Consider the following 55,128-nt stretch of genomic DNA (forward strand, 5'->3'; position numbering starts at 1 on the left):
GACTTCACCGCGACCACGACGCAGAACGACTACACGATCTCGATCAACATTCAGGGACAGGCGAACGAGCCGAAGGTGACCTTCACCTCCTCTCCGGAGCTGCCGCAGGACGAGGTTCTGGCACGGCTTATCTTCGGACGATCGATCGACAATCTCTCGCCTCTGCAGGCGGCGCAACTGGCCTCGGCGGTCGCGACGCTCGCCGGCAAGGGTGGCGAGGGGATCATCGGCAAGCTGCGGAAGAATTTCGGGCTGGACGATTTCGACGTCTCGACCGATGCGCAGGGTAATACCCAGCTCAAGGTCGGGAAATACCTGTCGGACAATATCTATACCGATGTCACGGTGGGCGGCGACGGCACCTCGCAGATCAACCTGAATCTCGATGTCACCAAAAGCCTCACCGCGCGCGGCACCGTCGGCTCCGACGGCAAGAGCGGGATCGGCCTCTATTTCGAGAAGAACTACTGAGCGATAAGTTTCACTTCATTTCCGCCCCGGGAAAAAAGTGAAACCCATGACTACTCGCCCCCGGGCTCGGCGTCGCCTTCGATCGCGTCGCGCAATTTTTCCTGCGTGCGGCGCTTGCGGAAGGCGGTGAGTTCGGCGTTCAGCGCAGCCCCCATCAGCACCGAAAAGGCGCTCAGATAGAGCCAGATGAGCAAGGCGATCACCGCCCCGATCGAGCCGTAGATCTTGTTGTAATTGCCGAAATTCGACAGGTAGAAGGTCAGCCCGATCGAGCTCAGCCCCCAGAGCGCCGTTGCCAACACCGCGCCGAGCGTCAGGATCGGATCGCGCTTGCCCACCGTATTGGGACCGTAGCGATAGAGGATGCCAAGCGCTGTGAGCATCAGCAAAAGCATCGCCGCCCAGGGCAAGCCCGAGAGCAGGATCTTTGAATATTCGTGGAACGGCAGAAAATTGATGACGATGGGCACGACGACGACCGTTGCCATCGCGGCCAGCATCACGCCGACAAGCGCGATCGTCATCAGGTAGCCCATGATGAAGCTCCAGATCGTCGCGCGGGGCCGCGTGCCGTGGATCACGTTGAGCGAAAGCACCAAAGCCGCGACGCCCGCGCGGGCGGAGAACAGGGTCACGGCGGCCGAGAGCACGACGCCCAATCCGATTGATGCACGCGGCCCGATCAGCCAACTCTGGATCTGCTCGTTGAGCAGCCCATAGGCTTCGGGCGGTATGAAATCGTCGGCCACGTTTAGGTAGGTGCGGATTACCGTCGGATCGGCAAAGGCGCTCCACAATGCGATCGTTGCGGAGATGCCGGGGAAGATCGCGAGCATGGAATAGAAGGCGACCCCCGCCGAGACGAGGGTGATATTCGACTCGAAAAGCCGCCCGAACAGGCTGACCGCGAATTTCGCCGTTTCTCTCACGCGCCACTCCTCGTTTCACCCACCATCGCGCAAGCCCCGCGTGATCGCAACGCGCGGCCCGCGCTTTGCTGAAAGCTGTTGCGCCACAGGCGCTTGGCGTCGGGCGGGCGGGGCATGCCTAGGGCGAGGGGGAGGCGAAATGCGGAAAACAGGGTGGACTAGGGTCTATTTTGGAGCAGGGGCCGCCGGTGCTGCTGGCGCCCCGCGCGCCCCCGGCAAATGGCGGCGCGCCCGTTCACGCAAACGCGACATTGTCACAAAAGGGAATCACTTCGCCGTTAGGAGCGTCGTGAACGCAACTAGCCAAGGGATCAGCCATGTCGCTTCGCACCACCCTCCTCCAAGCCACCGCAATTGCCGTGCTGCCGCTCGCGGCGCATGCCGGCGATATCTCCTTCTCGTCCGTTCCTTTCGCCAAGGACGACGCGGCCAAGCGTGAGGCGATCGCCTCCGACACGGTCACCGTCAACGGCAAGGACTACAAGATCGGTTATCACGTGATGGCGCGCTCGGGCGACAAGATCGGTGACAACACCTTCGCGCTGCTGACCGACAAGGACGGCAAGCCGGTCAAGTCGGCCGACGGCTCCGAGCACATCTCCGAATCCGCCGATTTCACCTCGCTCCTCCGTCAGGGCGACAAGCTCTACTCGGTGACGCATTTCGAGTCGCGCCCCGGTGCGATGTATCTCAGCGAAGTCAGCCAGGATGCCGATGGCAACCTGAAGCTGGTCTCCACCAAGCCGATCGACTTCTCTGAATATCACGGTCTCTGGGTGCCCTGCGCGGGTTCGGTGACGCCGTGGGAGACGCATCTGGGTTCGGAAGAATACCCGGCCGATGCACGCGCGATCGAAGCGGCGACCTCGCTCGACGAAATCGACGACTACGACTTCCCGATGGTGCGCTATGCGGGCGTGAACCCCGAGGGCATGTCGCTCGAGCAGTTCCGCGACGCCTACAAGCCCTATCGCTACGGCTATCCGACCGAGATCACCGTCTCGGAAGACGGGTCGGCCAAGGCCGACAAGCATTTCGCAATGGGCCGCGTGGCTGTCGAGCTGGCCTATGTCATGCCCGACCAGAAAACCGCCTACATCTCGGATGACGGCACCAATGTCGGCCTGTTCCGCTTTGAAGCCGACAAGGCAGGCGACCTGAGCGCCGGGACGCTTTATGCGGCCAAGTGGAACCAGACCTCGGCAGAAAATGGTGGCGCGGCCGATCTGGAATGGGTCGATCTGGGCCATGCCGACGATGCGACGATCCAGAAGGCGATCGAAGCCGGTACCCAGTTCTCGGATCTCTTCGAGACCGCCGAGATGGGCGAGGACGGTTCCTGCGCCGATGGCTTCTCGGCTTCTAACGCCGAAGGCAATCCCGAGTGTCTGAAGGTCAAGGACGGCATGGATGCGATCGCCTCGCGTCTGGAAACCCGTCGCTACGCCTCGATGAAGGGCGCCACGACCGAGTTCCGCAAGATGGAAGGCATCACCTACGACGCCGACAAGCATCAGATGTATCTGTCGATGTCGGCGGTCGAGAAGGGCATGGAAGACGGTGCCAAGCAGGATCTGGGCGGGATGAACGCGATCAAGCTGCCGAAGAACAAGTGCGGCACGGTCTATTCGCTCTCGCTGGACGACAAGTTCACCGCGACGAAGATGATGGGTCTGATCTCGGGCAAGCCGCTCACCGAAGAGCACAAGGTCAAGGCGCAGGACGCAAGCTGCGATCCGGCGCATGACATGTGCGGCGACACGGCCGAGCTGAACAGCTGCGATATCAACGGCATCGCGAACCCGGACAACATCACCTACATGCCGGGCTACAACACGCTGATCATCGGTGAGGACACCGGCTCGGGCCACCAGAACGACGTGATCTGGGCAATGAACACCGACACCAAGGAGCTTACCCGCATCCTGTCGACGCCCTACGGTTCGGAAACCACCTCCACTTACTGGTACCCGAACGTCAACGGCCACGGCTACCTGATGGCGGTGATCCAGCACCCCTACGGCGAGAGCGACGAAGACAAGCTGACCGACCCGGCGCAGGCGCGTGCCTATGTGGGTTACGTCGGCCCGTTCCCGCAAATGGATGACACCGTGAAGACCCAGTAACGGGCGCTCGCGAGACACTTCTGGCGAGGCCCGGCGGAGACCCGGGCCTCGCCTTTTCTTTCAAGACTGAGGACGGACGGATGCTGCGGATTTCGATACTGGCGCTGCTGAGCATGACCACGATGGCGGGGGCGGTCGATCTGAAGACCACGGTGCTGGACAATCCGACAGCCTATATTCCTCCGCAATGCTATACCAAGACGGAAGACAAGGCGGGCGAGGTGCATAACCCGTGCCAGACCTGTCACACCTATCCGCGCCATCCGAATTACGTGCGCGATGCCGATCTGCAGACCGAATATGCGTTTCCGGGCCCGGCGCTCGAGAACCCGTGGCGCAACCTCTTCGTGGATCGCCGCGCCGAGGTGGCCGCGACGAACAGCGCGGAAATCCGCGCCTATGTGCGGCAGGACAATTACCACGATGCGGCGGGCGGGATCGCCTTGGCCGCCAAGCTGGCCGATCCGCCCGCGGATTGGGACGTGAATGGCAACGGGGCGTGGGACGGCTATATCCCCGACGTGCAATTCGCCTTCGACGACGAGGGCTTTGACCGCAGGCCCGACGGTAGCCTGACCGGCTGGCGCGCCTTCGCCTATCAGCCGCTGCCCGGCACGTTCTGGCCGACGAACGGCTCGACAGACGACGTGATGATCCGTCTGCCGGAGGCGTTCCGTCAGAATGCCGACGGGGTCGAAGACATTGCCACCTACAAGACCAACCTTGCCATCGTGCAGGCGCTCATCACCCGTGCCGATGTCGCGATCGAGCCGACAGATGAGGCCGCGATGGGCGTCGATCTGGACCGCGACGGTGAGATGGGGCAGGCGGAGGTGGTGAAATTCGCCTTCGCGCCGCTCGACGGGATCACGATGCATTGGGCGGGGCGCGCGGGCGTGGACGGCGCGGAGCTTGCCGCCGGGCTTTACCCGGAGGGCACCGAATTCGTGCATTCCGTGCGCTATATCGACCCGACCCCCGAGGGCATCCAGATGGCCGCGCGGCTGAAAGAGCTCCGCTACATGGTCAAGACGGATTGGGAAACCTATGCCGATCTGGAAGAGACCGCGTTGGCCGAGCTGAAGGAAGACAACGCCTTTCCGGATCGCACCAAGCAGTTCTTCGGCAGTTCCGAAACCGGCGTGCCCAACACGTTCGGCTGGCGGCTGCAGGGTTTCATCGAGGATGCGACGGGCGATCTGCGCCCGCAGAGCTTCGAGGAGACTGTGTTCTGCGTCGGCTGTCACGGCACGCTGGGCGTGAACGACGACTCCACCTTTGCCTTCGCCCGCAAGCTGGGCAAGGAGGCCTATCGCGGCGGCTGGTATCACTGGACGCAGAAGGGACTCGCGGGCACCCCCGACCGAACGCGCGCCGACGGCAGCGGCGATTACGCCCATTACCTGAAGAGCAACAGGGCAGGGGACGAGTTCCGCGCCAATGCCGAAGTGATCGAGGCGTGGCTGAAAGCAGGCAAGCTGCCGCCCGAGAAAGAGGCGGCCCTGGCCGAGGATGTCGGCCCGCTGATCCTGCCTTCGCCGGAGCGTGCCGATGCGCTGAACGCAGCCTACCGGATGATCGTGCGCGACCAGAGTTTCACCCAAGGCCGCGATGCGACCATCGCCCCGGTCGATGGCACGGTCTGGCGTGAATTGGAGCAGGATCAGCCGACAGGCATCGAGGAAATCGCCCAGCCGTGGTATAAGCGCCGCTAATCGGCAGCAATCTGCGCCGGCCGATTGCGTTTTTCGCCGTCAATTGGCAGTGTTCGCACAAATCGGGACATTTTTTCGGGAGCGCCACCATGGCAAAAGTCATCCGCCAACTTTCCGCAAGCGCCGCCATCGCGGTCGCTGCTGTCTGCACCGCGGCGAGCGCGCAGGCAGAAAGTGGCGTGACCTTCACCATCGGTGCGGGCGCGCGCTATGCGCCGTCCTATTTCGGCGCGGATCACTACGACACCAAGCCCACCGCGAAGGTGAAGCTCAACAGCTTCACGCTGCAGGGGATGCGCTTCGGCTCGGACGATCCGAATTACGAAAAGCTGGGCCCGAACGTGCATGGCTCCTTCCGGCTCGTCGGCGGGCGCAATTCCAGCGATTATTCCGAAATCGCGGGTCTCGACGATGTCGACACCTCGCTCGAACTGGGTCTCGGGCTTGGCTACCAGGCGCCGCAATGGGGCGCTTTCGCGGATATGCGCTACGGCGTGGTCGGGCATAACGCCGTCGTCGCGGAAATCGGCGCCGATTGGAAGCCGATCAAGACCGACAATTTCAAGCTGAGCATCGGCCCGCGCATCTTCTATGGCTCCGGGCTCTACAACCGCACCTATTTCGGCATCAGCCCGTCGGAATCGACGGCGAGCGGTCTGGCAGCCTATTCGCCCGATGGCGGCCTCGTATCGACCGGTCTGGAACTGTCGGCGACCTATCAGCTCGGCAATAACTGGGCGGTGGAAGGCAAGCTGAACTACGACCGCCTGCAGGGCGATGCGGCGAACAGCCCGATCGTGCAGCAGGGCTCGCGCGAACAGAGCTCGGTCTCGCTGATGCTGACCCGTCGGGTGACGTTCCCGTTCTGATCGGGTCCCTTCTGATCGGGACAAAGCTTCCTACGAGTCACGTGAAGCCAAGCCGCATGGGTCGCCCGTGCGGCTTGCTTTTTCGGGGCCTCGCTGACGCAGCGCTCAGGGTTTTTGCGATGAGTGGTCAGGTCCTCTATTTCCGGCTCGGCGCGGAAATCGTGCGCCGAAAGATGGGCTGGACGGAGATCGGCGAATCGGAAACCGCACAGATATCCCGCGTCATCGCCGACAATCTCGACGCGACCTGGCGCAGGCGCGCGCGAGCGCGGCGCCCGGCGCATGAAAAAGGCCGCCCCGGTGGGAGCGGCCTGAAATATTCCTAGCGTCTTCGCACTTACACCGGCGGTTTGCCTTTTACCGCACGGGCGACCATGGCCACCACGAACAGGATCAGGAAAACCACGAAGAGGATCTGTGCGATCCCGGCAGATGCGCCTGCGATGCCGCCAAAACCGAGCGCTGCGGCAATCAGCGCGATAACGAGAAAAGTCAGAGCCCAACCAAGCATGGGTATTCTCCTTCGGATGTTGCGTACATTAGCGCTGAGTGCTGCGCCTTCATGGCATCCAAACGTGCGCATTTCACGAAAGTTCCATTACCCTGGGTCAGTGATTCCGAGGAACATCCAACGCTTTCCGGCGTTTGGGGCGCGATTCATGAGCTCACGAAAAAGGGAGATGGCGACATGGAAATGAATATGACTGGCCTCGGTGGCTTTTGGGGTATCGTCCTACTGGCACTCGATATCTGGGCGCTCGTTTCGATCATCGGGTCGAATTCCAGCACCGGGAAGAAAGTGCTCTGGGCGCTTCTTGTCTTCTTCCTGCCTCTGATCGGTTTCCTGATCTGGCTGGTGGCCGGGCCGCGCGCTTCGAAATGACGAAATCGGGTGTGGTGGAGGCAGCGGCCGTCACGGAACCGCATTCCGCAACCCGCGTTGGAACCACAGAAATCGCGGCGAGAAGTCGCGACATGTTTGGGAGAGGTCGATGAATTACCACGATACCGAGAATTCTGACGGCCACGAGGGCCGCGGGACGGTGAGCGATTTGCTGAACCGCGTGATCGAGCAAACCCGCGAGATCGCACGGACCGAAGCAGAATTGGTGCGCGCTGAAGCGGCCCACCGGGCTGGTCTGGCACGCAATGCCGCGATTCTCGGTGGGGTCGCCCTGGTTTTCGCCCTCGGCGCGATCTTCCCCCTGACGCAATCCGCCATCTACGGGCTGGAATGGGCCGGCCTCGATCGGGGCCCCGCGACGCTGATCGTCGGCGCGGTGCTACTGATCCTCGCCATCCTCGCGGCGCTGATCGCCGCGTCGAAGCTGCGCAAAGTGTCGAGCCCGCCCACCCGTCTCAAGGAAAACCTGTCTGCTGACGCGCAGGCGCTAAAGGAGAGCTTCAAATGACCGAGAAGAGAACCATTCAGGACATCGAGAACCGACTGCGCCAAGACCGCGCCGATCTCGCATCGACGCTCGGCGATCTGACCGCGCGTATCGCGCCGGATTACCTCTCCGAGCAGGTGTCGCAGGCCGTGCGCGATTACGCCGCGCCTGCCGCCCGCAGCGCCGAACAGGCCGTGCGCAAGAATCCGGTGGCCTTCGCCCTCGCCGGCGCCGGAATCGCATGGTTCCTGCTGCGCCAGCGCAACTCGGAGAGCATCGAGGAAGAAGATCTGGTGGCCGATGCCGATCCGCTCGTGATGCCGAGCGACGCGGGTGCCGACGGCTGGATCGACGAGATCGATACGCTGCGCCATGACGCCTCGGTCCGTCTCGAAGATCTCGAAGCCGAGCAGCGCAGCTCGACCGACAAGGCGCGCGACTTCGTCAAGGAGCGCTCCGAGGTGATGCAGAAATTCGCGAGCGACCTGCGCAACACACTGTCCTCGGGTCTGAGCGACCTCAACGAGGATGCGCGCGATCGCGTGGTGCGGGCCCGCGAAAGAGCCTATTCCGCCCGGATTCGCCTGCAGGACGGGGCGACCCATGCCGGGTCGACCAGCAAGCAGATGGTCAAGGATCACCCGCTGATCGCTGCCGCTATCGGCTTCGCCGTCGGGGCCGCGATCTTCAACGCGGTGCCCAAGCCGGACGTCAATGTCAGCCGCCGCAGCTTCGGGCCGCGCGCCAACCGCCTGTTCAACGAGGCAGAGCGTCTGTACCGCGACGAGAAGCGTCGTGCGGGCAAGGTGGCCGACCAGTTCACCGATGAACTGAAGCGGACCGCCCGCTCGGTGATGAGCTCGGCCGGTGACGAGGCGCGCAGCGCCGCACGCGATTTCGGCGATCAGGCGATGGCTGCCGGAGAGCAGCTGATCGACCGCCTCTCGCGCCAGTTGGCGGAGGAAGCCAATCGCGCGCTGCGCGATGTCGGTCAGTCGCTGCAGAAAGGCGAAGACGAGGTCCGCGCCGGGGCCCAAGAAGCCAAGGATGCCGCGCGGGCAAAAGCCGAGGATGTGGCGTCCAAGGCCGAGGCGAAGACCCACGAAGCGGCCGAGAAGGTGAAGGCGAACCATTCTTCGTCCTCTTCGTCGAGCACCTCGTCGACTGGTTCCGGCTCGTCCGGCGCCGGCTCGACCGGCGGGGGCAGCGCGTCGTCGTCGAGTTCGAAGGCCACCCACTGAACGGTGGGGCAGTATGCAGAAAGGCCGGGCATCGCGCCCGGCCTTTTTCTTTGCGCGGTTATCGGCGGGGATGCGAGACCGAGGCCCAAAAGAAAACCGGCGCCGCGATCTCTACGGCGCCGGTTTGCATGTTTTACGCTGTAACAGGGTCTGTTTCTGAAGATCAGATCGAGCTGGACCAGGTGTCGACTTCGCGCTCGGCGTCTTCCTTGGTCTTACCGTATTTCTTCTGGATCAGGCCGACCATCTGCTCGCGATGACCTGCGGCCTCCTGAAGTTCGTCGTCGGTCAATTCGCCCCAGTTCTCGCGGGCCTTGCCCTTCATTTCGTTCCAGTTGCCTTTTATTTGATCCCAATTCATGGCGTCGCTCCTTTCAAGATGAAGACGCGGGTTCAGGCGTCTTTCATCAACGTTTCGCCGGGGGCGATGTTCCTCTGCACGGCAGCACAAAAACAGGGAACCCGCTATCGTCCGACGGCGTTAGATCGCGAAACCAAGAGGGAAGTAATTCTCGAAATGCATCGCCTGGAGACCCTGTCGCGCATCGCCATGATCGTGATCGCTGTAATCGCTGTCGTGGCTGCGCTGAGCCAGGTGGAAAGCCTACTCGCGCCCGTCGTGCTCGCGCTCGTCGTGGGGATCGTGCTTTCACCGATTTCCGATGCATGGGAGAAAAGAGGTCTGTCGCCTGTCTGGGGGGCGCTTACCTCGCTCGTGATCTCGCTGATGATCGCCGTGCTGCTGGTCCTCGTGATCCAGCCGGTCGTCTCCGAACTGATGCGACAGGCGCCGAAGGTGATGGACGACATGCGCTCCACCATCATTCATATGCGCCACATGTTCCAAGGCATCCAGGACGCCTCGAAAGAGGTCAGCGACGCGATCACGCCGGCGACGGATGGCGCCAAGGATGGCGGCGGCAATGGCGACAAGAGCGCCGTGCCGGATGCCAAGGATCTCGTGATGCTGGCGCCGTCCATCATCGCACAGGCGCTGATCTATGTCGGGGCGCTGTTCTTCTTCCAGCTTTCGCGCGGCGAGATCTACAACTGGATCGCGAAGCACCTCGCGGAGCCTTCGAGCCGCGGCGCTACGGCTGCACGGTTGCGCAAGGCGGAGACACGGGTGTCGCGCTACTTCCTCACGATCACGGTGGTCAATGGCGGTCTCGGGCTGGCGGTGGGCGTCGCGATGCAGCTGATCGGGCTCCCGAACGCGCCGCTTTGGGGGCTTGTGGCCTTCCTCATCAACTACATCCTTTATCTCGGCCCCGCGGCGCTCATCATCGCGCTAGGATTCGCAGGCGTGGCCACGTTCGACGGGGTGCGCGTGATCCTGCCGCCGCTGATCTATATCGTGCTGAACGCGACCGAAGCCCAGTTCGTGACCCCTGCCGCGATCGGGCGGCAGATGCGCCTCAATCCGCTTCTGGTGTTCCTGTCGCTGACCTTCGGGATCTGGCTCTGGGGGCCGCTGGGCGGGATCGTGGCGATCCCGCTGCTGCTTTGGGCGCTGGTGCTGACGAACAGCTTGCCCGACCCGAAATCCGAGCCGGAGCAGAAGCTCGAAGCCGACTGAACCGGCGGGTCGCGGCGACGGATCAGACCATTTCTTCCGGAATGAACGGCAGTTTGCGCGCGATCTTGCGCGCGGCCTCCACGTCATAGGGGAGCACGAAGCCCTCGCGATCCTCGGGGGCTTTCGTGGCATTCGCGCGGGCCAGCTCCGCCCAGGCAGAGACTGCGCGCGTCGGGTCGAAGAAGGCCTCTTCGGGCGCGGGCGGCAGCCAATGGCGCATCAGGCGGCGACGCATGGCCGGGATGCCGTCGTTGCGGCGCAGATAGACACCCGCCTCGCTGTCCCAATGCAGCGACCGCGCGTTGAGATTGGCCGAGGTGATCAGCGCGGCGTCCTCGTCGAAAATCGAGACCTTCGCATGGACGTAAATCAGCGGCGCGCCGCCGGTGCGCAGCGCCCCCTCATCACCGGGGTCGGCAAGGCAGGGCTCTGCCGGGCAGCCGATGAACAGACGATTGCCGAAGGCTTCGCGGAGCGTATCCAGCGCGCGCACCTGAAGATATTCGCCATAGCGCACGTCGCTGGTCGGGCGATCGGCCAGCATCAGCGTTTCGGGCGCGGCGGGCAGGATCAGGATCAGGTTGAGATTGGGGTTCTCCCGCGCCGCCCGGGCCAGGTGGTGCGCCAGAGTGCGCGAGCGGAAGAACTGACTCTCGAGATAGATCAGCTTCTGCGCCCGCGCGATCAGCATCTCATGCGCGTTCTCGATCTCGGTCCGATAGAACTTCGGCCCGATGCGGAAGGTCGCGAATTTGCGCCGCTGCGACAGGGTGCGCAGCAGGCGACGCGGCGGTTTGGCGCGGTTTTCGCCGGAGCAGCTTTCGTGGAAGCTCTCGAGATGGGCCTTCGCCTCGGCGACGACGGGGCCGGTCATCATGAGCTGCACATCGTGCCATGTCATCTCGCCGTCGCGCTCGTGCACGGGGGTGTCGAAGCGCCGGTTGTCGAGATCCAGCCCGCCGATATAGAGCTTCTTGTCGTCGAACACGGCGAGCTTCTGGTGGTGTGTCGCCGGGAACAGCTTCGGCGGCGTCGCGACGAACTTGCGGCGGATTTTGCAATCCGATCCGGCCTCAAGATATTCCCGCAGACCCGGCATGTCGCGCATCGCGGTCAGCCGCTTGGCCTCGTCCATGTCGTTGAGCCACGACGTGTGCTGCCCGAGCTTGTGATAGACATAGGGCCAGAAGATCGTACGCGGCACGATGCCCGATTGCGCCGGGTGCATCAGCGCGCGCAATTTCAGCTTCGCCTTGGGACCGCCCGCCAGTTCGCGCGCGGCGCAGAACATGCGGATCGACGACCATGTCATCCGGTGAAGATCCGGCTTTGCGCAGGGGTCGAAATCGGTCAGGTCGATCTGTATCCTCACGCCGCGCTTCAGCATGTGAATGATCAGGTCGAACCACGTCTTGCCGATCGCGCGCCCGCGGTCGGATTTCAGTGTGGTGTTGAGGTCGAAGACGCGGAATGAGCAATGAATGGAATGACGCGCGTCGAGAAAGGCATCCTCGAGCACGGGATAGGCCTCTGCTGCGGTCAAAAGCAGCTTTACGCGGCTCTCGGCGTGAACTCCGGCTTGTTTAAGACGTTCCATGCGGCTCGTTGGGTTGAACGGCCGCGAGGGTGACCTGTGGTCGCCGCGGCTGGTATCTCATTCAATGGCTCTCATCAGAAACTGTTTCGGGCGTCTCGGATTTCAAGCGTTCTTCGTGACGCAATTCGCTCTCGACGAGGGGGCGCAGTACGAACGCGGCGCTGAGCATATACTCGTCTTCGTCGGTCTGGATCTCGATCGAGCCGCCCAGCTGCTGCACGAAGGCGTTCAGTAGTTGCGAACCGAGCCCGGTGCCTTCGACGGCCTCCAGCGGCGGGGCATCCCTATCGACGGTATTGCGCACGCAGAGCCGCGCCTGCATCCCTTCGAGTCTGCGCAGCGAGATGTCGAGCTGCGGTTTGCCGTCGCGGGCAGAGGCGTATTTCATCGCGTTTGTCATCGCTTCGGTCAGCAGAAGCGAGAGGGGCACAGCCTGATCGGGGGTCAGGTGGATGTCGTCGATATTGCAATCGACCGCGATATGGCGGCCCGGCCCGGTCGCGAGCCGGGTGATCTGGCGCACGATGTCGGGCAGCAGTTCCTGCGCCTGAATGTCGGTGAGGCCTGAGGTCTGGTAGAGTCCGCGGTGGATCGTGGCGAGCGAGATGACCCGCTCCTGGAGCGATTTCATAAGCCCCTTGGCTTCGGGCGTGCGCGCCTGCCGCATCTGCATGTTGATGATCGAGGCGATGAGCTGGAGGTTGTTCTTCACCCGATGGTGGACCTCGCGGAGCAGCACTTCCTTGTGGTGCACCATGTCTTCGAGCTCGGCCTCGTCATGCAGGATGGTTTCTGTCATCCGGTCATAGGCCTCGGCGAGGTCGCGGATTTCCGACGGTGCGGTCGACAGATTGAGATTGCCCACGATCCGGCTGCCGGTGGCGAAGCTGGAGATCGCGCTCGACAGTTTGCGGACATGGCCGATCACCAGCTTCTGCATTGCGAAGTAGGCGACCAGCAGGCTCGCCATCCACATCAGGGCCGGGAACAGCACAGGCGAAATATCAGCGAAGGGGCTCAGCGCCGAGGCCGCCTGTGCGGGCCAGCTGCCAAGCGCGTAGAGCTGGTTGGGCACCAGTTCGACGACGGAATAGACCCGTTCTATTCCGAGGTTGGAGTCTCCCGAGAAAGTCACCGCGCCATTGCCCGCCAGCAGTTTCAGAGAGCGGTCCACCGGCAGGTGCGACTGGGTGTTCGAAAGCCCGTCCGAGGAGGTCAGGATCGTGCCTTCGCGGTCGAAGGTCATGATCACCAGCGGCCGGTCATCGGCGAGCTTCGGTCCATCCTTGGCCAGCGAGAGCGAGGAGTGGCTCATCGAGATCGCGATGATCCCGATATGATCGCCCGCCGCGTTGTAGACCGGATGGGCCACGCCGAGCACGGAGGTACCCGACACCGGCGCATCGCGGTTGACGTAGAAGCTGGTGCGGTCCGCAGTCAGCATCTTCTCGAAGACGTCCTGGTTCTTGAAGTCGTAACTCTTGCCCGAATTCGAGCAGGTCATCTTGCCGCTGTCTGGGATGAAGGAGACGAGCGAGAACTCCGGAAAGGCCCCTGAGATCTGCCGCATCCAGTTCGAGCAGGCCTCGGCATTGCCCACGAGCGGCTGGACCGTGCTGGCGAGGACGCGCGCGGCGTCCTGCGCGTGCTGGATCACCCGCGTCTCACCGGCGACGGCGCGCATCGTCTCGCCCATGAGGGCGGCTTCGGACCGCGCCTGCGCTTCGCGCACGACCGAGGTCGATTGCAGCACGGCGATGATCAGCAGAGGGAAGAGAGCAACCGCCAACATGAAGGCGAGGCGCACGCCAAGCCCGTCGAAAAACGGAATGACGCCCCGTTTCCTGGCTCGGAACGGGGCGTGATCACTGTAGTGCTCGTCGTCTGCCGCTTTCGCGGCTTCCGAATTCATGCGGCGGCAACTCCGGATTTGCCCATCACGGCGAGGGAATTTCGATCCGTGCCGGACAGGATATCTTCACCTTCCTCGAGCCCGAGCATTTCCGCAAGCCGGGCGCGTGCGCGGTTGGCGCGGCTTTTCACCGTGCCCACGGCGACGCCCATCATGCCGGCAGCTTCTTCGTAAGAGAAGCCAGATGCGCCGACGAGGGTCAGCACCTCGCGATGTTCCGGGCTGAGCTGATCGAAGGCCTCGACGAAATCATTCATCGCGAGACGTCCGTCATGCGCAGGTTTCTCATAGAGCGATGCGGCGTGAATCCCTTCAGGGTCAGCGACCTCGCGCTTGCGCTTGCGACGGTCCGAATAGAAGGTGTTGCGCAGGATCGTGAAGAGCCATGCGCGCAGATTGGTGCCGCGTTCGAACTTTTCGATATTCGACCACGCCTTGACGATCGTGTCCTGCACGAGGTCGTCGGCCGAGGCCGAGTTCCGGGTCAGCGACAGCGCGAAGGCACGCAGGGCCCCGAGGTGATCGGGCAGCTCCTCACGCGGATCGCGGGCTTCGCTGGAGGCATTGGCTTTCGACGAATTGGTGTTGGAGGGCGAAGTCATTTTCCGCCCTCCTTCGCCTTGAGTTGCGCCAGCAAATCCTTGAACCGATCCGGCACTTCTTCCTGAAGCGCCTCCTCGTAAACCTTCTTCAGGTTTTGATTGATCTGGTCCCTGATACTGGACTTAGGCTTTTCGTCTGCCATATCACTATACATCCGGTTTCGATCCCACTCATTTTGCACGGAACCGAACGCGGGGCCAGAGAGTTTGGTTCCCGAAAAAACGCAAAAGGGGGTTTTCATGTCCGAAGACATCGCCGGCACCATCGGAGCCAACCTGCCGTATTTACGGCGTTATGCCCGAGCGCTTACCGGCAGCCAGGACAGCGGCGACCGTTACGCCGCGGCTACGCTCGAGGCCATACTCGAAGATACGTCGCCTTTCGAGAACAACGATCCGAAGCTCGCATTGTTCCACGCCTTCCACCTGGTATGGGCCTCCGCGGGGGCGCCGCTGGGGGAGCCGGACAACCGGCTTTCGGCCCGCGCGCAGGATCACATGTCGACGCTGACGCCGAACACCCGTGAGGCGCTTCTGTTGCATTCGATCGAAGGGTTCCGCATCGAGGAAATCGGCACGATCATGCAGGTCGATGCCGAAGAGGCGAAAGAACTGATCGACATCGCGATCCGCGAGATGGAAACGTCCGTCGCGGGTAAAGTGATGATCATCGAAGACGAAGCGATCATCGCAATGGATATTCGCGCCATCGTCGAGGATATGGGCCACCAGATCACCGGCATCGCCCGCACCCGCACCGAGGCTGTGGAGCTTGCCGCGACCGACAAACCGGACCTGATCCTCGCCGACATCCAGCTGGCGGACAATTCCTCGGGGATCGATGCGGTGAACGACATTCTCGCGCAGTTCGGCAACGAATTGCCCGTGGTCTTCATCACCGCCTTCCCGGAGCGCCTGCTGACCGGCGAGCGGCCCGAACCGGCCTTCCTGATCACCAAGCCCTACACCGAGAGCCAGGTGCAGTCGGCGGTCAGCCAGGCGATGTTCTTCTCCTCGACGGAGACGCTCGCGGCGTAACGGCCCGTTCAAAGCTATTTCTCGAGAAAGGCGGCCCCGGCAGACGGGGTCGCCTTTTCCTTTGCCGCATGTGCCTTTGCGCAGGCGATTGCGCGGGCGATGCCCGCCGCAACGCACCAGAATGTGAAGTCGCGCTCCTGCAACCCGATCTCGCCCGTGCCGGTTCTTCCTCTGAGACAGACTGACGAAACCGTTCACAACGAAGGAGCCGCACATGACGAATATCGTGATTACCGGCGCATCCGCGGGCGTGGGGCGCGCCGTCGCTCGCCGCTTCGCTGCCAAGGGCAACCGCATCACCCTGATAGCCCGCAACAAGGCGCGGCTCGAGACGGCGGCGCAGGAAATTCGCGAGAAGGGCGGCGAGGCGCTCGTGCAGCCGCTCGACGTCGCAGATGCCGATGCGGTCGAGGCCGCGGCGGTCGCCGCTGAAAGTGCCTTCGGTCCGATCGACGTCTGGATCAACGTCGCGATGGTGACGGTACTCTCGCCGGTGTCGCAGATGACCCCGGAAGAGTATCGCCGCGTGACCGAAGTGACTTATCTCGGGACGGTCAACGGCACGCTCTCTGCGCTGAAGCGGTTCCGCCAGCAGGGCTGGGGCACGATCGTGCAGACTGGCTCGGCGCTCGCCTATCGTGCGGTGCCGCTGCAGTCGGCCTATTGCGCGGCGAAGGCGGCGATCGTGGGCTTCACCGACAGCCTGCGCACCGAGCTGATCCACGAGAATTCCGACGTGAAGATCACCGTCTGCCATCTGCCGGCGGTCAATACGCCGCAATTCGACTGGGCCCGCAGCAAGCTGCCGAACCGCCCGCGCCCGGTCGCGCCGGTCTTCGAGCCGGAGCTGATCGCCGACGGCATCCATCACGCGGCCTACCATCCGAAGCGGGAATACTGGCTGGGCTTCTCGGCGGTGAAGGCGATCCTGTCGGAGAAGCTCGCGCCGGAACTGGGCGATCTCTACCTCGCGCGCACGGCGGTGTCCGGGCAGCAGACGGGCGAGGCTGCCGATCCTGATCGGGCCGACAATCTCTATGACAGCGTCGACGGTGACTGGGCAGCGCGGGGGCGCTTCTCCGACGAGGCGAGCGACAGTTCCCCCGCGATGGCGCTGTCCGAGCATGGCGGCTCTCGGCTTGTCGCGGGCGGCGGCGCGGCGCTCGTCGCCGGGCTGATGCTGGGAGCGATCTTCGCGGTCTCCCGTCAGCGGGCCTGACGGTCGCGACAAGGAAACGAGAAACGCGCGCCCCGGTGGCGCGCGTTTTTGTTCTCGTGTAGGTGGCAGCGAGATCAGTCCTTCACCGCGCCCCGATACGCGGTAATCGCCGCGATCATCCCGGCATGGGACAGCCCTTGCGGGAAGTTGCCAAGCTGCGCGCCGCTCTCCGGGTCGTGCTCTTCCGACATCAGTCCGAGATCGGTCGTGGCCTTCAGCATCCCCTCGATCTGGCTCCGCGCGTCATCAAGCCGCCCGGCCCTCACGAGGTAGTCGGCGGCCCAGAACCCGCAGACGTTGAAATGGCCCTCGATGCCGGGCATCCCGTCTTCCTGCGCGTCGTAGCGCCGCAGATGAACGCCCGTGCCAAGCCGCTCACGGATGGCGGTGTAGGTCGCCGCCATCTTCGGGTCGTCTGCGGGGATCACCCCGATACGTGGCATCAGCAGAACGCTTGAATCGAGCCATTCCTCGCCGATCGCACCGGTGAAAGCGCCGATCTCCTCGTTCCAGGCCTCTTCCCGGATCAGGGCTTCGATCGCGGCGCGCTCCGCCTTCCACAGCCGCGTGTCGGCATTGATCACGCCGTTCTCGGCCAGCGAGATCACCCCATCCAGCGCGCCCCAGCACATCGCCTTGGAATAAGTGTGGTGTCGGCGCGGATTGGGCATTTCCCAGATTCCGTTATCGGGCCGTGTCCATTGCGAGACCACGACATCGGCGAAATTCGCGAGCCGGATGCCTTCGCCCGGATGCAGCTCGCCGCCGGCCTCGACATAGGCGCGCGCGGCCATGATCATCGAACCATAGGCGTCGAGTTGCAGCTGTGTCGCAGCGCCGTTACCCAGCTGCACCGGGGCCGAGCGGCGATAGCCCTCGAGGGTCTGCAAGCTCGAGATCGAGACGTTGCTGTCGCCCCGCACCGTGTAGAGCGTCCCAAGTTCCGGCGCCGTTTCGCGTGTTGCTGCCATCAGCCAGCGGAAGAAGGCGTCGGCCTCGTCGGTGAGGCCCTGATCGAGAAAAGCGTGCAGCACGAAATAGGCGTCGCGAAGCCAGCAATAGCGGTAGTCGTAATTGCGGATGCCGCCGATCACTTCCGGCAGCCCCATCGTCGGCGAGGCGATCACCGCGCCGGTGGGGGCGTGGATCAGAAGCTGCAGCGCCAGTAGCGAGCGTTTGAGAGCTCCGGAGAAAGGCCCGTCGCCGAAATCCGTCTTGGACTGCCGCTTGCGCCAAGCCTCACGAGTTGCGGCGAGCGCCTCTTGCGCCGCCTGCATTCCGCCGACATGGCCGTGCCCGCCTTGCGTGACGGTGAGGGTAACATAGCCGCGTTCCCCGGTGGCGAGGGTACCGCGCCCGTTCAACCGGCCGGAGCCTTCGATCTCCAGTTCTATCGAGCTGTCGATCAGGATGATGTCACCGTCTTGGGTAAACTGCCAGCTGCCCGGGCCGCGCCGGATGAACTCGGGTGTGCTCAGCGCGTAGTTGCAGCGCGGGGCGATGCAGATTTCGACGTCTGCCGCGCCTTCGGGGGCCTCGAAAAGACGCACGACCGAGCGCCCGAAGCTCGCCGCTTCTTCGAGCGAGTCCGGCAGGTTCATGAAGTCGGTGACCTTGAGGCCGCCCGCCTCGGACGCGTGGGTGGTGGTCAGGATCGGGCCGTAATCTTCATAGACGCGTCGGGCGGTCGTCTGACGATCTGGATCCGGCACCGGACCGACATAGAAGGTCCCGCCGCGAAACTGGTCGAGCAGCCGCCCGAAGAGCGGGTCGCCGTCGAAATCCGGCCCGCAGAACCAGTCGATCGCGCCGTCCCGGGCCACCAGCGCCGCCGTGCGCGTATCCCCGATCACCGCGTAATCGGAAATCGGGAGATAGCCGCGCCGGCCCTCCAGAAAGCGCAGCGGCGGGCTGTCCGGGTCGGGCTGGGTCTTCGAGGATGTGCCGGAATCGGGATCGGTGCGTTCGGTCATGCCATGCCTGTCCTTTGACGGTTTTCCGGGCGTCGCCCCGGAGATATATCGCGCCCCTCTCAGGGATCGAACGGACGCGCCGCCCCCCAGTTCCTTGAAAAAACCGTGTGCGTTCGTGTGCTCTCGCGCCGCTCAGATCCAGTAGCGGGGCCATTTCTCGGTGTTGCGCGCATTGTTCACGAGGTAGGCCAGAAGCACGAGGATCACTGCGCCCGTCAGCACCGGCGTCAGAAGAAAGCTCCAGCCGAGCGTGTGGCCCTTGAGAAGGATGACCAGCGGATCGGCCCCTGCGGGCGCGTGGACTGTGCGGGTCAGTTGCATCGCGACGATCGCGATCGTCACCACGGCTGCCAGACCGATCGCCCCGTGCAGATCGGCAAGGTGCTGCGCCGTAAGCCCGATGGCGCTTGCGAGAACATGCCCGCCGATGACGTTGCGCGGTTGGGCGAGCGCCGTGTCGGGCGTCGCGAAGAGCAGCACACAGGTCGCGCCGAAGGGCGCCATCAGCAGGTCGACCCCGGCGTGACGGGTGAGCCCGGCAAGGATGGCGATGCCGAGGAAGCTACCCGCCGTCGTGGCCAGAACTTGCCGAAGGCTCGGAAGCTCCGGCAGGCGATGGGGCGCGCGATGGCGTTCGAGTAATCGTTTCAGCATTGACGGTCCTGTCGGGCTGGCCTTCAGAACCCGAACCCCGGACCGTCTGCCCGGTTTCCTTCGCCCGCGTCACGTCGCAGTGAAAGGGCGCGATCCGTCAGGACGCTTTGACCAATGCCGGCATCCGCGCGAAGCTCATCGAGATGTGGCCGCGCCTCATATGGCCGAGCGCGTCGAGATCGCCGAGCCGCAGCGCGCGCAGCATGTCGCGCAGCTCGTTGTTGTAGATCTCGATCTCCTGCATTAGGTCGATCTGCGAAGCCGTGACCTGCTGCAGCCAGATCCGCGCCGTGCGGAAATACAGCGCCGCCGACATCGTCCGGAGCGGTGCATTCGCGGTCAGCTCCAACAAGGCGAGGAAGGTATCGCGGTCGAGCTCCGAGAAGGCCCTGGCGGTGGGTGCATCGACCAGTTCGCGGCCGCGCTCCTGAAAGGTGACGAAACGCGCGATCAGCGCGGCGCTGGGCGGCACCGGATCGAGGCTCGTCTGCAGCACAGCGAGTTCGCGCCGCAGCCGGAAGACCTGCCCAAGCTCGGTGTAATCAACATCGGTGACGAAGGTGCCGACCCCATGCATGGAGCGCAGCATCCCCTCGTCCTCGAGCCGCGCCAGCACCCGACGCAGCGGAGTCCGCGAGATGCCAAATTCTGACGCGAGCGCGGTCTCCGACAAGCGCATTCCCGGCGGGTAATCGAGCAGGCAGATGCGGCTGCGAATTTCGTCGTGAATGAGATCGTAGCGGTCGCGGGCGCGGAGCCGCTCCGGATCGGTTTGCCGGGGGATCATGGAGATGTCGTCCATCGAGTTCTGTCGTCTGTTCGCGCAAAGCCATGATCTGCGGCGGAGGCGCGCAGGTCAATCCGCTTGGCCGCGTCCTCCCCCATGGGGCGTTTCAGCCGCAGATATTGCGGAGAGCCGGGCGGCGCAATCGGCACGAAACGACGGCCTTCGGCGGAACCGGCGCACACACATGCGCGTTCAATGCTCAAAGCTCCGGCATTGGTGCACAACATATGCGTTTAGCTCTTTATCGGCCTACGACATCTGCTTTTTGCCCCAGTATAATCAATGCGATCTGCTTGACACTCCGGAGAAACTCATAGGTGTTGTGTACATCAATCGCGGGAGGCTTGGGCTTCCCGTCAACAAGAACCAACGGGAGAGACGCATGAAATCGATCTTGAAATCTGTCGCCGCCGCCGGCATCGGCATCGCGCTGAGCGCAAGCGCCGCACTCGCTGGCCCCCTGATGGACCGTATCAATTCGGGCGAGCCGATCCGCATCGGCTTCGCGAACGAAGTTCCGTGGGCCTACCCGGGCGAAAACAACAAGCCGCTGGGCTTCGTGAACGCCTATGTTCTGGGTGTGCTCCACGAGATGGGCTATGACAACATCACCCCCGTCGTGACCGATTGGGGCGGGTTGATCCCGGGCCTCAACGCGAACCGCTTCGACATGGTCACCGGCGGTCTCTACATCCTCAACTCGCGCTGCCAGAACGTCGCCTTCTCTGAGCCGATGGCGAAAGTCGGCGATGCGTTCATCGTGCCCAAGGGCAACCCGAAGAACCTGAACAACTACGAACAGATCGCCAAGGCTGGCGCGACCTTCGTGACGGGCGCGGGCTATAACCAGGTGGAGTCCGCCAAGAAGGGCGGTATCCCGGATAGCAACGTGATGACCGTGCCGGGCCCGACCGAAATCCTCGCCGCCGTGAAAGCGGGCCGCGCGGATGCAGGTGGCGTGACCTACTTCACCGCGCAGAACCTTGCCGATCAATCGGACGGCGCGGTCGAGGTGTCGGACGTGAGCCAGCTGCCTGAATGGACCCAGAACTGGGTCGGCATCGGCTTCCGCAAAGCGGATCAGGACTTCGTCGACAAGTTCAACGAAGCCCAGAAGAAGTATCTCGGTTCGGACGCGATGATGAAAGCGGTCGGCGAGTACGGCTACTCGAAAGGCAACCTGCCGGGCGACAAGACCTCGGCTGAAGTCTGCAAGATGCGCTAAGCGCAAATGCTGAAGACATGGACGGGCCTGTGCATGGCCCGTCCATTTTGACATTCACCGCCGGGGCGGGACGGGAATGAGCTACATAGAATTCTTGAAAGAGTACGGGCCGCGCTTCTGGGACGGCACGCTCGTAACGGCGGGGCAGTTCTTCCTGGCCTCCGCTCTGGCGATCGTCATCGCGCTCGTCGCAGGGCTGATGAAGCTCTCGCGCAACGGGCTGATCCGGGGCATCGCCGTCGTTTATATCGAAATTTTCCGCGGCACCTCGCTACTGGTCCAGCTTTACTGGATCTTCTTCGTGCTGCCGCTGTTCGGACTGACCCTGCCGAAATTCACCGCGGGTTTCGTCGCGGTGGGGATGAACCTCGGGGCATACGGCGCCGAGCTGGTGCGCGGCGGTATCCAATCCGTGCCGAAAGGGCAATGGGAGGCGGCCTATGCGCTGTCGATGAGCCCGATGAAGCGGATGTGGCGGATCATCCTGCCGCAGGCGTTCGTCAACATGCTGCCGCCGTGGGGCAACCTGCTGATCGAACTGCTGAAGAACACCGCGCTGGTCGCGCTGATCTCCGTGTCGGACCTGATGTTCGAGGCGAAGCAGATCAATGGCTCGACCTTCCTCTCGGCGCAGACCTTCGGGACGGCACTGATCGTGTACTACATTTTCGCGCGCTTCATCGTGACGCCGTTCATGCGCTGGCTCGAGCTGGTCATGCGGCGCAAGCTGGGGAGGGCCTGATCCATGGGGTTCAACTGGAACTGGGAATTCACTTGGGAAATCCTGCCCAAGCTGATGCATGCGACGCTCAACACGCTGATGGCGGCGGGTCTGGGCTATGCGATCGCGGTTGTGCTGGGCATGGTCTTCGCGCTGGCGCAGCGGACGCCCTACTGGGCGCTGACCAAGGTCGTTCGCGAATTCATCGAGTTCATCCGCTCGACCCCGCTGATCCTGCAGATCTTCTTCGTCTATTACGTCGGTCCGCAATTCGGCCTGAAGCTGGGGCCGTGGACGGCGGGCATGATCGCGATCGGTCTGCACTATTCGGCCTACCTGTCGGAGGTCTATCGCGGCGGTCTCGACGCGGTGCCGAAGGGCCAATGGGAGGCTTGCACCGCGCTGAACATGTCGACCCGCGACACCTATTGGCGGATCGTGATCCCACAGGCCATCCCGCCCGCGCTGGCGGGGATGGGCAACTACCTCGTGGGGATCTTCAAGGACACGCCGATGCTCTCGGTGATCGGGGTGGCCGAACTGATGCACACAGCGAACGCGATCGGCTCGTCGAGCTATCGCTATCTCGAACCCTATACGCTGGTGGGGGTTATCTTCCTCGCCATCTCGCTTCCCACCGCTGCCCTGATCCGCGTCTTCGAGGATCGCGTGCGGCGTAAACTCGGATTGAAATGATGGAAGATCTTTCGAACTATCCGCTCGAACTGACGGGCGACGACGTGCCGATGGTGCGGTTCCTGAAAGTCACCAAGCGCTATGGCGATCTGGTGGTGCTCGACCAGCTCGATCTCGATGTGGCCGAGGGGGAAATGGTCACGATCATCGGCCCCTCCGGCTCGGGCAAGACGACCGTGCTGCGGATGCTGATGACGCTCGAGACGATCAACGAGGGCGTGATCTACGTGGACGGCAAGCCGCTGACCCATATGGAGAAGAACGGGAAGCTGGTGCCCGCGGACCGCAAGTATCTGCGCAAGGCCCGCAGCCAGATCGGCATGTGTTTCCAGCATTTCAACCTTTTCCCGCACATGACCGCGCTGGAGAACTGCATGGAGGGCCCGGTGCAGGTGCTGGGCATGAAGAAGGCCGAGGCGCGCGAACGGGCCGAGGAACTGCTGGAACTCGTCGGCATGTCCGACAAGCGCGACCAGCACCCCTCGCGGCTCTCGGGCGGTCAGCAGCAGCGCGTGGCGATCGCGCGCGCGCTGGCGATGCGCCCCAAGGTGATGCTGTTCGACGAGGTGACCTCCGCGCTCGACCCGGAGGTGATCGGCGAGGTGACGAACGTGATCCGCTCGCTGGTGGAGAAGCACAATCTGACGATGCTGATGGTGACGCACCAGATGGGCTTCGCGAAGGACATCTCGGATCGGGTCTGCTTCTTCTACGACGGCAAGATCGAGGAGCAGGGCGCCCCCGAGGATCTCTTCGGCAACCCGCAGAAAGAGCGTACGCAGCAATTCCTCTCGGCGGTGAAAGAGGCCGACTGACGCGTCTCACGATGTCGCGCAATGGCCTTTCCGAAAAGGCCATTGCGTGCGTCGACGTCTCGTTGCCTTATGGGCTTGGTTCCATCGCAGCGAGGGTCCGACATGCCGATCACTATAGAGAACCCTTGGCGCGGCGACGGGCTCGACCCGGACGGCGTCATGCCAATTGCCGATGCGGCGGGCGTGGCCAGCCTGCTTGCGCGCTGTCCGGCACATCACGAGACCCCGCTGCACGCGGCGCCCGAGATCGCGCGGCTTGCCGGGATCGGCAAGGTCTGGATCAAGGACGAGCGTGTGCGCATGGGGCTCGGCAGCTTCAAAGCGCTGGGCGCGGTCCATGCGATCGCCCGGGAGGCTGCGGCGCGAGCGGAGAGCGACGATCTTCAGACAGCTCTCGCTGGCGAGACTTATGTCGCGGCCAGCGCAGGCAATCATGGCCTCTCGGTCGCGGCAGGAGCGCGGATATTCGGCGCCCGCGCGATCATCTATCTGGCCGAGACCGTGCCTGAGGCCTTCGCCGCGCGGTTGGAGGCACGCGGGGCGGAGGTCGTCCGGGAGGGTGCGGAATACGAGGCTAGCATGCAAGCCGCCGAGCAGGCGGCTGCCGAGAATGGCTGGACGCTTTTGTCGGACAGCTCGTGGGAGGGCTATGTCGATCTGCCGCTGCGGGTGATGGAGGGTTACACCCAGCTTGCGGCGGAGGCCGTCGCGCAGATCGACGCGCCGCCGACGCATATTATTTTGCAGGCCGGGGTGGGCGGTCTCGCGGCCGCCGTCGCGGCCCATGCGCGGCTTGTCTGGGGCGATGCGCCTCAGATCATCGTGGTCGAACCCGATGCGGCCCCCGCGCTGGTCGAGAGCATTCGCGCAGGCCATCTGGTGACCACGCAAGGGCCGGTCTCTGCGATGGGGCGGCTCGATTGCAAGACACCGTCGATGGTGGCGCTGGCGGGTTTGTCGCGCGATGCGGATCGCTTCGCCACGATCACCGAAGCCGAGGCGCAGTCCGGCGTCGATATCCTCGCCGCGCACGGGCTGGCCACGACGCCTTCGGGCGGCGCCGGGCTGGCGGCTCTGCTTGCCGGGCTGTCGCTGGGACCGGAGGCGCGCGTTCTCGCGATCCTCAGCGAAGGCCCCGAAGATGGCTGAGCGCTCGCTCATCTTTCCGGCCAAGGAGTATCGCACCCGCGTCGGCCGCCTTCAGGCCGAGATGAGCGAACGGGGGCTGGATGCGCTGTTTCTGACCGCGGCTGCGGATATCTTCTACGTCACAGGCTTTCTGACCCGGTTCTGGGAGAGCCCCGCGCGCCCGTGGTTCGTGATCGTTCCGGCCAGCGATGCGCCGGTCGCGGTGATCCCCTCCATCGGGGCGGAACTGATGGGCCGCACCTGGATGACGCAGATCCGGTCATGGGATGCACCCGATCCGAGGGATGACGGCGTGAGCCTGCTTGCCGAGACGCTCTGCGATCTGCTGCCCGAGAGCGCGCGGATCGGCGTGCCCATGGGGTTGGAGACGCAGCTGCGGATGCCGCTCGCGGATTTCACGCGGCTTGGGGAGCGTATCGCGCCGCGCCGCTTCATCGACGGCACCGCCGCGATGCAGCGGGCGCGCGAGATCAAGAGCGCGGCGGAGATCGAGAAGATCCGCAGGGCCTGCGCCATCGCGGGTCGCGCTTTCGCCCGTGTGCCGGAATTCGCGGGGCGGGGGCGTCCGCTCGACGGGATATTCCGCGCCTTCCAGTCCGCGCTGCTGGAGGAAGGAGCCGATTGGGTCAGCTATGTCGCCGGGGCGTCGGGACCGTCGGGCTATGACGATGTGATCTCGCCTGCCGGGCCCGCGCCGCTGCAAGCGGGCGATGTGCTGATGCTGGATACCGGCGCGGTGCGCGACGGGTATTTCTGCGATTTCGATCGCAATTTCTCGGTCGGTCCGGCGTCGGATCCGGTGCGGCGCACCCATGCCGCGCTCTGGGAGGTGACCGAGGCGGCGATGGCGCTGCTGCGGCCCGGCATGCGGGCGCATGATGCGCATCGTCTGCTGGTCGAGGGGCTGGCGGCGCGCGGTATTGAGGCGGGCAGCGGACGCCTGGGCCACGGGCTGGGGATCACGCTGACCGAATGGCCCTCCTTCACCCCGCGCGACGACACCGAACTGCGCGAGGGCATGGTGCTGACGCTGGAACCCGGCGCTTGGGTCGAGACCGCGCAGGGCCCGCGCCGCCTGTTGGTCCATGAGGAAAACATCGTCCTGCGCGCGACCGGGGCGGAGCTGCTGTCGCCGCGCGCGCCCGAAACCCTGCCGGAGCTGAGCTGATGGCCGATTTCCCCTATCGTCTTCGCGAAGACGCCACGCCCACGATGGGGCTGATCGTGCTGCGCGTGGACGAGACCATCGAGGACGAGTTCCGCCGCTACATCCCGCCGGACGACGCGCGGATGCATGTCACGCGCGTTCATTCCGGCGACGACCTGACCCCGTCGAGCATTGCCGAGATGGAGCGCGCTCTGAGCGGTGCTGCGGCGCTGCTGCCACCTGCGGCGCAGTTCGACGTGGTGGGTTATGGCTGCACCTCTGGCGCGGCGCTGATTGGGCCGGGCGAAGTGCGGGCGAATGTCATGGCGGGCGTCACGACGCGGCATGTGACCGACCCGCTGAGCGCCGCGTTGGCCGCGATTGCGGATCTGGGGCTGGAGCGGGTGGGGATCGTCTCGCCCTATGTCGCTTCGGTCGCGGAGCCTTTGCGGGCGGCCTTCGTCGCTGAAGGGATCACCGTCCCCGCGACGCTCTCTTTCGGCGAGGAAGCGGAGGCGCGCGTGGCGCGGATCGACCCGGCCTCTATCGCGGAGGCTGCGCGGAGCCTTGCGGGGCAGGCGCGTCTGGACGGGATTTTCCTGTCCTGCACCAACCTACGCACGCAGGGGATCTTGCCGGGGTTGAGAGCGGAACTCGGGACGCCGGTGCTCAGTTCGAACCAGGCGCTTGCGTGGCACATGCGAAAGCTCGCAGGGATCGCGGCGCCGGGATGAGACAGGGCAGTTGAATGGCTGGCCGGCCATCCGGTCGGTCGCGCGAGGGAATGAATGGTCCGCTGCGGAGACTTCAGCCGCCGGACCTTGCCTCCACCGGCGCGCCATCTTCCAGCGTTTCGACCGGATAGAGCACGACACGGTCGCCTTCGCTCAGACCGTCCAGAAGCTCTGCATAAGTGCCATTGTCTGTCCCGATTTCCACGTTCTCTTCCCGCGCGCGCCCGTCTTCGACCTTGAAGACAGCCCAGCCGGTGCCGCGCCGGAATAGCGCACTCGACGGCACCCGCAGCGCATCGGGGTTCTGCCAGACGACGATCCGCGCGGTCACCTGAAAACCATGGCCCAGCCCCGCCCGTTGCGCGGCATCGCCGGTGAAGGCGATGACCACGCCCACCCGCTGTTCCTCGACGCCCAAGGCCGAAACCTTCGTGGTGCCTGACGGGTCGATGCGGACCACCTTGCCTTCGAGCACGTCCGGCCCGCCCCAATCGGTGATCTCCACCGGATCGCCGAGGCGTACGCGCACCGCATCGCGCGACAGAAGATCGGCCACCACCTCGAGCCCCTCCGAGATGTCGCCGATCTCCATGATCGGGGAGCCGGCCGAGAGCACGGTCTCGTTTTCCTGCAGAATTTGCAGCACGGTTCCGGTCGCGGGGGCATAAAGGGGGATCGGCTCGGCCCCGTCGCTGTTGCTCGCGGCGGCATCGTTCTGCAGCACGGATTTTGCGGAGGCCAGCGCTGCCTCGCGCATCGCGATGGCGGCTTTCGCGGCGGCTTCCTGTGCGGCGGCGTAATCGGCGTTGATCTGATCGCGGTCCAGCTTGGACTGGCTGATCGTGCCGGAAAGCGCGAGCCTCTGTGACCGCGCGAGATCGCTATCGGCCTGTTCGCGCATCGCGACGGCGGCGCGGTAATCGCCTTGAGCCGCGCTGAGCGCGGCCTGCGCTTCGGCGAGCGCGGCCTCTGCCTGTGCCCGGCTGCGGGCATCCAGAACGGCGGGCAGGGCGGGGCGCATCCGGGCGACGACTGTCTCGTTCGCGACGACATGATCGCCGACATGGATATCGAGCCGCTGTAGCCTGCCGCTGACCGGGGTCGAGACCGTGTAGCTTTCGCTGACGCGGGTCCGGCCATCATCTTCAATGACGAGCTTCATCGGACCGCGCGTAACCTCGCCCATGTCGACGGTCTGCGGCTGCGGCCAGAGCAGCGCGGCGATAGCGCCCGCCGCGATCAGGCCGATCAGGATGAGAATGAGCCATCTGGTTCGGGGTTTTGGTGTCACGGGTCAGTCCCTCGCCTTGAGCGCCGAGATCATGTTCAACCGATCCAGCGCGCGGCGCAACATCAGGATCGAGGCCAGCGTCGCCGAGACTACGACCAGCACCGCGGTCGCGATGCTGGGTAGATCGAAGCTGACACTGACCCGGTAGAGTTCATTGGAGAAAACCCGCGCGATCAACTGGGCAAGTGTCCAGCCGAACCAGATCCCGACCGGGAGCGCACAGGCCACGAGTACAGTGATCTCCCCGGCGAGGATCAGCGTCACTTCCCCGCGGGTGAAGCCCAGTACCCGCAGGCTCGCCAACTCATGCGCACGTTCGGAGAAGGCGTTGCGCGCGGCGTTGTAAACGATGCCGAAGCTCAGCACGAAGGCGATCGCGCCGAAGACGAAACGCATCTGCCCCGCGCCCTCGTCGGCAATCTCCCTGAACGCGGCGAGACTGTCGGATTTTATCGAGACGCCCGCGACCTTGGGGCGCGCGCGCAGCTCGTGCAGAAGCTCCGGCGACGGTGCACCTTGGGTACGGATCGAGACCGAGGTGATCCGGTCCGCCTCACCCACGGCCCGGGTCAGCGAGTCGAGGCGCATATAGGCCGGAGCGCCCAGCAATGTGTCGGAGATCGCAGCGACGGGCAGCGAGAGGGTCCGCTTGCGGCCCTCGGTGACTTCGGCGGTGAGGTTTTCGCCCGGCTGAAGTTTCAGCACATCCGCGAGCCCCCGAGAGATCACGACGCCCTGCGCGGGCAGGGCGATCGGCTCCAGATCGGGCCGCAGCGCGCGATTGAGCTGCGCATCCTCCGACAGGCCGGTCAGTTCGCCGCGATGGGTGATGACGCCGTTGCGGAAGAGGACCGGCACGTAGCGCGTCGGCTCGGCCTCCAGCACGCCGGGAAGGTGCGCAATCTCATGTGTCACATCGCGCGAGACGGGGTGGATGAAGCTCACCGTCGCGTCGGAGCGGTCGGCAAAGCCGAAGGTGACGTCCATCGTGTGATCGAAGCCCGAATAGATCATCAGCATCGCCATGTTCAGCGCGAGGCCCGCGGCCACGCCCGCGATGGTGCCGAGGCTGCGTACAGGTTGCCGCGTGATCTGACGCAGGATCATCCGCCCAGGCTGGTCGAGGAATTTCGTGACGATCGCGAGGAAGCCGACCCTGCCATGGGTAAAATCGGCCGGGGCCGGGGGGCGCATCGCCTCGGCGGGCGTCAGGCGGAACACCGTGCGCAACGCGATCGCCGCCCCGAGCGCGGCGGCGATCAGCGAGAAGGCGAGGCCCCCGGCGAAGGGGCCGGGATGCATCGAGAAGACGAGGTAGGGAAATTTGTAGAATTCCATGTAGAGACCGGTCAGAGACCGCCCAAGCATCACGCCCAGAGCCGATCCGAGCAGCGCGCCGGCGAAGGCGATCATCAGTGCCATTTCGAGGTAATGTCCTGCGATCTCCGCCCCGCTGTGACCGAAGGCTTTCATCAGCCCGATCTCGCGCCGCTCGGCCTGCACGATACGTGTGATCGTCACATTGAGCAGGAAGGCCGCAACTGCGAGAAAGATCGGTGGCAGGAACAGCCGCGACTGGCGCAGGCCCTTTAGTTCTTCCTCGATGAAGCGCGCAGAGGTCTGCTGATCCTGAACGAAGCCCGCGCCGCCGCCATAGGGCGCCATCAGCCTGTCGAGATCGGCGAGCACCGCCTTGCGCGGCCGCTCGCGCGTGGTGAGCGCCAGCACCTCGTTGAACGCCCCGTCGAGATCGAGCACGGCGGCCGCTGCCTTGCGCTCCATCCAGATCACGGCGAAGCGACCGTCGTTGGGAAAGAATTCGCCCGGCGCGGGCATGAACAGGAACTCCGGCGCGCGGGCGAAACCGACGACCTGCAAGCGCTGGTGACGGCCCTCGACGGTGACGCCGAGCGTATCGCCAAGCGCGGTCCCGCGCGCGGCTGCGAATGTGTCGAGCAGCACGACCTCGTCGCTGCGCCCCGCGATCGGCTTCCGGCCCGCCGTCATCAGGATACCGTTGAGGCCTGCGGGGCCGGGTAGCGACAGGACACGCGCCTGTATCGGCTCGCCCCCGTCCGCATCGATCCGGCCGAAACCGCTGACTCGCCCTTCGGCGGCCAGCACGCCGGGAATCGCGTTGACTTGTTCCATCATCGAGCTGGGCGCGCGGGTGAGCGGCTCGAAGACCTGCGCAAGCCGGTGCCGCTCGAAATAGGCGTCGCGGGTGACGGTGAGCGTATCGGTCAGCCCCGCCATCATCACCTGTACCATCACGCCCAGAGCGACGACCGCCGAGATCGCCAGCGCCTGCGCCCGGATTCGCCAGAGGTCGCGGAAGAGCTTGCGATGGAGAACGGTCAGGGCCATCGGCTTACCATTCGATCTCGGCGGGGTCGGCGCGGGTCTCGTTGACGATCGTCTCGCGCAGCTGGCCATCGGTGAAATGCAGTACGCGATGCGCCATCGCCGCCGTCGCCGCCGCATGGGTGACGATCAGAACGGTCGTGCCCAGCTCGCGGTTCACATCGTTGAGCACCTGCAGCACGCGCCGCCCCGTCATACTGTCGAGCGCCCCGGTCGGCTCGTCGCAAAACAGCACCGCCGGACGCTTCGCGATGGCCCGCGCGATGGCGACGCGCTGCTGCTCGCCGCCTGACATCTGCGCCGGGAAATGGTCGAGTCGTCCCTCCAGCCCGACCAGCCGCAGCGCTTCGCCCGCGTCCATCGGATCGTGCGAAATCTCGGTCACCAGATCGACATTCTCGCGCGCGGTGAGGCTGGGCATCAGGTTGTAGAACTGGAAGACGAAACCGACATGGCTGCGCCGGTATTGCGTCAGCGCCCGGTCGGACATTTCGGTCAGGTTCTGATCGCCGAACCACGCCTGGCCCGAGCTTGGTCTGTCGAGCCCGCCGATGATGTTGAGAAAGGTGGATTTGCCGCTGCCCGAAGGTCCGAGCAGCACGACGACCTCGCTGCGCGGAATTTCCAGGGTCACGTCTTTGAGGGCGTGGACCGCGGCTGGTCCCTCGCCATAGGTTTTCGACAATGCTTCGGTGCGAAAGGCAGGCTGCACGCTCGGCCTCTTCAAACAGATTGGGCGCGTCACCCGTCCCGGATCAGATCACAGCTTCTTCAGGCAGTCAAAATTTGTCGAGGCTGAGGGAGAGTTGAGGGCGTCCGCGTGGTGTTCGCGCCTCACCGGTCGAAGGCGACGTTTCCGTTCGTCGGGAGTCACGCGCTGAGGCCGTGGACGAAGAGATCAATCTCCAGCGCCAGACCGAATTCGAATTCGTTGAGTTCGGGGCCAGTCCATTGATGCTCTTCGAGATGGTCGAGGAAGTCGCGGCGTTTGCGTTCGTCGTCCGGTCCCAGCGACAGGGTCTCGGCAGCGCGCAGCAGGTCGATCCGCTTGTGGACCTCGCACATGGCGGAGAAGGCTTCCATCATCACCGCTGCCAGACGCGGTTCCTCCTGCCACGACTGGCCGCCGAAGACCTCCTGCACGACCCGATTGCCGGAGCCGAGGCAATCATAGGCGACGCAGCCTGCCATGCCTTTCTGGGTCAGTTTGTCGTGAATCGAGCAATCGTGCCCGCAAAGGTTCCCGCAGGGCTCTCCGGGGTTCTTGCTGAAGGCGAAATCCTTGCCCTTGTCGAAGGACAGCACCACGCAACAGAGCGCCGCGCATTGGGAACAGTCGGTCTTGAGGCGGTCGGTCCGGGGCATACTGGCCTTCGCTTGGCTTGACCTCTCAGCGAGGTCGTCGGGCCGTCGTATCCCGCGAAACGGGCCTGAAATGCAAGGGGCGCCCGGGGGGGCGACCCGAAGGTCCGGCAGCGGACAGTGGTCCGCCGCCGGGCCGGTTCAGCTCAAATCGCCTCGATCGCCTTTGCCAGCATGTCGCGCACGTCGCCTGCGACCGATTTCAGCCGGGGGTTGTCGATCGCCATCATCGAGGCCGCCGGGTCGATCGCGCAGACGAGGATATCCGCGCCGTCCTGCCGCAAAATGACGTTACAGGGCAGCATCGCGCCGACGTTCGGCTCCAGCTGGATCGCCTGATGCGCCATCTTCGGGTTGCAGGCGCCGAGGATCATGTAGCCGGCCATGTCCTCATCCAGCTTCTTCTTCATCGTGGCCTGCACGTCGATTTCGGTGAGTACGCCGAAGCCCTGCTCCTTGAGGGCCTCGCGCGTCCGGGTGTCGGCCTCTTCCAGTGTGGTATTGGTGAGGCGTTTGTCGATGGTGTAGCTCATTGTCTTGGATCCTCTGATGTTGAGCGGTTCAGGATTCGACCGGGTAGTCCTGCGCGGACCATGCGCCGAAGCTGCCCGGCACAGCGGAGACGTTCTTGAACCCGGCGCGGTGCAGCAGGCTCGCGGCGACGCTGGCGCGGTAGCCGCCCTGACAATACACCGCATAGTCGGTGGAACGGTCGAGTTCGTCCATCTCGTCTTCGAGCGTGCCGAGGAAATGGTGGATCGCACCGGGGATTCGGCCGCCGTCCCATTCCTCGTCCTTGCGCACGTCGAGCGGGGTCAGATCGCTGCCCTTCAGTTCCTGCACGGTGACCTGCGGGATATGCGCGAGCGGTCGTCCGGAGGTGCGCCATGCCGAAATGCCGCCATTTAGATAGCCCGCGAATTTCGTGAAGCCGACGCGCCAGAGCCGCAGCACGGCCTCGTCGATCTCGGCACTCGTTTCGCTAACAAGCGCAATCGGTTTGTCGGGATCGAGCATCCATCCGGCCCAGACCGACAGGATCGGCTGCAGCCCGATATTGAGCGAGCCTTCGATGAAGCCGCCGCCGAAGGCGAGCATGTCGCGGATATCGACCAGTTGCACGTCCTTGTCGGCGATAAGCGCCTCGAACTCCTTCGGGCTCTTGCCAATGCAGCGCGGCAACCCGTGCATTACCTCGGGGCCCGCCGCATTGATCTTCTTGAGGCGCGGGTAATGCGTGGGCACCGGCGGAGCGTCCTTCGTCATCGCCTCCTTGAAGGCCTCGAGATCGGTGATCCGGGCATATTGGTTATGGGCTTTCTCATAGGCGATGCTGGTCGACATCCGGTCGCCGATATTCGGCCCGCAGGCCGAGCCCGCGCCGTGGCAGGGATAGACCAGAACGCCCTCGGGCAGCTGCATGTAGAAATCCTGCGTGGTGCGGAACAGCGCCTCGGTCAGTTCCTCGGTCTTGTCGTCGCCCAGGAGGTCGGGGCGGCCGACCGAATCCACGAAGAAGGAATCCCCGCTGAGCACGCCCCAGGGGTCGTCATTGTCCTTCTCGTAGAGCAGGAAGGAGACGTGTTCGGGCGTGTGCCCCGGGGTGTGCCGCGTCTCGAGCGTGAGTTGCCCGAAGCTGAACTTGTCGCCGTCGCAGATGCCCTCATGCTCGAAATCATATTCGGCGCCGCCCTCGACGCTGACGCAAAGCTTGGGCGTGCCATCCAGCCGGTCCACCAATTCGCGCGCGCCTGACAGGAAGTCGGCGTGGATATGGGTCTCGAATACATGGGTGATCGTCAGTCCGAGCGCCTTGGCGCGCTCGATATAGATATCGCAATCGGGGCGGGGATCGACGACGGCGGCGGTGCCGCTGCCAGTGTCGCCCAACAGGTAGGAGCACTGGGCGATCCCTTCCGCGAGAATCTGTTCAAAACGCATGGTCATGTCATCTGCCTCCGAATTTCCGTCAGTTCGGGATTGCGGAAGGAATGCGCGGGGGGCGGTTCATGTTCCAAAAATTGAATATGTATCCTGCCGGTCAGGCATAAAGTTGCGATAGGAGCGTGACCCCATTTCCAGAACCACGCGCGCTCATCGCTCAGAGGCCCGAGAGAGCGGATGATTGATCGCCCCTTTCGCCTGCCCGGGGGCCGGAGTTTGCTCGCAGCGAGAGGCATCAAGGTTTCGGAAAGCGTATGTCCACTCGCAGACCGCGCTCGAGGTTCTGCAGGCGCAGCTCACCGCCGTGAATCTGGGCGATGGCGTCGACGAGGCTCAGGCCCAATCCGCTGCCCTGCGTGTTTCGGCTCCGGTCGAGGCGCACGAAACGTTCGCGCACCCGTGCCAAATCTCGATCCGGGATACCGGGGCCGTTATCGGTGACGCTCAATGTGATGTGATGGCGGGTCTCATGCACGCCGATCGAGACCCGTGCCGGGGACGGGCTGTAGCGAAGCGCGTTGTCCACGAGGTTCACGAGCGCCTGGAACAGAAGCTCGCGGTCGCCTTCGATCCGGACGTCGTCGGGCAGATCGAGCGCCAGTTCCTGCCCTGCATCCTCCGCGCCAGCGCCGAGCATCTCCGCCACATCCTGACAGAGCTGCGTGAGGTCGATCGAGGCGCGCGTGATCTCGACCATTCCGGCTTGCATCCGGGACAGGCGCAGGATCGCGTCGAAGGTTTCCGAGACCTGATCGAGATCGCTCAGCGCTTTTCCGATTTCGCCGCGCTGCGCCAGCGGCAGCGACGAATCCAGCGCCACCGGCTCCAGCCGCAGCCGCAGTCGGGCGAGCGGCGCGCGCAGGTCATGGGCGACATCGGTCGAGACCTGCCGGATCGACGCGATCCCCGCCTCCAGTTGATCGAGCGCCTGATCCACGCTTTGCGCAAGACGCGCCACGTCGTCATCGCCTTCGTCGCGGATACGTAACCCGTGGCGACCTTCGCCCACCGCGTGCAGGACCTGCTCCATCCGGTCGATGCGCACCTCGTTGCGGCGCGCGATGAAGACCGCGAAGCTGATCGACAGCAGAAGCGCGAGCCCGAGGCCCCAGCCGAAACTGGTGGCGAGGATTTCGCCCTGCTCGCGGAGCCACGCATCGTCGCGCCCCGTCATCAGCCAGCCCGAGGGGAGCCGCATCCCGAAGGTGACATAGCCCTCCGGGACATTCGCGCCGGGCGGATCGAGGAGCGTTACGTCGGGCCCCGGTTCGAGATGGCGCGCCCCTTCGAACTGGGTTGCGACGCGAACATTGCCAAGCGGTTCGGAGCCATCGGCCGGCACGAAGGTCACGATATTCGCGCCGTCGCGACTCGTCGTCATCCGCGCCGAGATCTGCTCGCTCAGGTCCTGCAAGTCGGCGCCGCGGGCAGAGAGGGCGAGCGCCTCGGTATCGGCGCGCACCTCGCCTTCGAGGCGGCGGCTCATTTCCTTGGATTGTAGCGTGTAGGAGACCCCGCCCGCGACCAGTGCGGCAAACGCGAAGACCGTCGAGATCGCGATGGCAAAGCGCATCGACCATGTGAACGCGCGCATCACGAGGCCTCGAACACGTAACCGATCCCATGCAGCGTCGTTAGGTAGGGGGTCGCGAAAGGCTTGTCGATCTTGCCGCGCAGACGGCTGATATGAGTCTCGACGACGCTGCTTTTCGGGTCGAAATGAATGTCCCAGATCGCCTCCAGCAGGATCGTCTTGGTCTGCACCCGGCCGGGACGTTCCATGAAGTGCTTCAGGAGCATGAATTCCCGCGGCTGCAATTCGATGCACTGGCCTTCGCGCCACGCCTCCCGGGCGAGCAGGTCGAGGCGCAGATCGCCCTGCACCAGTTCGGTCACCTCTGCCTTGAGGGCAGGGCGGCGCGCGATCGTGTCGATCCGCGCGAGCAGTTCGACGAAAGCGAAAGGCTTGACCATGTAGTCATCGGCCCCTGCGCGCAGCCCGGCGACGCGATCTTCGACGCTGCCCATCGCGGTGAGCAGAATCGCGGGCGTGGCGATCTGCGCGGCGCGCAACGCCTTGAGCAGGGCCAGCCCATCGAGCCCCGGCATCATCCGGTCGAAGATGAACAGGTCGTAGCTCTGCGCGGTGGCTTGGGTCAGCGCTTCGCGCCCGTCGCGGAGCAGGTCGACGGCATGACCTTCACCGGTCAGCCCCTTGCGCAGGTAGTCGCCGGTCTCGGCATCGTCTTCGGCAATCAGGATCTTCATCGCACCATCTTTCGATAACGGACCGGCATTGTCACGGTCGGCCCCGCTACGCCTGTGCGATTTCTTACAAATTCGTAAGATGGGAGCAAAACGCTTCGTCCTTCTGCAGGCGATTGCTGGCGGCATCGGTGCGGATGCATCGCAAGCAATGAGGACCTTATGCGAAACCTGCTTCTTTCCGCCGCGCTCATCGCGGTGCCGGTCGCGTCATTTTCAATGGTCGAAATGGCCATGAATACGGGAGGGCCGGGCGCTTCCGCGGCGCAAGCTGCAAGCCTCGGCGATATGAGCCCTTACGAGACGATCGTGAGCGATACACAGACGCTTGCCAAGAAAGGCGAGTTCACCGCTGCGGAGAAACGCATCACCGATCTGGAGACCCTTTGGGACAAGAACGCGGCCAAGCTGCGCAAGGCCGATCCTTCCGCTTGGGGCGTGATCGACGGTGCGGCGGACAAGGCTTTCGCCGCGCTGCGCACGAAGTCGCCGGATTCGAAAACCGTGATGGAGAGCCTTAACGGCTTGCAGACCGCGCTTGCCGATCCGGTGCCCTCGGAAGTCGGGGCTGTGCAGAAAGTCGCGGGCATCGCGGTGACCGACAAGACCGGCCATGCGCTGCCCTGCGAGGCGATGATCGGGCAGTTGCGCGACACGCTCGGCGGCAAAACCGCGCCGCAAGCGGTTTCCGACCTTCAGGCGAAAGCGCTCGAGCGCTGCAACGCCGACGACGATACCCGCGCCGATGCGTTCTCGGCGCAGGCGCTGGCAATGCTGAACGACTGAGGCGCAACATGAGCTATCAACAGACTTTCATCTACCCCGACGAAGAGTTGACCAACCCGGTCAGCCGCGTTCCCGAGGTCACGCCGGGGTTTTGGCTCATCAAACTGATGGCGGTGACGATGGGCGAGACGGCGGCCGACTTTCTGGCCGTCAATCTCGGTTTCGGCCTGACCGCGACGACGATCCTTATGACTGCGATCCTCGCCTTGGTGATCCGCTGGCAATTCGCGCAGCGCCGCTACGTGCCTGCAGTCTACTGGTCGGCGGTGGTGCTGATCTCGATCGTGGGGACGCTGATCACCGACAACATGACCGACAATCTCGGGATTCCGCTGATCGACTCGACGATCGGGTTCACCATTCTGCTGGGCGCGACCTTCGCGGCGTGGTTCGCCTCCGAGCGCACGCTCTCGATTCATGAGGTCTACACCGCCCGGCGCGAAGGGTTCTACTGGCTCGCGATCCTGTTCACCTTCGCGCTTGGCACGGCGGTCGGCGATCTGATCTCCGAGCAGTCCGGGATAGGCTATCTCGCGACCGGCATCCTCTTCGGGCTGATCATCGCGTCGCTCACCGTGGGGTATGTCACCTTCAATCTGGGCGGGCTCTGGGCGTTCTGGCTCTGCTATATCTTCACCCGCCCGCTGGGTGCGTCCTTCGGCGATCTTCTCTCGCAACCGACCGATTATGGCGGGCTGGGCTTCGGCACCATTCCCACCAGCCTCGGCTTCCTCGCCGTCATCGCAATCACCGTCGCCGCGATGACCGTGAAACGCAGGCGCATCTGATTCCCTTTCCAGATCGTACGCCGCGTGGCCCTCCGTCCCGTCCGTCCGGGGCGGAGGGTTTTTCGTCTGGGCCAAGCCGGTAATCCAGCTTCTCACCGATTTGTAAGAAACTGTCGAAGTCGATCCGGATCGCGACGGGCAATTTCCTCTCAACATCAAAAGGAGGTGCCCAGAGATGCAAACAGACACACTGGCCGTGAGCACGCGGGGACTTACCCTGCGCTACGGCGATTTCACCGCGCTCCAGCCGCTCGATCTCGATATCGGACGTGGCGAGATCTTCGGATTTCTCGGCCATAACGGCGCGGGCAAGACCACGACGATCCGGCTACTGACGACGCTCATGGAGCCCAGCGGCGGCACGGCGAGCGTTGCCGGGTGTGACCTCGCGCATAACCGCATCGCGCTGCGCCGCGCCATCGGCTACCTGCCCGAGAACGTCCGCCTCTACGACACGCTCACCACGCGCGAGAACCTGCGCTTCTTCGCGGCGCTCTCGCGGATCGAGGATGCCCGCGACCGCGTCGAGGAGGTGATGGAGTTCCTCGGCATCACCGATCTCGCCGACCGCCGGATCGCGACCTTTTCCAAGGGGATGCGCCAGCGGGTCGGCTTGGCCCAGGCCATCGTCCACCGTCCGCAGGTCCTGTTCCTCGACGAGCCGACCTCGGGGCTCGACCCGATGGGGGTGCGCCAACTGCGCGAGGTGCTCGAGCGGTTGAACGCGCAGGGCATGACGATCTTCATGAACACCCACCTGCTGAGCGAGGTGGCGCGGTCGTGTTCCTCCATCGGCGTTCTTTCGCATGGGCAGCTGGTCTTCCACGACACGATCGAAACGGTGAACGCGCGCTACGGCTCGGAAGAGGCCCTCGAGGAGCTTTACCTCTCGGTGGTGCCGGATCGCGAGGTCGCGGCATGACACCTTCCACGATCCTGCGCCGCCACGCGCTTGCCACGCTTGCACGCGAGCGGACGATCGCGCTGGTGGCCGCGCTGTTCGCCGCGCTGGTGCTGGTCTCCGCCTATCTCGGCTGGTCCGCGACCTCGACGGTCGACGCAATCTACGCCAGCGCCACGCATTGGTTCGAAGCCAATGGCAAGCCGGTGCCGCCAAACCCGGTTACGCAAGGCTCACCGCTGGCGCTGCTGCGCAACCTCACGATCTATATCAGCCTGATTGGCGCCTTTTCGGCCATCGTGATCGGCTACCGGATGGTCGAGACCGACCGCCAGGCCGGCGTGCTGCCGCTGATCGGCGCGCGCCCGCTGGAGCGGCTCGATTACGCGCGAGGCAAGGTCTCGGCACTCGCTCTGGCCGTCGGCGGACTGGCCGCGCTTGCGGGCGTAGTGGGCGCCGCGACCCTCGTCATCCTGCCTTCGGTTCATCTCGCCGCAGGGGATTGGGCGCGGCTGGCTGCGTTCTTCTCTCTGGGCTGGCTCTACATGATGACCTTCGGGCTGATCGCGATCGGTGCTTCGGCGCGCGCGCGCAGCGAAACCGTGGGTCTGATGGTGCCGACGGTGGTGTGGCTGGTGCTGACCTTCGTCTGGCCTGCGCTGACCGGAAACATCCTGCCCACCGCTGCGATCAACCCGATCTCGGCCCTCGCACCCGCCCCGCAATCCGCGATCTTCGACCTCTCCGCAAACCTGCTCGGGCCGTTCTCGCTGGCCGAAGCCTACAAGTATCTCGGAGCGGAGCTGATGGGTTACCTGCCCGACGGTCTGCCGCCGCGCGGTCCCGTGCCGCCGCTGGTCGTGATGATGCTCTTCGCTGCGGGCTCCGGCCTCTATGCGCTGCGTGGCTGCCTCAAGCTCGACATGACGAAGGGAGGCCCCGATGCCTGATCTATCCGCAATCTCCACCGTTGCGCTCAAGGACGCGCGGATCGCGCTGCGCGACCGTTTCCTGCTCGCCGCGACGCTGGCGCTCGTCGCCGCCGCACTGATCTCGCTGATCACCGGGACGGTCGCGATGCGCACCGATGTCGCCACCTACATGGCCGCGAAACAGCAGCTGCTGGCGCTCGGCAAAAGCCTCGGTTCGATCGCGGCGCCAGAGTTCTATCCGCTGAAGCTGATGCGCGGGACGATCGAGCAGATCGAGATCATGGGCGCCGTGATCGCGCTGATCGCGGGCTACCGCGCCGCCGTCGAAGAGCGCGGACGCCAGACGTTGGCGCTGATCCTGACGCGGCCGCTCTCGAACTGGCAGTTCCTCGCCGCGAAGCTGCTGGGCGGGGCCGGGCTGATGGGGGCGGCGCTGGCTTGCGTCTTCGCGCTCTGCGCAGTGGTGCTCGCGCTCGGTTCGGGCATTGGGATCGGGGCGAATGACCTCTTGCGCCTTGCGATCACCTGGGGGGCTTCGACGCTCTATCTTAGCGCGATCTTTGCGGTGGGCTTCGGGCTGAGCCTCTGGCTGAAAAGCCCGGCGAGCGGGCTGCTCTACGCCTTCGCGCTGTGGCTGCTGGTGGTCCTCGTCGCGCCGCAGATCGGCGACACGATGGACCCGGACAATCAGGTGGCTGGCGGCGTCTTCGCGCAGCTTTCGATCCCGAAAGCCGAGCAGACCAAGATCAAGCAGGGCTTCGCCACCTACGAAACCATCCGCAACGGGATCGAGGTCTCGTCCGTGACCAAGCATTACGAGCGCTTCACCTTCGCGGTGCTCGGAATCAAGGACATCTACACCGGCAAAGCGCTCGGGCCGATCTGGGCCGACAAGAAGGGCGATGCCTGGTTCCTCATTCTCTTCACCCTCGGTCTCGGCGGGCTCGTCCTGCTGCGTCCGATCCGTGCCGACCGTCTGACCAAGGAGACCTGACGATGAACAAGACCCTTTCCACCCTCACCGTGCTGCTGATGCTCGCCGCTGGCGGCGCTCAGGCCGCGCAGACCGATACCGACAAGGATGGCGTGCCCGACATGGCCGAACCGCTGCTGCACACCGATCCGCAAAACCCCGATACCGATGGCGACGGGCAGAACGATCTGGCCGACAAGGACCCGGTGGTCGCGCAAAGCCCGATCCAGCCCAGTGGCACTGCCGCGCCGTTCCATATCGGAGAGTTGCTGGTCGAGAACAACGTCGATCCCGCGACCCATACGGACGCGCCCGATCACCTCGAGATCCAGCTGGTCAATGACAGTGCCAAACCGCTGAGGGGCTTCACCCTCTTCTACACCATCACCGACGCCGATAGCGGCGCGAAGGAGGCCTACATCCTGCACCCCGACGTGACCGTTCCCGCCAATGGCTCGGCCCGCATCCATGTCGATGACAGCGGCAAGCCGGGGCATCTGCGGGCGAACCCGAACTCGATCTACACCACTGCGCAATCCGCGAAACAGGTCGAGGTGAGCCTGCAGCTTCCGGGCTCTGCCGCGGTGACGCAGGGTGTCAAGAAAGACGCCGGCGGCGCCGAGCAGGCGGATTGATCGCCAACCATCGCAGAGCGGCCCCGCATCCGGGGCCGCAACGGAGACAGAGGCGATGAAACTTCGCGAAATCGCGCGGATCGTGGGCACCGTATTGGTCGGGACGCTCGCGGCGCTGGTGCTCTATTTCGGGTATTTGCAGGTGACCGGAAATTTCCACACCGTGGTGGCTGGAGAGTTCTATCGTTCGAACCAACCGACCGCCGCGAGGCTGAAGGCCTACAAGAAAAAGGACGGCATACGATCGGTCCTGAACCTGCGCGGAGCGCATCCGGGACAGGCGTGGTACGATCAGGAGAAGGCTGCGGCAGAACGGCTTGGATTGGAATTGATCGACTTCAAGATGTCCGACCATCAAACCCTCAGCCCGATCCGCCTCGCGGCGCTCGAAGGGGCGATGGCGCGGGCGCCCAAGCCCGTTCTGGTTCACTGCAAGGCGGGGGCGGATCGCACCGGGCTCGCTGCCGCGCTTTACCTTTTTCTTCAGAAGAAGCGTTCGCCTTCCGAGGCGGGTTGGCAGCTCTCGTTTCTCTACGGCCATATAGGCGTGCCGTGGCTCTCGAGAGCCTGGCCGATGGACGAGACCTGGATGGCGGTGAATACTGGCGACCGCGTGCCGGCTGTTGCGTGGCGTGGGTCGTGACCGCGGCGATTAGTCCAGCGAGCGCTGCGGTTGACCCGCAAGGGGCTTCTGTGTCAGGCACGCGACCTTTCATGATCCACCTCGGCGCGCGCGCCGGGCCCAGCCTAAGGAAGGACATATGGCACTCACCCTGCGCCGCAACCGCGACCGCGATCTGGCCCCCTTGGCAGCGATGCTGTCGGACGCCGAAATTCCCCTGCTCAATCCCAATGCGAAAGTTCCGTTCGACGAGATGGAATGGCATCGCAAGTGGCTTGGAGAACATCAGGACGTCTCGTTCTACCTTCAGGATGAGACGGGGCGGGATGTCGGTTTCTTCGCGCTGCGCGAGGGTATCGGGCCGGAGGTGCGGCACCTGACCTACGTCTATCTCGTCGAAGAGGCGCGTGGCGGGGCGGCTGCAGAGCTGACGGGGCACGTGGAACAGGCGGCGCGAGACCTCGGCGCGCTGTCGCTGACCCTGAAGGTGGAGCTCGATAACGCGCCGGCCTTCAACGCCTATCTCTCGGCCGGCTACGAGGAACTGTCCCGCCGTCAGGGCATGGCGACGATGCGGTTGGATCTGGAGGAGAGGCCCGCCGAATAAGCGGGGCTTCCGACGGGTGTGGCGCAAGATGAGAACCGTTGGGTCGCGGTCCTCCAGGTCGTTCAGGCCGTCGCTTCGCGATCCAATTTTACGCGCGGTCCGCGGCTTTCGCCTGATAACCTCCGAGCTTAGTTCTCAGGGCGCGACCGTCGCAACCTGAGCAGGCGGATGCATCGCGAGCGTATTTCAAGCGTTGGTGGCTCTGCTGCGGGGCGATGAATTGCCCCGAGGCGCTTTCGGATGGACATGCGCGTTCCCGGAACCAACGAGCCTGCTGCGAAAGATCCTCGAACTCTCCGGGCGCGTAACACTCATCGAAGCTGAAGATGAGGGAAACGTGCGCCGATCCGCGACGAATACGACAAGCAAGGCGACCGTCTTCTATGACGGGGCGTGCCCGCTTTGTCGTGCCGAAATCGGGCTCTATCGCGAAGCGCCGGGGGCGGACGCTTTGGAGTTCGTCGATCTCTCCGACCCGGGCGCGACTCTGCCCGACGCTCTGAACCGGGACGACGCGCTGGCGCGGTTTCACGTGCGGACGCGGGATGGGCGTCTCGTCTCGGGGGCCACCGCGTTTGCAGAACTCTGGGCGCAACTTCCGCGCTGGCGTGGTCTGGCGCGCATCGCGCGATGGCCGATTGTCAGGACTCTCCTCGAACTGGCCTACCGTATCTTTCTGAAGCTGCGCCCCGGTATCGTCTGGCTCTTCGTCAGGCTGACGGGGCCGCGCGCCCGATGAGCGTGATGCCGGTGGATCAGCCAAGGGACTTTTGGCGCGTGGGGTTTCTCGCGATGGCGCTCGCGACGGCGAGCATCCCGATCTACATCCACCTGCCGAGTTTTGCGGCCACGCGACTTGGCCTGTCGCTCGGTCAGGTCGGGGCGATCCTGCTGCTGATCCGTATCGTGGATTTCCTGCAGGATCCGCTCTTGGGGTGGATGACAGACCGCTGGGCGCAGTACCGCTCGGGGTTCGCGGCCCTCGCGATGGCGCTGCTGGCGGCGGGCTGTGTCGCGGTCTTTTCTCTGCCAGTGCAGGGAAGTCCCGCGCTTTGGCTGACCGGGGGGCTTGTCGTCGCGTTCACGGGGTATAGCCTCGGGACGATCCTGATCTACGGCCAGAGCGCCGCTTTCGCCGGATCGGGGCGGACCCAGTCGCAGCTGAGCCTCGCCGGCTGGCGCGAAACCGGCGTTCTGATCGGGGTGACGCTCGGCGCGATCGCGCCGGCGCTGCTTTCGACGCTCCACGATCAATCGGATGGCTACCGGCCTTTCGGCTGGCTGATCGCGCTGTTGTCGTTGATCGCGGTCGCGTTGGCGCGGCCGCTTTGGCGCAAGACGCAACTCGCCTCGACGCGGTTGAACTGGCGGGGACTCATCGGGTCAGGCGCAGGTTGGCTCTTGCTGCTGGCCTTCGTCAACAGCCTGCCGGTGGCCGTGACATCGACGCTGTTTCTGTTCTTCGTGGGGGACCGGCTTGGCTTGCCGGACTTGGCAGGACCATTTCTTATCCTGTTCTTCATAGCCGCCGGGGCGAGTGCCCCTCTATGGGGACGTCTCGCCAGACGGTTCGGCGCCCGCCGGGTGCTGCTGGTCGCGATGGTTCTTGCAATCGTGAGCTTCGTCGGCGCCTTCAGCCTGCCGACCGGGGCCGCTTTACCGTTCGCGGCGATCTGTATCGGGTCCGGTGTCGCGCTCGGAGCGGATATGGTGATTCTATCGGCGCTTTTCGCGTCAGCGCTGTCGCGTGCGGGGCTGCAAGCGGGGCAGGCGTTCGGGATCTGGAATTTCAGCGCCAAGGCGACTTTGGCGATCGCCGCCGGAACCGTGTTGCCGCTGCTTCAATATTTCGGATACGAGCCCGGCGCAGGCAACACCGGCGCGGCGCTCTCGGCGCTCAATGTCAGCTATGCGCTCGTGCCCTGCGCGCTGAAACTGGCGGCGATCGCGCTCGTGCTCGGATTGCCTCGCGACATTCTCGACAATTCGAGCTGATGCGGAGCGCGCGCAAGGCAGAATACGATCTAACCCTCATTTGTTCGACGCCGAAGCGACCCCGATCGGATCAGGGCTACTCCGGCGACGCATCGTCAGGATCAGAGGCTCAGGACCAGGGGGTCACGAGGTATTTCTCGCCGGTCTTCATTTTCCGGTAATCGGTCACGGCCTCTTTCGTCAGCATCTCGTCGAGATTGACGCGGGTCTTGTAATGGCTCGCGAAGGTGGTCGTGAGATTGTCGCGCACCCGCTTGCGCATCCGCGCGACGGTTTCTTGCCCGGCCGATTGCAGGAACGGAAACAGCAGCCAGCCCGAGAGCGTCCAACCGAAGCCGTAGCTCGGCGAGAGGGTCGTCGGGCCGGTGTCGAGACGTCCGTAAATGAACATCCGCTTCGGCTGGTTCGAGCCGTAGCGCGAATATTCCGTCATCCGGCTCACCGCGACCTGCTCCATCGCCTTGAAGGCGTTGTCGACCGCATGGCCGCCGCCGATCGGATCGAAGCCGTAGAAGGCTCCGGTGTCGTCGATCGCATCGCGCAGCTGTTCCATGAAATCGTCATTCGACGAGTTCACGACATGGGTGGAGCCGATCTTCTTGAGCAGATCGACCTGATCGTCCTTGCGAACGATATTCACCAGACCGAGACCGTCCTCCTGACAGATGCGCGTCAACATCTGTCCGAGGTTCGACGCGCCAACCGTGTGCAGGATCGCATCCTGCCCGTCCATCTTGGCGTTCTCGACGAAGCCGAGCGCGGTCATCGGATTGACGAAGGCGCTCGCGCCATCTTCGGAGGAATGATCGCCCAGCGGCAGGCACATCTCCGCATCGGCGATGCAATACTGGCTGTAGGCGTTGCCCGGCACGCAGGAGACGCGCTGCCCCATAAGCGCTTTCGCCGCGTCGCTGTCGCCGGTTGCGACGACCGTGCCTGCGCCCTCGTTGCCCGCGGGCAGCTTCAGACCGTGCCGCGCTTTCGAGCCCGCGTTGAACGGCTCGGGCATCTTGGCCACGAATTTGCCGGGGGAATACGCGGCGTTCTCCATATCCGCCGCGCCCACGAGGATGGCGAGGTCTGAGGGGTTGATCGGAGCCGCCTCCATTTTGACGAGAACCTGATTGCCGGTCGGGTCGGGGAAATCCACGTCCTCGATCGCGACGGTGAGTGTGCCGTCCGCCTCCAGCGTCGTGAACAGTTGTTTGCCAGTGGTCGCCATGTCGATCTCCAGATGCCTGATTTGGGGTGAAAACTCGGGTCGGGTCGCGAACGGAGCTCCGGGAGATTGCGCCCGCACCGTCCGCGCTTGCCTTGCCAGATAGAGCGGGGCGCCCGCGCGGCGACCGCGTGCGACGCGACGTCTTGTCGGTTCGCGTGTCCGGCATTGCCGCGAGCGACTGGCGCATATCGGTGGCCCGCACATCTGTGCGGGGGGATTTGACCGGTGAGGCCCGCGAAAGCCTGCGCTTCCGCGAGGGGCGCTGGAACTCCTGCCCGCGGCGAAAGTTGGCCCCTTTGAAATCGAAGGAGTCCCCATGTCAACGATCACCACCACCAACCCCGCAACGGGCGAGACGATCAAGACCTATCCTCTGATGAGCGAGGCCGAGGCCTTCGAGAAGGTCGAGGCCGCGCACTCCGCCTTTCTGGATTGGCGCGCGCGGACGCCCGCCGAGCGCGCGCCCTACCTGACCAAGATCGCAGAAAAGCTCCGCGAGAACGCGGATGAGCTGGCCGCGCTGATGACGCGCGAGACCGGCAAGCTGCTGAAGGACGGCAAGGCCGAAGTCGAGATCTGTGCCGCGATCCTCGACTATACCGCGAAGACCGGCCCCGACGCGCTGGCCGACGAGGAGCGGACCCACGGCACAGAGGGATCGCGCGGTGTCGTGACCTACCAGCCGATCGGCGTGATCTACTCGATCCAGCCGTGGAACTTCCCGCTTTACCAGCCGATCCGGGTGCTCGCGGCGAACCTGATGGCGGGCAATGCCTGCGTACTCAAACATGCCAGTATCTGCACCGGCTCGGGCCTGCGCCTGCGCGACTTGTGTATCGAGGCAGGGCTGCCCGAGGACCTCTTCCAGGTCATTTTGATCGACCACGACACCAGCGACAAATTGATCGCGCATCCCAAGGTGCGCGGTGTGACCCTGACCGGCAGCGACAGCGCGGGCCGCCACGTCGGAAGCGTCGCCTCGAAGTCACTGAAGAAGACCGTGCTGGAGCTGGGCTCCAACGATGCCTACCTCGTGCTGGAAGATGCCGATATCGAAACGGCGGTGAAATTCTCCGTGATGGGGCGGCTGTACAATAACGGCGAAACCTGCGTCTCGGCGAAACGGTTCATCGTCGCGGACAAGGTCTATGACGCGTTCGTCGAGGCCTTCGTGGAGCAGATGAAGTCGATCAAGATGGGCGATCCCACCAAGGACGACGTCCAGCTTGGTCCGCTTTCGAGCGACGACCAGTTCGCGATGGTCAAGGAGCAGGTGGAACAGAGCCTCGCCAAAGGGGCGAAGGCGCTTTGCGGCGGCGAGGTCCCGGATATCACCGGCGCCTACTACCCCGCGACGGTGCTGGTCGATGTGGCTCCCGGGATGCCCGCCTATGACGACGAGATTTTCGGCCCCGTCGCAGCGGTGATCCGCGCCAAGGATGACGAGGACGCGATGCGCATCGCCAATGACAGCCGATATGGCCTTGGCGGCGGGATCTTCAGCAAGGACAAAGACCGTGCGCTCAAGCTCGCTCGCGATCACTTCGACACCGGGATGGTGCGGATCAACTCTTTCGGGACTGCCGATCCGAACATGCCCTTCGGAGGCGTCAAGGATTCGGGCTACGGCCGCGAGCATGGCGGCTTCGGCATGAAGGAATTCGTCAACGCAAAAGCGGTGTTCCTGCCATGATCACCCTTCACGCCCTGCACTATTCCCGCGCGACCCGGGTGCTGTGGCTGCTCGCCGATCTGGGCGAGCCCTGCCACCGGGTCGATTATCAGCGCACCGAGAATTTTCGCGCGCCGGAGGCCCTGTCGCGGGTTCACCCGCTGGGCAAGTCGCCGGTGATCGAGGACGGCAACCGGATACTCGCGGAATCCGCGACGATCCTGCGTTACCTCGTCGCGAAATACGGTGACGAGACCCATACGCCGCCGCGTGGTACGCCGGAATTCTGGCAGCACGAAGAGCTGCTGGATTATGTCGAAAGCTCGTTTGCCGAAGTTGCGCTTCGGGCGGTCCTGCCCGCCTTCCGGGGCAAGCCGGTGCCCGCAGAGGCGCAGGCGGCGCTCAATTCCCATCTCAATTTCATCGGGCGGACGATCGGTACCGGGCCAATGCTCTTCGGTGAGAGGGCGATGTTGGCCGATATCCAGATGTCCTATGTCATCGCCTTGCTGGCGCGGCTCGATCTGCTGGGAGAGCATCCCAAGGTCGGCGCCTACTGGAGCGCCCTGCAGGCGCAGCCCGGCTACATCGCCGCCGTCAAGGCCGCAGGCCCAATGGCACCGCCGGGCTGACACTCCGGGCAGCCCCGATCCACTCATGCGAAATAGGGCAGCGCGACGCCTCTCGCGCTGCCCTTCATCTTGTGCCGGGCGCAACACCGCGATCCGGGTTGAGCGCGCACGACCGATCTCGGGATGTTGAAGGTCTGCCCCGAGAAGTCCTCGCAAGGGCGGCGGAAAAACTGCTACTCGCTTGCACAGGCCGATATTCTCGTGGAGGTGTTCTCTACCGCTGCGGTCGGCGACGGTGAGGTTTGGCGCAACAGGAGACAGCGATGCAGGAACTGACAGCCTTCGGCCCGGATTTTCCCTTTTCCTACGAGGACTGGATCAGTCACCCCGCGGGTATCGGTACGCTGCCCAAGGATGTGCTGGGCGCGCCGGTCGCCATCATCGGCGCCGGGGCGGCCGGGGTCATCGCGGCCTACGAATTGATGAAGCTCGGTCTGCGGCCAGTGGTCTACGAGTCCTCGCAATTCGGCGGGCGGTTGCGTTCGCAGAGCTTCGAAGGGACGGACGGGGTCGTCGCGGAGCTTGGCGGGATGCGCTTTCCCGTGTCCTCGCGGGGGTTCTACCATTACGTCGATCTTGTCGGATGCGAGAGCCGCCCCTTTCCGAACCCGCTGACGCCCGCCGCCGGATCGACCGTCATCGAGCTTGAAGGCGAACGGCATTTCGCACGCAGCCTCGACGACCTGCCCGAGGGGTTCCACCAGATCGCGCAAGCCTATGACGAAGCGCTGCGCAGTCAGGCGGCCTTCCCCGACCTGCAAGCCGCGGTGCGCGCCAAGGATGTGGCCGCGATCAAGGCGATCTGGGATCCGCTTGTCAAAGATTGGGACGAGCGCACCTTCTACGATTTCGTTGCCCATTCGGAGGCGTTCCAAAAGCTCGATTTCTCCCATCGTGAGATTTTCGGTCAGGTCGGGTTCGGCACCGGCGGCTGGGATTCGGACTTCCCGAACTCGATGCTGGAGATCCTGCGGGTAAATCTGCTCGGGCTTGACGATGACCAGCGCTATATCGTGGGAGGGGTGGAGTCTGTCCTGCATCGCCTGTGGAACGCGGCGCCGGCCTGCGCGCATTGGCCCGAGGGTACGACGCTCGCGAGCCTGCATGGCGGCGCGACGCGCAGCCGGGCGACCGCGCTGAGCCGCGCCGGAGAGATGATCCGGCTGCGCGACCAGTGGGGCAACGAGGACGACTATGCCGCGGTGCTCGCGACGTGCCAGACGCACTTGCTGACGACGGCGATCGAGACCGAAGAGGACCTGTTCGATCAGAAGATGTGGATGGCGCTTGACCGGACCCGCTACATGCAGGCCGCGAAGACCTTCGTCATGGTCGACCGGCCGTTCTGGAACGACATCGACCCGGAAACCGGCGAACCGCTGATGTCGATGACGCTGACCGACAGACTGACGCGCGGCACCTATTTCTTTGATAACGGGCCCGACCGCCCCGGCGTGATCTGCCTCAGCTACGCCTGGATGAGCGACGCGCTCAAGGTGCTGCCGCTCAGTGCGGAACGCCGGGTCGAGCTGTCGCTGCAGGCGCTTGGCAAAATCTACCCCGGCGTCGACATTGCCTCGCATATCCGCGGCCAGCCGATCTGCGTGAGCTGGGAGGCGGACGAAAACTTCCTCGGGGCTTTCAAGGGCGCGCTGCCGGGTCACTACCGCTACAACCACCGCATTTACGGCCACTTCATGCAACAAGGCATGGCGGCGAGCCAGAGGGGCGTCTTCCTCGCCGGGGACGGTGTCAGCTGGACTCCCGCCTGGGTCGAGGGCGCGGTGCAGACATCGCTCAACGCGGTGTGGGGGATCATGACGCATCTCGGCGGACGCAGCCCCGAGGAAAACCCCGGACCCGGCGATCTCTATCCCGAGCGCGGGCCGATCAAGCTGGCCGATTGAGCCTCAGAACCGACTGCCCCAATGCGGGTGGAGGTCGTCGATCACCAGCGGATGGCGATGGGTGCGTTGGCCCTGCAGATGCGGGTGATCCGGCGCGAGATTGTCGTGGCGATGCTCCAGCGAGACCGGATCGCCGGAGGGCCAGACGCGCAGCGCGACGGCCAGCCCGAGCAGCGCCACGCCCGAGAGACCGAGCAATGCCGGGACCGCGCCGAACTCCGTCATCAGCCAGCCGGAGAGCGGATAGGTCACCAGCCAGCAGGCATGGCTCAGCGCGAAGTGCGCCGCAAAGAGGGCCGGGCGGTCCTCGGGATGCGCGGAGCGTCGCAGCAATCGGCCCGACGGAGTGAGCACGGCCGAATAGCCCAAGCCCGTCGCCAGCCATGCTGCGAGAAGCAGGGGCCAGCTCAGCCCGGCCGTAGAGATTGCCAAGGCAAGGCCGAGAAGCGCGCCGATCATCACGCCTGCGCCCGACAGCATCACCGGGCGGTCCGCTATGCTTTCAAGGATACGGGGCAGGCCGAGGGCCGCCAGCATCGACCCCGCCCCAAAGGCGAACATCGTCCAGGCCAGATCGCTGTCCGACAGGTGGAGCCCGCCGCGTACCAGCACAACCGAGTTCACCAGCACCATCGCACCCGCCGCAGCGGCGGCGAGGTTCACCGCCAGAAGTCCCCGCAGCCGTGGCGTCGCAAGGTAGATCCGGATGCCGCGTGTGGTCCGGTCGTAGATGCCGCGCCGGGTGACCGCCTGCGGGCTCGGCAGGATCACGGACACAACCAGCAGCGCCGAACCCGCGAACCCCGCGACCGTGCCGAGAAACAGGCTGTTATAGCTCATCACCGCAAGCAGCAGCGCCGCGAGCGTCGGGCTTACGATATTCTCGAGGTCGTAGGCCAGGCGCGACAGCGACAGCGCGCGAGTGTAGCGCTCTTCTTCCGGCAGCACATCCGGCAGCGTCGCCTGAAATGTCGGGGTGAAGGCGGCGGAGGCCGATTGGAGAAGGAAGATCAGCACATAGACTTGCCAGACCTCGGTCACGAACGGCAGCGCCAGCGCCGCGCAGGCCCGGACGAGGTCGAGCGTGACCAGAAGCGACCGCCGATTCACCCTGTCGGCGAAGGCGCCTGCCACCGGTGCGATCCCGACATAGGCGACCATCTTGATCGTGAAGACCGTGCCCAGCACCATCCCCGCTTTGTTCCCCGCCAGATCATAGGCCAGCAGCCCGAGCGCAACCGTGGCGAGCCCGGTGCCCAGAAGCGCTACGATCTGCGCGGCGAAGAGATGGCGATAAGTTCTGTCAGCGAGGATGGCGAGCATGGGCTCAGGAATAGCGTGAAACGGTCCTGCGTTCCATGCGATCCGTCGCGATCCCCGCGCGCAGCCCGGTCATTCTTCGAGCGCCTTACGGCGGGCCTGATATTCCTCGGGGTCGATTTCCCCCTTCGCGAGACGTTCCTTGAGAATGTCGAGCGCGGTGTTCTGGCTCCGGCCCGGTCCGCGTTCCGTGAACCAGCGCACGGCAAGTACGGCAAGGAGAATGAGTACCCCCCAGAATACCACCATCATGCCGACACCGAAGAAGCCGTAACCGTCGCCCCACATCATGGGATGACCATAATATCCCTCTCCATAGCCGCTCGGAGCGTCGGCGAAAGCCACGGCCGGGGCAAGGGGTGCGAGAAATGCAGTGAAAAGAGAAAGTTTCGTCATAATCGCCTCCACGGGTTCGTTTCCGCCTCGATACACCTCTGACGAGTTCGCGACATTGAGGCAGATCAACGGCGCGCTCGGACGGTCCCTTGCGCACGGTTGGTTTATCCGGTGAAGGCGAGCTGTCGGTAGGCGGCCTTGGCCATCGGCCAGAGTGCAGCGCTGCTCAGCGGCGCGGAGAGGGCGAAGCCGTAGCCGCCGTCGACCCAGACGAGACTCGCGACACCATCCCCTTCGGTCAGGCGAAATGCGGTCTCTCCAGTGGAAAGCGCGGTGACATAGAGCGTCAGGCGCGCGCCTGCTTGGGTTTCATACATCAGCTGCGCGGCGGGACCCTGATCGGCAGGCAACAGGCGTCCGCCCACGAGTGTGTAGCCCTGCGCCGACAGGTCCGGGGCGACCAGCTTGCGGTCGAGCCGTTTCGACAACCACGCCATCAGGTGCGCGCGCTCCTGTGCTGCGACCTCGACCGGGTGGACGACCTCCACCGAATAGACCGCGTGGGCGACCTGCGCCTCGCGGGCGAGTTCGGTCAGCGGAGCGCGGGGGGATCCGCCGCCCTGCCGCGCCAGTCCCCAACCGGCGCCAAGCCCCGCTGCGAAGAGCGCGATAGCCGCCGCTACCCTCGGAACCCAGCCTGCCCCCACGGGCGCAGCGAGGCGCAGCCGCGCAGGGATAGGCGCGGCGTGGACCGGCGCGAGGGCTGCGCGCAGCGCGTCGCGATCGGCGCGCATCGCGGACAGCCGCTGCGCCAGCGCCGGATCCGCCGCGAGCTTGGCCTGCATCCGGGCGCGATCTTTGGGAGCGAGCCGGCCATCGAGATAGGCGTGCACCTCCGCCTCGTTTCGCATGATGGGATCTGCATGGGGATCGGTCATTTGAGCCTCCGCAGATGGGGGTGGCGCGTGCGATCGGGGCGGTCATGGCCAGTCATCTCGCGCAGCGCCTCGCGTCCCCGGGCGAGGCGCGACATCACCGTACCCTTGGGCAGGCCAAGAATCCGGGCGACCGCCTCGTAGCTGAAATCCTCGACTCCGACCAAGAGAAGTACCTCCTGCTGCTCGATCGGCAGGCGAGCGAGCGCACTGAACACGTCGCCGAGAAAGACGACCGTTTCGGCATCCGCATCGCGCCCAGCGAGCCCGTCGGGATCGAGCGCCCCGCCCTCCGGGCGGCGGATGCGACGGCGATGCGCATCGTGGTAAAGGTTCCGCAGGATGCGAAACAGCCAGGCCCGCAACTGGTCTTCCGAACGCAGCAGGTGCCAGCGCGTCAGCGCCCGCGCGAGACAGTCCTGCACAAGATCGTCCGCCGCGTCGCGCTCACGGGTCAGCGCGAAGGCGAAGCGGCGCAGCGCGGGAATCTGCGCCTCGATCAGGTGGCGGGTGCGACGGGTCACATGGGTGGGCCTTGTTCGACCGGGCGGCGTCAATGCGATACCGCCCGGGGATTGCGTCAGGGCTGAGCGACTTTCCACGCGCCGTTGGCGACGCCGTCACCGGTCACGTCGCCCGGCTTCATGTCATTCTTCCAAGTATACAGTGGTTGGCCCTTGTAAGCCCATTGCTTCGTTCCGTCGTCGCGGGTGATCACGCTCCAGTCGCCCATCGCCTGATCGTCGGCGGTGGCCATCAGCGGCGGCCAGTTCGTGGCGCAGGGCCCGGTGCAGGCGGACATCCCCTCACTGTCCTTGGCGAAGGTATAGAGCGTCATGCCCGCGGAATCGACGAGCGTCGGCCCCTTGGCGGTGTCGGTGACACTGGCGGGATCGGCTTGCGCAATGCTCGCGGCCAGCAAAACGGCAGTGGTCAGCAGAAAACGTTTCATCTTCCTCTCCTCTCGGGTTTGGGTCCTGTAGGGAAGAAGACGACCCCGGCGCGGAAATAATCCCGGCCGGGGCAAAAAAATGCGAATTGTAAGATGGGCCTCAGGCCAGACGGGCTTGTAAGCTGCGGCTCTGCCAGCGCAGGATACCTGCGACCGACGCCCAGTAGACGATCCAGCCGCCCAGCGTAGCGGCGTCCGGCGCGGCACGGTAACCGGTCAGCGCCGAGATCAGCCCGCCAAGACGGCCCCCGTCATCGAGCAGCGTACTCATGTCCCAGAGCGGCGCGCCGAAGGGCAGGATGCCCGCCGAGACGAGATCATCCACGCCGGTGGTGAAGAGCGCAGCGCCCAGCAGGAGCAGCATCACCTCGGACACCCGGAAGAAGCCGCGCCACGGCAGGAACTTCGCGCCGGCCCGCAGCAGCGCATAAGTCGCTCCGGCCGCGGCCACACCGACCGCGATCGAGGCGAGAACGCCGGTCATCTCGCTCTGCTTCGCCGCGGCGAGCGAGCCGTAGAGGAAGACTACCGTTTCCGAGCCCTCGCGCGCTACCGCCGCCATCGCGAGTAGGAAAACCGCCCACCAGCCCTGACGTATCGCGGCGGCCTTCAGCCCGGCCTCGAGATCGCGTTTCAGCGTGCGGCCGTGGCCGCGCATCCAGACCACCATCTGCACGATCAGCCCGGCGGCTACGAAGACCATCACCGTCATCAGGTCCTGACGGACCTCGGTCGACAGCAGTTTCGAGAAGCCCAGCAGCGTCAGCGCGAAGGCCAGCGCCAGCGCCAGCCCGGTCAGAACGCCACCCCAGAGGAAGCGCGCCGCGCGTCGCCCGGCGCCTTCATGTGCGAGCCATCCCGCGAGAATGCCGATGACGAGAAGCGCCTCGACGCTCTCACGCCACAGGATGAAGATGATCTGTCCGTCCATGACATTCTCTCGTGGGTTGGTGGGTTACTTGACGACGATCGTGCCCTTGGCGGTGTTTTGATCCTCGTGGAATTCCTCGACGAAGGGATAGCTGCCCGCCGGCAGCGCCCGCAGTTCGATCGTCGCGGTCTGACCCGGCGCGATGATCTTCTCGATGCGCAGGCGCTTGCTCTCGAACTCGGCTGCGGTCTTGCCGGTATTCGAGACGGTCAGCGTCACGGCGGTATCCGCGGGAAGGTCGATCTGCTGCGGCGAGACGACCCCGTCGGTCAGGGTAATCGTCGGGATTGTCTCGTCCGCCACGGCCAGCGCCGGCGCGCAGGCGAGCACGAAAAGCGCGGGAAGAATGCGTGAAATGCGAGTCATGGTGTTCCTGCTTGTCTGTTCGGTGTCCGAATAACCGACAAAAACACTTGGGTCAAGAAATCCCGATTAAAATGCTATGGATTTTGGCTCGGGAAAGCGGGTGGGCGCTGAGCCGTCTGGCTCTTCTGTTCGCGGGCAGCCGATAACAGACCATCGGCCATAGGCGCCGCGATGCGTTTTTGTATTCATTTCAAGAATACGGGCCTCTCATTGTGAGGCCCGCTCGTTGCGGGCGACAAGGGACAGGCCGGTCCCACGCAAGAAACGCAGGACACATTTAGCGTATTCGTTCAGGGTCGCGCGGGGGGGAGGCGGTCCTTCTCGACGTTGAGAAGCGCTTCGACCTGCGCGCTGACCTCTGCCGCGGGGAGGCCGGGAGGGATCGCCGGGAAGTAGGCCACAGTGATGGTGCCGCCGGTCTTCGCGTCTTTGCGCCAGACATGGCCGGCATTATGCGCGACGGGGACGATCGGCAGGCCGAGCTTGCGATAAAGCGCGATAAGGCCGGGCTGGAACTCGCAGCGATCGTCCACGCCGACCCGCGTCCCTTCCGGAAAGATCAAAATCGAGCGGCCCTTGGCGGCCTCTTCGCGCGCCTGAGTGATCATCCCGGCGAGGGCGCGTCCGCCCGCGCTGCGGTCGATCAGGATCATCGGCGAATGTTCAAGGTACCAGCCGAAGATCGGGATACGCCGCAACTCGTGTTTCGCGATGACGCAGACATCGGGCACGAGCCGGTTGAAGGCCAGCGTTTCCCAGGTGGATTGGTGGTTGCAGACGTAGATGCAAGGGCTGTCGAG

Annotated in this window: 58 protein-coding genes (2 of these 58 running past the window's edge); 31 read left to right on the forward strand and 27 right to left on the reverse strand. The window is 64.6% G+C overall.

Annotated features, from left to right (window positions below; genetic code table 11):
* A protein-coding gene (locus B6V72_RS10875) for a translocation/assembly module TamB domain-containing protein (RefSeq protein WP_088735543.1) crosses the window boundary here: on the forward strand, positions 1-471 show its 3' portion. 3,144 nt of this gene lie to the left of the window's left edge; only the last 471 of its 3,615 coding nucleotides appear in the window; its start codon lies off the left edge, out of view; it ends in the stop codon at positions 469-471.
* A 50-nt stretch (positions 472-521) separates the two neighbouring features.
* On the opposite strand, the gene B6V72_RS10880 is transcribed toward B6V72_RS10875, so the two are convergent.
* Positions 522-1,400 (reverse strand): YihY/virulence factor BrkB family protein, encoded by an 879-nt coding sequence (locus B6V72_RS10880; RefSeq protein ID WP_088723561.1) that lies wholly within the window; start codon positions 1,398-1,400, stop codon positions 522-524.
* Between the two features lie 317 nt (positions 1,401-1,717).
* On the opposite strand from B6V72_RS10880, the gene B6V72_RS10885 reads away from it, so the two are divergent.
* The 4 genes from B6V72_RS10885 to B6V72_RS10900 all read left to right on the forward strand — a co-directional run bounded on the left by B6V72_RS10885 (position 1,718) and on the right by B6V72_RS10900 (position 6,436).
* Positions 1,718-3,526 carry an alkaline phosphatase PhoX gene (locus tag B6V72_RS10885; RefSeq protein WP_088735544.1) on the forward strand — a complete coding sequence of 603 codons (1,809 nt, stop codon included), beginning with the start codon at positions 1,718-1,720 and terminating at the stop codon, positions 3,524-3,526.
* 80 nt (positions 3,527-3,606) lie between these two features.
* The gene (locus tag B6V72_RS10890) at positions 3,607-5,241 is read left to right on the forward strand and encodes a hypothetical protein (protein ID WP_088735545.1); all 1,635 of its coding nucleotides are present in this window, start codon (positions 3,607-3,609) and stop codon (positions 5,239-5,241) included.
* An 89-nt stretch (positions 5,242-5,330) separates the two neighbouring features.
* On the forward strand, positions 5,331-6,110 hold the full coding sequence (locus tag B6V72_RS10895) for a MipA/OmpV family protein (RefSeq protein WP_075776657.1): 780 nt from the start codon (positions 5,331-5,333) through the stop codon (positions 6,108-6,110).
* A 56-nt stretch (positions 6,111-6,166) separates the two neighbouring features.
* Positions 6,167-6,436 carry a CerR family C-terminal domain-containing protein gene (locus B6V72_RS10900; RefSeq protein WP_088735546.1) on the forward strand — a complete coding sequence of 90 codons (270 nt, stop codon included), beginning with the start codon at positions 6,167-6,169 and terminating at the stop codon, positions 6,434-6,436.
* Between the two features lie 11 nt (positions 6,437-6,447).
* Here the strand turns inward: B6V72_RS10900 and B6V72_RS10905 are convergent, their stop codons facing one another.
* Positions 6,448-6,621: a DUF1328 domain-containing protein gene (locus B6V72_RS10905; RefSeq protein WP_075776656.1), complete on the reverse strand. Its 174-nt coding sequence runs from the start codon at positions 6,619-6,621 to the stop codon at positions 6,448-6,450.
* Between the two features lie 177 nt (positions 6,622-6,798).
* Here B6V72_RS10905 and B6V72_RS10910 point away from each other — a divergent pair, with 177 nt between their 5' ends.
* From B6V72_RS10910 to B6V72_RS10920, 3 genes are all read left to right on the forward strand, one after another.
* The gene (locus tag B6V72_RS10910; RefSeq protein ID WP_088719999.1) at positions 6,799-6,993 is read left to right on the forward strand and encodes a PLD nuclease N-terminal domain-containing protein; all 195 of its coding nucleotides are present in this window, start codon (positions 6,799-6,801) and stop codon (positions 6,991-6,993) included.
* Between the two features lie 109 nt (positions 6,994-7,102).
* The gene (locus B6V72_RS10915; protein WP_088720000.1) at positions 7,103-7,522 is read left to right on the forward strand and encodes a phage holin family protein; all 420 of its coding nucleotides are present in this window, start codon (positions 7,103-7,105) and stop codon (positions 7,520-7,522) included.
* On the forward strand, positions 7,519-8,742 hold the full coding sequence (locus tag B6V72_RS10920; RefSeq protein ID WP_088720001.1) for a hypothetical protein: 1,224 nt from the start codon (positions 7,519-7,521) through the stop codon (positions 8,740-8,742). Before B6V72_RS10915 ends, B6V72_RS10920 begins: the two co-directional genes overlap by 4 nt.
* A gap of 163 nt (positions 8,743-8,905) precedes the next feature.
* Here the strand turns inward: B6V72_RS10920 and B6V72_RS10925 are convergent, their stop codons facing one another.
* Positions 8,906-9,103, reverse strand: a complete 198-nt coding sequence (locus tag B6V72_RS10925) for a CsbD family protein (protein WP_075776653.1) — start codon at positions 9,101-9,103, stop codon at positions 8,906-8,908.
* A 156-nt stretch (positions 9,104-9,259) separates the two neighbouring features.
* Between B6V72_RS10925 and B6V72_RS10930 the strand changes: the two genes are divergently transcribed.
* A complete protein-coding gene (locus B6V72_RS10930; protein ID WP_158275111.1) occupies positions 9,260-10,321 on the forward strand; it encodes an AI-2E family transporter in 1,062 nt (353 codons plus the stop codon).
* A 22-nt stretch (positions 10,322-10,343) separates the two neighbouring features.
* Here the strand turns inward: B6V72_RS10930 and B6V72_RS10935 are convergent, their stop codons facing one another.
* The 4 genes from B6V72_RS10935 to B6V72_RS10950 all read right to left on the reverse strand — a co-directional run bounded on the left by B6V72_RS10935 (position 10,344) and on the right by B6V72_RS10950 (position 14,575).
* Positions 10,344-11,918 carry a phospholipase D-like domain-containing protein gene (locus tag B6V72_RS10935; protein WP_088720003.1) on the reverse strand — a complete coding sequence of 525 codons (1,575 nt, stop codon included), beginning with the start codon at positions 11,916-11,918 and terminating at the stop codon, positions 10,344-10,346.
* A gap of 61 nt (positions 11,919-11,979) precedes the next feature.
* Positions 11,980-13,830: a sensor histidine kinase gene (locus B6V72_RS10940; RefSeq protein WP_088735547.1), complete on the reverse strand. Its 1,851-nt coding sequence runs from the start codon at positions 13,828-13,830 to the stop codon at positions 11,980-11,982.
* Positions 13,827-14,432 carry an RNA polymerase sigma factor gene (locus B6V72_RS10945; RefSeq protein WP_075776650.1) on the reverse strand — a complete coding sequence of 202 codons (606 nt, stop codon included), beginning with the start codon at positions 14,430-14,432 and terminating at the stop codon, positions 13,827-13,829. Before B6V72_RS10945 ends, B6V72_RS10940 begins: the two co-directional genes overlap by 4 nt.
* Positions 14,429-14,575, reverse strand: a complete 147-nt coding sequence (locus B6V72_RS10950; protein ID WP_075776759.1) for a NepR family anti-sigma factor — start codon at positions 14,573-14,575, stop codon at positions 14,429-14,431. Before B6V72_RS10950 ends, B6V72_RS10945 begins: the two co-directional genes overlap by 4 nt.
* A 97-nt stretch (positions 14,576-14,672) precedes the next feature.
* Between B6V72_RS10950 and B6V72_RS10955 the strand changes: the two genes are divergently transcribed.
* Positions 14,673-15,470 (forward strand): response regulator, encoded by a 798-nt coding sequence (locus tag B6V72_RS10955; protein ID WP_075776649.1) that lies wholly within the window; start codon positions 14,673-14,675, stop codon positions 15,468-15,470.
* Between the two features lie 214 nt (positions 15,471-15,684).
* Positions 15,685-16,689, forward strand: a complete 1,005-nt coding sequence (locus B6V72_RS10960) for an SDR family oxidoreductase (protein ID WP_075776648.1) — start codon at positions 15,685-15,687, stop codon at positions 16,687-16,689.
* A gap of 74 nt (positions 16,690-16,763) precedes the next feature.
* Here the strand turns inward: B6V72_RS10960 and B6V72_RS10965 are convergent, their stop codons facing one another.
* From B6V72_RS10965 to B6V72_RS10975, 3 genes are all read right to left on the reverse strand, one after another.
* Positions 16,764-18,662: a glycoside hydrolase family 15 protein gene (locus tag B6V72_RS10965; protein WP_088735548.1), complete on the reverse strand. Its 1,899-nt coding sequence runs from the start codon at positions 18,660-18,662 to the stop codon at positions 16,764-16,766.
* Positions 18,663-18,794: 132 nt separating this feature from the next.
* On the reverse strand, positions 18,795-19,316 hold the full coding sequence (locus B6V72_RS10970) for an HPP family protein (RefSeq protein WP_088735549.1): 522 nt from the start codon (positions 19,314-19,316) through the stop codon (positions 18,795-18,797).
* Positions 19,317-19,413: 97 nt separating this feature from the next.
* Complete coding sequence (locus B6V72_RS10975) at positions 19,414-20,118, reverse strand: GntR family transcriptional regulator (protein ID WP_233243069.1); 705 nt, start codon at positions 20,116-20,118, stop codon at positions 19,414-19,416.
* Between the two features lie 367 nt (positions 20,119-20,485).
* Between B6V72_RS10975 and ehuB the strand changes: the two genes are divergently transcribed.
* The 7 genes from ehuB to B6V72_RS11010 all read left to right on the forward strand — a co-directional run bounded on the left by ehuB (position 20,486) and on the right by B6V72_RS11010 (position 26,590).
* The gene (gene ehuB / locus B6V72_RS10980; protein WP_075776646.1) at positions 20,486-21,328 is read left to right on the forward strand and encodes an ectoine/hydroxyectoine ABC transporter substrate-binding protein EhuB; all 843 of its coding nucleotides are present in this window, start codon (positions 20,486-20,488) and stop codon (positions 21,326-21,328) included.
* A 76-nt stretch (positions 21,329-21,404) separates the two neighbouring features.
* A complete protein-coding gene (gene ehuC / locus B6V72_RS10985) occupies positions 21,405-22,070 on the forward strand; it encodes an ectoine/hydroxyectoine ABC transporter permease subunit EhuC (protein WP_075776645.1) in 666 nt (221 codons plus the stop codon).
* A gap of 3 nt (positions 22,071-22,073) precedes the next feature.
* Positions 22,074-22,745, forward strand: coding sequence for an ectoine/hydroxyectoine ABC transporter permease subunit EhuD (gene ehuD, locus B6V72_RS10990; protein WP_075776644.1), 672 nt, complete (start codon positions 22,074-22,076; stop codon positions 22,743-22,745).
* Positions 22,745-23,560: an ectoine/hydroxyectoine ABC transporter ATP-binding protein EhuA gene (ehuA, locus tag B6V72_RS10995; protein WP_088720051.1), complete on the forward strand. Its 816-nt coding sequence runs from the start codon at positions 22,745-22,747 to the stop codon at positions 23,558-23,560. Before ehuD ends, ehuA begins: the two co-directional genes overlap by 1 nt.
* Before the next feature lie 102 nt (positions 23,561-23,662).
* Positions 23,663-24,709 carry a pyridoxal-phosphate dependent enzyme gene (locus B6V72_RS11000; protein WP_088735550.1) on the forward strand — a complete coding sequence of 349 codons (1,047 nt, stop codon included), beginning with the start codon at positions 23,663-23,665 and terminating at the stop codon, positions 24,707-24,709.
* A complete protein-coding gene (locus B6V72_RS11005) occupies positions 24,702-25,877 on the forward strand; it encodes a Xaa-Pro peptidase family protein (RefSeq protein WP_088735551.1) in 1,176 nt (391 codons plus the stop codon). The genes B6V72_RS11000 and B6V72_RS11005 overlap by 8 nt, the downstream gene beginning before the upstream one ends.
* On the forward strand, positions 25,877-26,590 hold the full coding sequence (locus tag B6V72_RS11010) for an aspartate/glutamate racemase family protein (protein ID WP_088735552.1): 714 nt from the start codon (positions 25,877-25,879) through the stop codon (positions 26,588-26,590). The genes B6V72_RS11005 and B6V72_RS11010 overlap by 1 nt, the downstream gene beginning before the upstream one ends.
* Before the next feature lie 73 nt (positions 26,591-26,663).
* Here B6V72_RS11010 and B6V72_RS11015 read toward each other — a convergent pair whose 3' ends face one another.
* From B6V72_RS11015 to B6V72_RS11050, 8 genes are all read right to left on the reverse strand, one after another.
* The gene (locus tag B6V72_RS11015) at positions 26,664-27,881 is read right to left on the reverse strand and encodes an HlyD family efflux transporter periplasmic adaptor subunit (RefSeq protein WP_088735553.1); all 1,218 of its coding nucleotides are present in this window, start codon (positions 27,879-27,881) and stop codon (positions 26,664-26,666) included.
* A 3-nt stretch (positions 27,882-27,884) separates the two neighbouring features.
* Positions 27,885-30,248, reverse strand: coding sequence for an FtsX-like permease family protein (locus B6V72_RS11020; protein WP_168173036.1), 2,364 nt, complete (start codon positions 30,246-30,248; stop codon positions 27,885-27,887).
* Positions 30,249-30,252: 4 nt separating this feature from the next.
* Positions 30,253-30,957, reverse strand: a complete 705-nt coding sequence (locus B6V72_RS11025; protein WP_088720011.1) for an ABC transporter ATP-binding protein — start codon at positions 30,955-30,957, stop codon at positions 30,253-30,255.
* A gap of 158 nt (positions 30,958-31,115) precedes the next feature.
* Complete coding sequence (locus tag B6V72_RS11030; protein WP_088735555.1) at positions 31,116-31,610, reverse strand: hypothetical protein; 495 nt, start codon at positions 31,608-31,610, stop codon at positions 31,116-31,118.
* 143 nt (positions 31,611-31,753) lie between these two features.
* Positions 31,754-32,140, reverse strand: coding sequence for a DUF302 domain-containing protein (locus B6V72_RS11035; protein WP_075776635.1), 387 nt, complete (start codon positions 32,138-32,140; stop codon positions 31,754-31,756).
* Between the two features lie 28 nt (positions 32,141-32,168).
* The gene (locus tag B6V72_RS11040; protein WP_088735556.1) at positions 32,169-33,554 is read right to left on the reverse strand and encodes an MBL fold metallo-hydrolase; all 1,386 of its coding nucleotides are present in this window, start codon (positions 33,552-33,554) and stop codon (positions 32,169-32,171) included.
* A 232-nt stretch (positions 33,555-33,786) separates the two neighbouring features.
* Positions 33,787-35,145, reverse strand: coding sequence for a HAMP domain-containing sensor histidine kinase (locus tag B6V72_RS11045; RefSeq protein WP_088735557.1), 1,359 nt, complete (start codon positions 35,143-35,145; stop codon positions 33,787-33,789).
* Positions 35,145-35,819, reverse strand: coding sequence for a response regulator transcription factor (locus B6V72_RS11050; RefSeq protein ID WP_075776632.1), 675 nt, complete (start codon positions 35,817-35,819; stop codon positions 35,145-35,147). Before B6V72_RS11050 ends, B6V72_RS11045 begins: the two co-directional genes overlap by 1 nt.
* Positions 35,820-36,125: 306 nt before the next feature.
* Between B6V72_RS11050 and B6V72_RS11055 the strand changes: the two genes are divergently transcribed.
* From B6V72_RS11055 to B6V72_RS11100, 10 genes are all read left to right on the forward strand, one after another.
* Positions 36,126-36,602: a hypothetical protein gene (locus tag B6V72_RS11055; protein ID WP_141104914.1), complete on the forward strand. Its 477-nt coding sequence runs from the start codon at positions 36,126-36,128 to the stop codon at positions 36,600-36,602.
* A gap of 8 nt (positions 36,603-36,610) precedes the next feature.
* Positions 36,611-37,390: a hypothetical protein gene (locus B6V72_RS11060; protein WP_088735558.1), complete on the forward strand. Its 780-nt coding sequence runs from the start codon at positions 36,611-36,613 to the stop codon at positions 37,388-37,390.
* A gap of 175 nt (positions 37,391-37,565) precedes the next feature.
* Entirely contained in the window at positions 37,566-38,312 is a 747-nt protein-coding gene (locus B6V72_RS11065; protein ID WP_077701418.1) for an ABC transporter ATP-binding protein, read from the forward strand.
* A complete protein-coding gene (locus B6V72_RS11070; protein ID WP_088735559.1) occupies positions 38,309-39,241 on the forward strand; it encodes an ABC transporter permease subunit in 933 nt (310 codons plus the stop codon). The genes B6V72_RS11065 and B6V72_RS11070 overlap by 4 nt, the downstream gene beginning before the upstream one ends.
* Positions 39,234-40,217, forward strand: coding sequence for an ABC transporter permease (locus B6V72_RS11075; protein WP_075777568.1), 984 nt, complete (start codon positions 39,234-39,236; stop codon positions 40,215-40,217). The genes B6V72_RS11070 and B6V72_RS11075 overlap by 8 nt, the downstream gene beginning before the upstream one ends.
* Before the next feature lie 2 nt (positions 40,218-40,219).
* Complete coding sequence (locus B6V72_RS11080) at positions 40,220-40,831, forward strand: hypothetical protein (protein WP_088735560.1); 612 nt, start codon at positions 40,220-40,222, stop codon at positions 40,829-40,831.
* A gap of 55 nt (positions 40,832-40,886) precedes the next feature.
* On the forward strand, positions 40,887-41,474 hold the full coding sequence (locus B6V72_RS11085; RefSeq protein WP_088735561.1) for a tyrosine-protein phosphatase: 588 nt from the start codon (positions 40,887-40,889) through the stop codon (positions 41,472-41,474).
* A gap of 118 nt (positions 41,475-41,592) precedes the next feature.
* A complete protein-coding gene (locus B6V72_RS11090) occupies positions 41,593-42,060 on the forward strand; it encodes a GNAT family N-acetyltransferase (RefSeq protein WP_075777570.1) in 468 nt (155 codons plus the stop codon).
* A gap of 337 nt (positions 42,061-42,397) precedes the next feature.
* Entirely contained in the window at positions 42,398-42,799 is a 402-nt protein-coding gene (locus B6V72_RS11095) for a DUF393 domain-containing protein (RefSeq protein ID WP_088735562.1), read from the forward strand.
* On the forward strand, positions 42,796-44,055 hold the full coding sequence (locus tag B6V72_RS11100) for an MFS transporter (RefSeq protein WP_240497718.1): 1,260 nt from the start codon (positions 42,796-42,798) through the stop codon (positions 44,053-44,055). The genes B6V72_RS11095 and B6V72_RS11100 overlap by 4 nt, the downstream gene beginning before the upstream one ends.
* 109 nt (positions 44,056-44,164) lie before the next feature.
* Here B6V72_RS11100 and B6V72_RS11105 read toward each other — a convergent pair whose 3' ends face one another.
* Positions 44,165-45,277, reverse strand: coding sequence for a zinc-binding dehydrogenase (locus B6V72_RS11105; RefSeq protein ID WP_088735563.1), 1,113 nt, complete (start codon positions 45,275-45,277; stop codon positions 44,165-44,167).
* Positions 45,278-45,593: 316 nt separating this feature from the next.
* Here B6V72_RS11105 and B6V72_RS11110 point away from each other — a divergent pair, with 316 nt between their 5' ends.
* From B6V72_RS11110 to B6V72_RS11120, 3 genes are all read left to right on the forward strand, one after another.
* Positions 45,594-46,970 carry an NAD-dependent succinate-semialdehyde dehydrogenase gene (locus tag B6V72_RS11110; RefSeq protein ID WP_088735564.1) on the forward strand — a complete coding sequence of 459 codons (1,377 nt, stop codon included), beginning with the start codon at positions 45,594-45,596 and terminating at the stop codon, positions 46,968-46,970.
* Positions 46,967-47,581 carry a glutathione S-transferase gene (locus B6V72_RS11115; RefSeq protein WP_075777573.1) on the forward strand — a complete coding sequence of 205 codons (615 nt, stop codon included), beginning with the start codon at positions 46,967-46,969 and terminating at the stop codon, positions 47,579-47,581. Before B6V72_RS11110 ends, B6V72_RS11115 begins: the two co-directional genes overlap by 4 nt.
* 263 nt (positions 47,582-47,844) lie before the next feature.
* Positions 47,845-49,488: an NAD(P)/FAD-dependent oxidoreductase gene (locus B6V72_RS11120; RefSeq protein WP_088735565.1), complete on the forward strand. Its 1,644-nt coding sequence runs from the start codon at positions 47,845-47,847 to the stop codon at positions 49,486-49,488.
* 3 nt (positions 49,489-49,491) lie between these two features.
* On the opposite strand, the gene B6V72_RS11125 is transcribed toward B6V72_RS11120, so the two are convergent.
* The 8 genes from B6V72_RS11125 to B6V72_RS11160 form a co-directional block, all read right to left on the reverse strand.
* Positions 49,492-50,811, reverse strand: a complete 1,320-nt coding sequence (locus B6V72_RS11125; protein WP_088735566.1) for an MFS transporter — start codon at positions 50,809-50,811, stop codon at positions 49,492-49,494.
* A 69-nt stretch (positions 50,812-50,880) separates the two neighbouring features.
* Positions 50,881-51,204 carry an SHOCT domain-containing protein gene (locus B6V72_RS11130; RefSeq protein WP_075777576.1) on the reverse strand — a complete coding sequence of 108 codons (324 nt, stop codon included), beginning with the start codon at positions 51,202-51,204 and terminating at the stop codon, positions 50,881-50,883.
* A gap of 104 nt (positions 51,205-51,308) precedes the next feature.
* Positions 51,309-52,082, reverse strand: a complete 774-nt coding sequence (locus B6V72_RS11135; protein WP_199224651.1) for an anti-sigma factor — start codon at positions 52,080-52,082, stop codon at positions 51,309-51,311.
* On the reverse strand, positions 52,079-52,603 hold the full coding sequence (locus B6V72_RS11140) for a sigma-70 family RNA polymerase sigma factor (RefSeq protein WP_233243071.1): 525 nt from the start codon (positions 52,601-52,603) through the stop codon (positions 52,079-52,081). Before B6V72_RS11140 ends, B6V72_RS11135 begins: the two co-directional genes overlap by 4 nt.
* Before the next feature lie 56 nt (positions 52,604-52,659).
* Positions 52,660-53,031, reverse strand: a complete 372-nt coding sequence (locus B6V72_RS11145; RefSeq protein ID WP_088735567.1) for a hypothetical protein — start codon at positions 53,029-53,031, stop codon at positions 52,660-52,662.
* Positions 53,032-53,131: 100 nt separating this feature from the next.
* Complete coding sequence (locus B6V72_RS11150) at positions 53,132-53,962, reverse strand: FTR1 family protein (protein ID WP_088735568.1); 831 nt, start codon at positions 53,960-53,962, stop codon at positions 53,132-53,134.
* 24 nt (positions 53,963-53,986) lie between these two features.
* Positions 53,987-54,328 carry a cupredoxin domain-containing protein gene (locus B6V72_RS11155; RefSeq protein ID WP_088735569.1) on the reverse strand — a complete coding sequence of 114 codons (342 nt, stop codon included), beginning with the start codon at positions 54,326-54,328 and terminating at the stop codon, positions 53,987-53,989.
* Between the two features lie 290 nt (positions 54,329-54,618).
* Positions 54,619-55,128, reverse strand: partial view of a lysophospholipid acyltransferase family protein gene (locus B6V72_RS11160; protein ID WP_077701068.1) — the 3' portion only. It continues 138 nt past the right edge of the window; the window shows 510 of its 648 coding nt (coding positions 139-648); the start codon falls outside the window, past its right edge; the stop codon is at positions 54,619-54,621.

Source organism: Thioclava sp. F34-6 (assembly GCF_002213235.1).
In the GTDB taxonomy this organism is placed as follows: domain Bacteria; phylum Pseudomonadota; class Alphaproteobacteria; order Rhodobacterales; family Rhodobacteraceae; genus Thioclava; species Thioclava nitratireducens.

Excerpts from the sequence above, each read along its gene's own strand:
- B6V72_RS10885 (WP_088735544.1), top strand. The coding sequence starts at position 1,718 with ATGTCGCTTCGCACCACCCTCCTCCAAGCCACCGCAATTGCCGTGCTG.
- B6V72_RS10890 (WP_088735545.1), top strand. The coding sequence starts at position 3,607 with ATGCTGCGGATTTCGATACTGGCGCTGCTGAGCATGACCACGATGGCG.
- B6V72_RS10895 (WP_075776657.1), top strand. The coding sequence starts at position 5,331 with ATGGCAAAAGTCATCCGCCAACTTTCCGCAAGCGCCGCCATCGCGGTC.
- B6V72_RS10900 (WP_088735546.1), top strand. The coding sequence starts at position 6,167 with ATGGGTCGCCCGTGCGGCTTGCTTTTTCGGGGCCTCGCTGACGCAGCG.
- B6V72_RS10905 (WP_075776656.1), bottom strand. The coding sequence starts at position 6,621 with ATGCTTGGTTGGGCTCTGACTTTTCTCGTTATCGCGCTGATTGCCGCA.
- B6V72_RS10910 (WP_088719999.1), top strand. The coding sequence starts at position 6,799 with ATGGAAATGAATATGACTGGCCTCGGTGGCTTTTGGGGTATCGTCCTA.
- B6V72_RS10915 (WP_088720000.1), top strand. The coding sequence starts at position 7,103 with ATGAATTACCACGATACCGAGAATTCTGACGGCCACGAGGGCCGCGGG.
- B6V72_RS10920 (WP_088720001.1), top strand. The coding sequence starts at position 7,519 with ATGACCGAGAAGAGAACCATTCAGGACATCGAGAACCGACTGCGCCAA.
- B6V72_RS10925 (WP_075776653.1), bottom strand. The coding sequence starts at position 9,103 with ATGAATTGGGATCAAATAAAAGGCAACTGGAACGAAATGAAGGGCAAG.
- B6V72_RS10930 (WP_158275111.1), top strand. The coding sequence starts at position 9,260 with ATGCATCGCCTGGAGACCCTGTCGCGCATCGCCATGATCGTGATCGCT.
- B6V72_RS10935 (WP_088720003.1), bottom strand. The coding sequence starts at position 11,918 with ATGGAACGTCTTAAACAAGCCGGAGTTCACGCCGAGAGCCGCGTAAAG.
- B6V72_RS10940 (WP_088735547.1), bottom strand. The coding sequence starts at position 13,830 with ATGAATTCGGAAGCCGCGAAAGCGGCAGACGACGAGCACTACAGTGAT.
- B6V72_RS10945 (WP_075776650.1), bottom strand. The coding sequence starts at position 14,432 with ATGACTTCGCCCTCCAACACCAATTCGTCGAAAGCCAATGCCTCCAGC.
- B6V72_RS10950 (WP_075776759.1), bottom strand. The coding sequence starts at position 14,575 with ATGGCAGACGAAAAGCCTAAGTCCAGTATCAGGGACCAGATCAATCAA.
- B6V72_RS10955 (WP_075776649.1), top strand. The coding sequence starts at position 14,673 with ATGTCCGAAGACATCGCCGGCACCATCGGAGCCAACCTGCCGTATTTA.
- B6V72_RS10960 (WP_075776648.1), top strand. The coding sequence starts at position 15,685 with ATGACGAATATCGTGATTACCGGCGCATCCGCGGGCGTGGGGCGCGCC.
- B6V72_RS10965 (WP_088735548.1), bottom strand. The coding sequence starts at position 18,662 with ATGACCGAACGCACCGATCCCGATTCCGGCACATCCTCGAAGACCCAG.
- B6V72_RS10970 (WP_088735549.1), bottom strand. The coding sequence starts at position 19,316 with ATGCTGAAACGATTACTCGAACGCCATCGCGCGCCCCATCGCCTGCCG.
- B6V72_RS10975 (WP_233243069.1), bottom strand. The coding sequence starts at position 20,118 with ATGGACGACATCTCCATGATCCCCCGGCAAACCGATCCGGAGCGGCTC.
- ehuB (WP_075776646.1), top strand. The coding sequence starts at position 20,486 with ATGAAATCGATCTTGAAATCTGTCGCCGCCGCCGGCATCGGCATCGCG.
- ehuC (WP_075776645.1), top strand. The coding sequence starts at position 21,405 with ATGAGCTACATAGAATTCTTGAAAGAGTACGGGCCGCGCTTCTGGGAC.
- ehuD (WP_075776644.1), top strand. The coding sequence starts at position 22,074 with ATGGGGTTCAACTGGAACTGGGAATTCACTTGGGAAATCCTGCCCAAG.
- ehuA (WP_088720051.1), top strand. The coding sequence starts at position 22,745 with ATGGAAGATCTTTCGAACTATCCGCTCGAACTGACGGGCGACGACGTG.
- B6V72_RS11000 (WP_088735550.1), top strand. The coding sequence starts at position 23,663 with ATGCCGATCACTATAGAGAACCCTTGGCGCGGCGACGGGCTCGACCCG.
- B6V72_RS11005 (WP_088735551.1), top strand. The coding sequence starts at position 24,702 with ATGGCTGAGCGCTCGCTCATCTTTCCGGCCAAGGAGTATCGCACCCGC.
- B6V72_RS11010 (WP_088735552.1), top strand. The coding sequence starts at position 25,877 with ATGGCCGATTTCCCCTATCGTCTTCGCGAAGACGCCACGCCCACGATG.
- B6V72_RS11020 (WP_168173036.1), bottom strand. The coding sequence starts at position 30,248 with ATGGCCCTGACCGTTCTCCATCGCAAGCTCTTCCGCGACCTCTGGCGA.
- B6V72_RS11030 (WP_088735555.1), bottom strand. The coding sequence starts at position 31,610 with ATGCCCCGGACCGACCGCCTCAAGACCGACTGTTCCCAATGCGCGGCG.
- B6V72_RS11035 (WP_075776635.1), bottom strand. The coding sequence starts at position 32,140 with ATGAGCTACACCATCGACAAACGCCTCACCAATACCACACTGGAAGAG.
- B6V72_RS11040 (WP_088735556.1), bottom strand. The coding sequence starts at position 33,554 with ATGACCATGCGTTTTGAACAGATTCTCGCGGAAGGGATCGCCCAGTGC.
- B6V72_RS11045 (WP_088735557.1), bottom strand. The coding sequence starts at position 35,145 with ATGCGCGCGTTCACATGGTCGATGCGCTTTGCCATCGCGATCTCGACG.
- B6V72_RS11050 (WP_075776632.1), bottom strand. The coding sequence starts at position 35,819 with ATGAAGATCCTGATTGCCGAAGACGATGCCGAGACCGGCGACTACCTG.
- B6V72_RS11060 (WP_088735558.1), top strand. The coding sequence starts at position 36,611 with ATGAGCTATCAACAGACTTTCATCTACCCCGACGAAGAGTTGACCAAC.
- B6V72_RS11065 (WP_077701418.1), top strand. The coding sequence starts at position 37,566 with ATGCAAACAGACACACTGGCCGTGAGCACGCGGGGACTTACCCTGCGC.
- B6V72_RS11070 (WP_088735559.1), top strand. The coding sequence starts at position 38,309 with ATGACACCTTCCACGATCCTGCGCCGCCACGCGCTTGCCACGCTTGCA.
- B6V72_RS11075 (WP_075777568.1), top strand. The coding sequence starts at position 39,234 with ATGCCTGATCTATCCGCAATCTCCACCGTTGCGCTCAAGGACGCGCGG.
- B6V72_RS11080 (WP_088735560.1), top strand. The coding sequence starts at position 40,220 with ATGAACAAGACCCTTTCCACCCTCACCGTGCTGCTGATGCTCGCCGCT.
- B6V72_RS11085 (WP_088735561.1), top strand. The coding sequence starts at position 40,887 with ATGAAACTTCGCGAAATCGCGCGGATCGTGGGCACCGTATTGGTCGGG.
- B6V72_RS11090 (WP_075777570.1), top strand. The coding sequence starts at position 41,593 with ATGGCACTCACCCTGCGCCGCAACCGCGACCGCGATCTGGCCCCCTTG.
- B6V72_RS11100 (WP_240497718.1), top strand. The coding sequence starts at position 42,796 with ATGAGCGTGATGCCGGTGGATCAGCCAAGGGACTTTTGGCGCGTGGGG.
- B6V72_RS11105 (WP_088735563.1), bottom strand. The coding sequence starts at position 45,277 with ATGGCGACCACTGGCAAACAACTGTTCACGACGCTGGAGGCGGACGGC.
- B6V72_RS11110 (WP_088735564.1), top strand. The coding sequence starts at position 45,594 with ATGTCAACGATCACCACCACCAACCCCGCAACGGGCGAGACGATCAAG.
- B6V72_RS11115 (WP_075777573.1), top strand. The coding sequence starts at position 46,967 with ATGATCACCCTTCACGCCCTGCACTATTCCCGCGCGACCCGGGTGCTG.
- B6V72_RS11120 (WP_088735565.1), top strand. The coding sequence starts at position 47,845 with ATGCAGGAACTGACAGCCTTCGGCCCGGATTTTCCCTTTTCCTACGAG.
- B6V72_RS11125 (WP_088735566.1), bottom strand. The coding sequence starts at position 50,811 with ATGCTCGCCATCCTCGCTGACAGAACTTATCGCCATCTCTTCGCCGCG.
- B6V72_RS11130 (WP_075777576.1), bottom strand. The coding sequence starts at position 51,204 with ATGACGAAACTTTCTCTTTTCACTGCATTTCTCGCACCCCTTGCCCCG.
- B6V72_RS11135 (WP_199224651.1), bottom strand. The coding sequence starts at position 52,082 with ATGACCGATCCCCATGCAGATCCCATCATGCGAAACGAGGCGGAGGTG.
- B6V72_RS11145 (WP_088735567.1), bottom strand. The coding sequence starts at position 53,031 with ATGAAACGTTTTCTGCTGACCACTGCCGTTTTGCTGGCCGCGAGCATT.
- B6V72_RS11150 (WP_088735568.1), bottom strand. The coding sequence starts at position 53,962 with ATGGACGGACAGATCATCTTCATCCTGTGGCGTGAGAGCGTCGAGGCG.
- B6V72_RS11155 (WP_088735569.1), bottom strand. The coding sequence starts at position 54,328 with ATGACTCGCATTTCACGCATTCTTCCCGCGCTTTTCGTGCTCGCCTGC.